Origin of the sequence: Nocardiopsis synnemataformans (assembly GCF_965343085.1) — a bacterium.
In the GTDB taxonomy this organism is placed as follows: domain Bacteria; phylum Actinomycetota; class Actinomycetes; order Streptosporangiales; family Streptosporangiaceae; genus Nocardiopsis; species Nocardiopsis alborubida.
Genome location: NZ_CBDRFA010000031.1, coordinates 1 through 56,841 on the forward strand (window position 1 = coordinate 1; position 56,841 = coordinate 56,841).

Annotated in this window: 54 protein-coding genes (1 of these 54 only partly in view); 27 read left to right on the plus strand and 27 right to left on the minus strand. The window is 72.2% G+C overall.

What is annotated here, in order from left to right:
- Positions 1-10: 10 nt before the first annotated feature.
- Positions 11-469 (plus strand): flavodoxin family protein, encoded by a 459-nt coding sequence (locus tag ACSIH6_RS18650; RefSeq protein ID WP_435109632.1) that lies wholly within the window; start codon positions 11-13, stop codon positions 467-469.
- A 60-nt stretch (positions 470-529) separates the two neighbouring features.
- On the opposite strand, the gene ACSIH6_RS18655 is transcribed toward ACSIH6_RS18650, so the two are convergent.
- Positions 530-1,345, minus strand: coding sequence for a GntR family transcriptional regulator (locus ACSIH6_RS18655; RefSeq protein WP_435109577.1), 816 nt, complete (start codon positions 1,343-1,345; stop codon positions 530-532).
- Between the two features lie 229 nt (positions 1,346-1,574).
- Between ACSIH6_RS18655 and ACSIH6_RS18660 the strand changes: the two genes are divergently transcribed.
- Entirely contained in the window at positions 1,575-1,811 is a 237-nt protein-coding gene (locus ACSIH6_RS18660; RefSeq protein WP_435109578.1) for a hypothetical protein, read from the plus strand.
- Positions 1,808-2,125, plus strand: coding sequence for a hypothetical protein (locus ACSIH6_RS18665; RefSeq protein WP_435109579.1), 318 nt, complete (start codon positions 1,808-1,810; stop codon positions 2,123-2,125). The genes ACSIH6_RS18660 and ACSIH6_RS18665 overlap by 4 nt, the downstream gene beginning before the upstream one ends.
- A gap of 414 nt (positions 2,126-2,539) precedes the next feature.
- On the opposite strand, the gene ACSIH6_RS18670 is transcribed toward ACSIH6_RS18665, so the two are convergent.
- The 8 genes from ACSIH6_RS18670 to ACSIH6_RS18705 all read right to left on the minus strand — a co-directional run bounded on the left by ACSIH6_RS18670 (position 2,540) and on the right by ACSIH6_RS18705 (position 8,260).
- Positions 2,540-4,105 (minus strand): polyamine aminopropyltransferase, encoded by a 1,566-nt coding sequence (locus ACSIH6_RS18670; protein WP_435109580.1) that lies wholly within the window; start codon positions 4,103-4,105, stop codon positions 2,540-2,542.
- A gap of 71 nt (positions 4,106-4,176) precedes the next feature.
- A complete protein-coding gene (locus ACSIH6_RS18675; RefSeq protein ID WP_435109581.1) occupies positions 4,177-4,605 on the minus strand; it encodes a DUF350 domain-containing protein in 429 nt (142 codons plus the stop codon).
- A gap of 57 nt (positions 4,606-4,662) precedes the next feature.
- Positions 4,663-4,983: a hypothetical protein gene (locus ACSIH6_RS18680; protein WP_435109582.1), complete on the minus strand. Its 321-nt coding sequence runs from the start codon at positions 4,981-4,983 to the stop codon at positions 4,663-4,665.
- Entirely contained in the window at positions 4,980-5,525 is a 546-nt protein-coding gene (locus ACSIH6_RS18685) for a DUF2617 family protein (RefSeq protein WP_435109583.1), read from the minus strand. The genes ACSIH6_RS18680 and ACSIH6_RS18685 overlap by 4 nt, the downstream gene beginning before the upstream one ends.
- Before the next feature lie 7 nt (positions 5,526-5,532).
- Positions 5,533-6,138, minus strand: coding sequence for a DUF4178 domain-containing protein (locus ACSIH6_RS18690; RefSeq protein WP_435109584.1), 606 nt, complete (start codon positions 6,136-6,138; stop codon positions 5,533-5,535).
- Positions 6,139-6,444: 306 nt separating this feature from the next.
- Entirely contained in the window at positions 6,445-7,296 is an 852-nt protein-coding gene (locus ACSIH6_RS18695; protein WP_435109585.1) for a sulfurtransferase, read from the minus strand.
- 153 nt (positions 7,297-7,449) lie between these two features.
- The gene (locus ACSIH6_RS18700) at positions 7,450-7,905 is read right to left on the minus strand and encodes a hypothetical protein (RefSeq protein ID WP_435109586.1); all 456 of its coding nucleotides are present in this window, start codon (positions 7,903-7,905) and stop codon (positions 7,450-7,452) included.
- Positions 7,898-8,260 carry a cyclin family protein gene (locus ACSIH6_RS18705; protein ID WP_150249893.1) on the minus strand — a complete coding sequence of 121 codons (363 nt, stop codon included), beginning with the start codon at positions 8,258-8,260 and terminating at the stop codon, positions 7,898-7,900. The genes ACSIH6_RS18700 and ACSIH6_RS18705 overlap by 8 nt, the downstream gene beginning before the upstream one ends.
- A 282-nt stretch (positions 8,261-8,542) precedes the next feature.
- Here ACSIH6_RS18705 and ACSIH6_RS18710 point away from each other — a divergent pair, with 282 nt between their 5' ends.
- Positions 8,543-9,343 (plus strand): DUF4352 domain-containing protein, encoded by an 801-nt coding sequence (locus ACSIH6_RS18710; protein WP_435109587.1) that lies wholly within the window; start codon positions 8,543-8,545, stop codon positions 9,341-9,343.
- Between the two features lie 299 nt (positions 9,344-9,642).
- Entirely contained in the window at positions 9,643-10,104 is a 462-nt protein-coding gene (locus tag ACSIH6_RS18715; protein ID WP_435109588.1) for an excalibur calcium-binding domain-containing protein, read from the plus strand.
- An 82-nt stretch (positions 10,105-10,186) separates the two neighbouring features.
- Here the strand turns inward: ACSIH6_RS18715 and ACSIH6_RS18720 are convergent, their stop codons facing one another.
- A complete protein-coding gene (locus ACSIH6_RS18720) occupies positions 10,187-11,017 on the minus strand; it encodes a peptidoglycan recognition protein family protein (protein ID WP_435109589.1) in 831 nt (276 codons plus the stop codon).
- Positions 11,001-11,327 (minus strand): HNH endonuclease, encoded by a 327-nt coding sequence (locus ACSIH6_RS18725; protein ID WP_435109590.1) that lies wholly within the window; start codon positions 11,325-11,327, stop codon positions 11,001-11,003. The genes ACSIH6_RS18720 and ACSIH6_RS18725 overlap by 17 nt, the downstream gene beginning before the upstream one ends.
- Before the next feature lie 791 nt (positions 11,328-12,118).
- Between ACSIH6_RS18725 and ACSIH6_RS18730 the strand changes: the two genes are divergently transcribed.
- Positions 12,119-13,612 (plus strand): NAD(P)H-hydrate dehydratase, encoded by a 1,494-nt coding sequence (locus ACSIH6_RS18730; protein ID WP_435109591.1) that lies wholly within the window; start codon positions 12,119-12,121, stop codon positions 13,610-13,612.
- A 257-nt stretch (positions 13,613-13,869) separates the two neighbouring features.
- Positions 13,870-14,733, plus strand: a complete 864-nt coding sequence (locus tag ACSIH6_RS18735) for a hypothetical protein (RefSeq protein ID WP_435109592.1) — start codon at positions 13,870-13,872, stop codon at positions 14,731-14,733.
- Between the two features lie 68 nt (positions 14,734-14,801).
- Here ACSIH6_RS18735 and ACSIH6_RS18740 read toward each other — a convergent pair whose 3' ends face one another.
- From ACSIH6_RS18740 to ACSIH6_RS18755, 4 genes are all read right to left on the minus strand, one after another.
- Positions 14,802-15,287: a hypothetical protein gene (locus ACSIH6_RS18740; protein ID WP_435109593.1), complete on the minus strand. Its 486-nt coding sequence runs from the start codon at positions 15,285-15,287 to the stop codon at positions 14,802-14,804.
- The gene (locus ACSIH6_RS18745; RefSeq protein WP_435109594.1) at positions 15,284-15,601 is read right to left on the minus strand and encodes a hypothetical protein; all 318 of its coding nucleotides are present in this window, start codon (positions 15,599-15,601) and stop codon (positions 15,284-15,286) included. Before ACSIH6_RS18745 ends, ACSIH6_RS18740 begins: the two co-directional genes overlap by 4 nt.
- A gap of 127 nt (positions 15,602-15,728) precedes the next feature.
- Positions 15,729-16,217, minus strand: coding sequence for an NUDIX hydrolase (locus ACSIH6_RS18750; RefSeq protein ID WP_061079636.1), 489 nt, complete (start codon positions 16,215-16,217; stop codon positions 15,729-15,731).
- The gene (locus tag ACSIH6_RS18755; protein ID WP_435109595.1) at positions 16,214-16,882 is read right to left on the minus strand and encodes a TetR/AcrR family transcriptional regulator; all 669 of its coding nucleotides are present in this window, start codon (positions 16,880-16,882) and stop codon (positions 16,214-16,216) included. The genes ACSIH6_RS18750 and ACSIH6_RS18755 overlap by 4 nt, the downstream gene beginning before the upstream one ends.
- A 91-nt stretch (positions 16,883-16,973) precedes the next feature.
- Here ACSIH6_RS18755 and ACSIH6_RS18760 point away from each other — a divergent pair, with 91 nt between their 5' ends.
- Entirely contained in the window at positions 16,974-17,921 is a 948-nt protein-coding gene (locus tag ACSIH6_RS18760; RefSeq protein ID WP_435109596.1) for a hypothetical protein, read from the plus strand.
- The gene (locus ACSIH6_RS18765; RefSeq protein ID WP_435109597.1) at positions 17,918-19,264 is read left to right on the plus strand and encodes a methyltransferase family protein; all 1,347 of its coding nucleotides are present in this window, start codon (positions 17,918-17,920) and stop codon (positions 19,262-19,264) included. Before ACSIH6_RS18760 ends, ACSIH6_RS18765 begins: the two co-directional genes overlap by 4 nt.
- 99 nt (positions 19,265-19,363) lie before the next feature.
- On the opposite strand, the gene ACSIH6_RS18770 is transcribed toward ACSIH6_RS18765, so the two are convergent.
- Together ACSIH6_RS18770 and ACSIH6_RS18775 are read right to left on the minus strand one after the other, a co-directional pair.
- Complete coding sequence (locus tag ACSIH6_RS18770) at positions 19,364-19,705, minus strand: transcriptional regulator (protein ID WP_435109598.1); 342 nt, start codon at positions 19,703-19,705, stop codon at positions 19,364-19,366.
- Positions 19,702-20,166: a hypothetical protein gene (locus ACSIH6_RS18775; RefSeq protein WP_435109599.1), complete on the minus strand. Its 465-nt coding sequence runs from the start codon at positions 20,164-20,166 to the stop codon at positions 19,702-19,704. The genes ACSIH6_RS18770 and ACSIH6_RS18775 overlap by 4 nt, the downstream gene beginning before the upstream one ends.
- Before the next feature lie 391 nt (positions 20,167-20,557).
- Here ACSIH6_RS18775 and ACSIH6_RS18780 point away from each other — a divergent pair, with 391 nt between their 5' ends.
- The gene (locus ACSIH6_RS18780) at positions 20,558-22,744 is read left to right on the plus strand and encodes a PrsW family intramembrane metalloprotease (protein ID WP_435109600.1); all 2,187 of its coding nucleotides are present in this window, start codon (positions 20,558-20,560) and stop codon (positions 22,742-22,744) included.
- Between the two features lie 160 nt (positions 22,745-22,904).
- On the opposite strand, the gene ACSIH6_RS18785 is transcribed toward ACSIH6_RS18780, so the two are convergent.
- Positions 22,905-25,328: a molybdopterin-dependent oxidoreductase gene (locus ACSIH6_RS18785; protein WP_435109601.1), complete on the minus strand. Its 2,424-nt coding sequence runs from the start codon at positions 25,326-25,328 to the stop codon at positions 22,905-22,907.
- A gap of 148 nt (positions 25,329-25,476) precedes the next feature.
- Between ACSIH6_RS18785 and ACSIH6_RS18790 the strand changes: the two genes are divergently transcribed.
- The 3 genes from ACSIH6_RS18790 (at position 25,477) to ACSIH6_RS18800 (ending at position 28,902) form a co-directional block, all read left to right on the plus strand.
- Positions 25,477-26,424 (plus strand): HpcH/HpaI aldolase/citrate lyase family protein, encoded by a 948-nt coding sequence (locus ACSIH6_RS18790; protein WP_150249687.1) that lies wholly within the window; start codon positions 25,477-25,479, stop codon positions 26,422-26,424.
- A gap of 214 nt (positions 26,425-26,638) precedes the next feature.
- Complete coding sequence (locus ACSIH6_RS18795) at positions 26,639-27,337, plus strand: response regulator transcription factor (protein WP_150249689.1); 699 nt, start codon at positions 26,639-26,641, stop codon at positions 27,335-27,337.
- Between the two features lie 89 nt (positions 27,338-27,426).
- Complete coding sequence (locus tag ACSIH6_RS18800; protein WP_435109602.1) at positions 27,427-28,902, plus strand: sensor histidine kinase; 1,476 nt, start codon at positions 27,427-27,429, stop codon at positions 28,900-28,902.
- Here ACSIH6_RS18800 and ACSIH6_RS18805 read toward each other — a convergent pair.
- Positions 28,862-30,175: a glycosyltransferase gene (locus tag ACSIH6_RS18805; RefSeq protein WP_435109603.1), complete on the minus strand. Its 1,314-nt coding sequence runs from the start codon at positions 30,173-30,175 to the stop codon at positions 28,862-28,864. The genes ACSIH6_RS18800 and ACSIH6_RS18805 overlap by 41 nt on opposite strands.
- Positions 30,176-30,493: 318 nt before the next feature.
- Positions 30,494-32,536 carry a S1C family serine protease gene (locus ACSIH6_RS18810; RefSeq protein ID WP_435109604.1) on the minus strand — a complete coding sequence of 681 codons (2,043 nt, stop codon included), beginning with the start codon at positions 32,534-32,536 and terminating at the stop codon, positions 30,494-30,496.
- Positions 32,537-32,874: 338 nt separating this feature from the next.
- Between ACSIH6_RS18810 and ACSIH6_RS18815 the strand changes: the two genes are divergently transcribed.
- Positions 32,875-33,480, plus strand: a complete 606-nt coding sequence (locus tag ACSIH6_RS18815) for a response regulator transcription factor (RefSeq protein WP_150249698.1) — start codon at positions 32,875-32,877, stop codon at positions 33,478-33,480.
- Positions 33,481-33,548: 68 nt separating this feature from the next.
- On the opposite strand, the gene ACSIH6_RS18820 is transcribed toward ACSIH6_RS18815, so the two are convergent.
- Positions 33,549-35,717: a SpoIIE family protein phosphatase gene (locus tag ACSIH6_RS18820; RefSeq protein ID WP_435109633.1), complete on the minus strand. Its 2,169-nt coding sequence runs from the start codon at positions 35,715-35,717 to the stop codon at positions 33,549-33,551.
- Between the two features lie 433 nt (positions 35,718-36,150).
- On the opposite strand from ACSIH6_RS18820, the gene ACSIH6_RS18825 reads away from it, so the two are divergent.
- Entirely contained in the window at positions 36,151-40,566 is a 4,416-nt protein-coding gene (locus tag ACSIH6_RS18825; RefSeq protein ID WP_435109605.1) for a HAMP domain-containing protein, read from the plus strand.
- A 6-nt stretch (positions 40,567-40,572) separates the two neighbouring features.
- The gene (locus tag ACSIH6_RS18830; protein WP_150249704.1) at positions 40,573-41,211 is read left to right on the plus strand and encodes a response regulator; all 639 of its coding nucleotides are present in this window, start codon (positions 40,573-40,575) and stop codon (positions 41,209-41,211) included.
- An 11-nt stretch (positions 41,212-41,222) separates the two neighbouring features.
- Here ACSIH6_RS18830 and ACSIH6_RS18835 read toward each other — a convergent pair whose 3' ends face one another.
- Positions 41,223-42,392, minus strand: coding sequence for a GAF domain-containing protein (locus tag ACSIH6_RS18835; RefSeq protein ID WP_435109606.1), 1,170 nt, complete (start codon positions 42,390-42,392; stop codon positions 41,223-41,225).
- 112 nt (positions 42,393-42,504) lie between these two features.
- On the opposite strand from ACSIH6_RS18835, the gene ACSIH6_RS18840 reads away from it, so the two are divergent.
- A complete protein-coding gene (locus ACSIH6_RS18840) occupies positions 42,505-43,266 on the plus strand; it encodes an ANTAR domain-containing response regulator (RefSeq protein ID WP_061081872.1) in 762 nt (253 codons plus the stop codon).
- A 96-nt stretch (positions 43,267-43,362) separates the two neighbouring features.
- Positions 43,363-43,710 carry an STAS domain-containing protein gene (locus ACSIH6_RS18845; RefSeq protein WP_026115296.1) on the plus strand — a complete coding sequence of 116 codons (348 nt, stop codon included), beginning with the start codon at positions 43,363-43,365 and terminating at the stop codon, positions 43,708-43,710.
- Here the strand turns inward: ACSIH6_RS18845 and ACSIH6_RS18850 are convergent.
- Together ACSIH6_RS18850 and ACSIH6_RS18855 are read right to left on the minus strand one after the other, a co-directional pair.
- Positions 43,700-44,671 carry an anti-sigma factor RsbA family regulatory protein gene (locus tag ACSIH6_RS18850; protein WP_435109607.1) on the minus strand — a complete coding sequence of 324 codons (972 nt, stop codon included), beginning with the start codon at positions 44,669-44,671 and terminating at the stop codon, positions 43,700-43,702. The genes ACSIH6_RS18845 and ACSIH6_RS18850 overlap by 11 nt on opposite strands.
- Before the next feature lie 131 nt (positions 44,672-44,802).
- Positions 44,803-46,080, minus strand: coding sequence for a glycosyltransferase (locus ACSIH6_RS18855; RefSeq protein WP_435109634.1), 1,278 nt, complete (start codon positions 46,078-46,080; stop codon positions 44,803-44,805).
- An 821-nt stretch (positions 46,081-46,901) separates the two neighbouring features.
- On the opposite strand from ACSIH6_RS18855, the gene ACSIH6_RS18860 reads away from it, so the two are divergent.
- Positions 46,902-47,663: a PP2C family protein-serine/threonine phosphatase gene (locus tag ACSIH6_RS18860; RefSeq protein ID WP_435109608.1), complete on the plus strand. Its 762-nt coding sequence runs from the start codon at positions 46,902-46,904 to the stop codon at positions 47,661-47,663.
- Between the two features lie 273 nt (positions 47,664-47,936).
- Here ACSIH6_RS18860 and ACSIH6_RS18865 read toward each other — a convergent pair whose 3' ends face one another.
- The 3 genes from ACSIH6_RS18865 to ACSIH6_RS18875 all read right to left on the minus strand — a co-directional run bounded on the left by ACSIH6_RS18865 (position 47,937) and on the right by ACSIH6_RS18875 (position 49,711).
- A complete protein-coding gene (locus ACSIH6_RS18865; RefSeq protein WP_435109609.1) occupies positions 47,937-48,623 on the minus strand; it encodes a copper resistance CopC family protein in 687 nt (228 codons plus the stop codon).
- Complete coding sequence (locus ACSIH6_RS18870) at positions 48,586-49,254, minus strand: copper resistance protein (RefSeq protein ID WP_435109610.1); 669 nt, start codon at positions 49,252-49,254, stop codon at positions 48,586-48,588. Before ACSIH6_RS18870 ends, ACSIH6_RS18865 begins: the two co-directional genes overlap by 38 nt.
- A 187-nt stretch (positions 49,255-49,441) precedes the next feature.
- Complete coding sequence (locus ACSIH6_RS18875) at positions 49,442-49,711, minus strand: WhiB family transcriptional regulator (protein ID WP_017567881.1); 270 nt, start codon at positions 49,709-49,711, stop codon at positions 49,442-49,444.
- 736 nt (positions 49,712-50,447) lie between these two features.
- Between ACSIH6_RS18875 and ectA the strand changes: the two genes are divergently transcribed.
- The 8 genes from ectA to ACSIH6_RS18915 all read left to right on the plus strand — a co-directional run.
- Positions 50,448-50,945 (plus strand): diaminobutyrate acetyltransferase, encoded by a 498-nt coding sequence (ectA, locus tag ACSIH6_RS18880; protein WP_435109611.1) that lies wholly within the window; start codon positions 50,448-50,450, stop codon positions 50,943-50,945.
- An 89-nt stretch (positions 50,946-51,034) separates the two neighbouring features.
- Positions 51,035-52,300: a diaminobutyrate--2-oxoglutarate transaminase gene (gene ectB, locus ACSIH6_RS18885; protein WP_435109612.1), complete on the plus strand. Its 1,266-nt coding sequence runs from the start codon at positions 51,035-51,037 to the stop codon at positions 52,298-52,300.
- 131 nt (positions 52,301-52,431) lie between these two features.
- Positions 52,432-52,827, plus strand: a complete 396-nt coding sequence (locus ACSIH6_RS18890) for an ectoine synthase (RefSeq protein WP_435109613.1) — start codon at positions 52,432-52,434, stop codon at positions 52,825-52,827.
- Between the two features lie 507 nt (positions 52,828-53,334).
- Positions 53,335-54,189, plus strand: a complete 855-nt coding sequence (gene ehuB / locus ACSIH6_RS18895) for an ectoine/hydroxyectoine ABC transporter substrate-binding protein EhuB (RefSeq protein WP_435109635.1) — start codon at positions 53,335-53,337, stop codon at positions 54,187-54,189.
- A gap of 7 nt (positions 54,190-54,196) precedes the next feature.
- On the plus strand, positions 54,197-54,925 hold the full coding sequence (gene ehuC, locus ACSIH6_RS18900; protein WP_435109614.1) for an ectoine/hydroxyectoine ABC transporter permease subunit EhuC: 729 nt from the start codon (positions 54,197-54,199) through the stop codon (positions 54,923-54,925).
- Positions 54,925-55,563: an ectoine/hydroxyectoine ABC transporter permease subunit EhuD gene (gene ehuD, locus ACSIH6_RS18905; RefSeq protein WP_435109615.1), complete on the plus strand. Its 639-nt coding sequence runs from the start codon at positions 54,925-54,927 to the stop codon at positions 55,561-55,563. Before ehuC ends, ehuD begins: the two co-directional genes overlap by 1 nt.
- Positions 55,550-56,386 (plus strand): ectoine/hydroxyectoine ABC transporter ATP-binding protein EhuA, encoded by an 837-nt coding sequence (ehuA, locus tag ACSIH6_RS18910; RefSeq protein WP_435109616.1) that lies wholly within the window; start codon positions 55,550-55,552, stop codon positions 56,384-56,386. Before ehuD ends, ehuA begins: the two co-directional genes overlap by 14 nt.
- Positions 56,387-56,551: 165 nt before the next feature.
- A protein-coding gene (locus ACSIH6_RS18915; protein WP_435109617.1) for a CPBP family intramembrane glutamic endopeptidase crosses the window boundary here: on the plus strand, positions 56,552-56,841 show its beginning. It continues 643 nt past the right edge of the window; the window shows 290 of its 933 coding nt (coding positions 1-290); its start codon is at positions 56,552-56,554; the stop codon falls past the right edge of the window.

The window sequence follows — 56,841 nt, forward strand, 5'->3', positions numbered from 1 at the left end:
TGTGGGGGACATGGCACGACTGCTCATCGTTCACCACACGGTCTCGCCCGCGACCCAGGAGCTGCTGGGCGCGGTCCTGGAGGGCGCCCGCGACGACGACGTCGAGGGGGTCGAGGTGCGGGCGGAGGCGGCGCTGTCGGCCACGGCCAGCGACCTGCTCGGCGCCGACGCCGTCGTCCTGGGGACCCCGGCCAACATCGGGTACATGTCGGGCGCCCTCAAAGTTTTTTTCGACACGGTCTTCTACCCCGCTCAGGGGGCGACCGAGGGGCTGCCCTACGCGCTGTACGTGCACGGGGACAGCGACACCTCCGGCGCGGTCCGGGCGGTCGAGTCGATCGCCAAGGGCATGGGGTGGCGGCGGCACCGCCCGCCGGTCACCGTGACGGGCCGACCGGGGGCACAGGACCGCGAGGCCTGTTGGGAGCTGGGCGCCGTCACCGCCCTCGCCGCCCTGGGCAAGGGGTGAGTCGTCCTCGGAACGTGGAACGGCCCCCGGTTCGGCCGGGGGCCATCTCGCGTAGGCCGGTCAGAACTGATCGCTGCCGACAGCCTGACCGATCGGGAACACATGCCGTGTCGCTGCGCAGATCGTCTCCAGCGCATGGATGGGCACGTCCTCGGTGGAGTGGCTGACACGAAGCACCCGCACCACCCATTCGCCGGGGATGTCGAGCAGGTCCGCCTCGTACGGTGTCGCCGGGCGCGCGGTCAGCGTCTCGGTGGCGTGTCCGAACCGGTGCCCGAGATCCTCGATGACGGCCTGGAGGGTCGGCAGAACGAACCCCTCACCGTCCAACCTGGTGTTCTCGCCGACGTCCACCCGGAAGTACGACGTACTGATGCGCACGGGCACCTCGTTGGCCCAGAACATCTTGCGTCGGGCGATGACCGGGTCCCCGGGTTCGAGGCGTAGTCCCAGGGCAACGTGTTCGTTCGCGGGTTCCTGTCCCACGAACAGCATCTTCCGCTCCGGAGTGAGCCCCTGCTGCTGTGCCTCGGTCAGGTAGAGCGACTTCGAACCGCGTGTGCTGGGAGGGGTCGGCAGCGCACGCTGGACGAGCACGCGCGGGCGTGGGTCGACGGGACCGGTGGGCGCCTTGTGCGCGGGTTCCTCCGCGCCCGCCTTCTTCATCTGGCTCACCCGGCCGGGCGACACTCCAAGGTGCCGGGCGATGTCCTCCTGGCGCATCCCGGACTGCTGGGCCTCGATGATGGCGCCGCGCCGAATCCGGGACAGCTCAACGCTCTGCCCCTGGAGACTCGTCATCGCGGCGGAGGCGGCGCGGGCTCTCTCCAGCGAGTCCGGCATGGCGGCGATGTCATGCAATGTCCGTGCGTCCAAGACGAATCCTCACTTCAGGTGCTCCATCACCGCAGACTTTAGCCCCCCTATTGCGTCGAGCGAAAGGTCGAGTTACTGTCATCACACGCGGAGGGTTTAGCCCCTATAAAGTCAGCGGTTCCGCGCTGACTCGTAGGTGGCGGAGCGTTTGGCGGTCACGGCTGCGCGGTGTCTCGTCCTGATGGCCCGCCGGGCTTCCCACCCGGTACCTTGCCCGAGGAGGCGCCCCGTGCGCTACCTGTGCGTCTGCGACATCTACGAGCTGCCGACCCTCCCGGACCTGCGCGCCTGGGCCGTCGCCCACCGGACCCGGGTGACCTACCTCGGCCCCACCCTGGAGGGGCACCCCCTGTACGGAGCCACCGAGGGACCGGTCACTCGTGTGGCTCGGGAACGCCGTCCGGATCCACACCCGCACCGACTCCTCTGGGTCTCCCCGCTGGAGCGTCCGGAGGTGGACCAGTGACCCCCGTGGGCCCCCTGCTCGACGACCTCATCCAGGGTCGGTGGGTGCTCACTCTGGAGGGCGACGAGGTCGTCGCGTACCGGCCGCCGGGCTGGACCGGGCCGGGCGACCCGCACGAGCGGATCGCCCGGCCCCTCACGCGAGGCCATGCGCGCCACGTTGACGCGTCGGCAGAAGGAGAAGGACTGATGGACGGCTACACGGCCTGGTCGTTGCCTTGGATCTGTTGGTGGGTCTGGTGCTGTCCGACCCACGGGTGGGTGGAGCGCCGCTCCCACGTCGACGTGCCGCCCCCGCGTCCGCCGCAGGACTGAGACCCCCGTGCGTCCGGCCCTTTCCTGCCGGGCGCACGGACGTCAACGCTCCCCGGTGCGGGATGGCGCGGGGCAGAGGAGGCGGGCGAACGGCCGAAGGGCCGGAAAAGGGCGGGAAAGTCTGGGTAAGGGGTTGGCTGGGACGGTGTCGGACGCGGCGTGGCGTTTTCGCCGACTTGGACCAGCAGGTCAGGATGGGCCCAGGTCGTCGGGAAACGCGGGGAAGCACAGGCCCCGCCCCGTCCGGCGCCGCAGATCTTCCGTCCGCACCTTCGCCCGCGACCGCCGTCCCCAGGACGGGAACGAACCCCCGACCAGCCCCTCCCCAGACACACCGCGTGGCCGCCCACTGGCCCAAGTCCTCAGGCCGCGCGGTGTTTCCTTGCCGAGGCGGCGCCGGTTCGCGGACCGGCGTCAGTAGCCCCGCCAGGCCCCCTGGTGGTAGCCGATGATCCTCGGGTGCATGAGGGTCGACTCCTCCACGTCGCCCTCGCGGCGGTCCTTGGGGAAGACCTGGGCGGCCTCCAGCAGAGCCGGGTCCAGGAAGTACAGCGGAGGCGCGTCCTCGGGGACGCGCAGCTCGGGCTCGGCTCCGGTGGTGGTGAGGTAGAAGCCCCAGTTGCCGAAGGAGGGCACGTCCACGTTGTAGGGGGTGGCGGCCAGGTCCGCCTCCTCCAGGGAGTCGCCCACGCTCCAGTAGGCCTCCGGGGCGAAGAAGGGCGAACCGGCCTGCACGACCATGCGGCCCTCCTCGGACAGGGCGTGGCGCAGGAGCGAGTAGAACTCGACCGAGTAGAGCTTGGCGGTGCCGACGTCGTCCCCGTCCGGCAGGTCGGCGATGATCACGTCGAACTCCTCGCGGTTCTCGCGCAGCCACTGGAAGGCGTCGGCGTTGACCACGTCCACGCGCGGGTCCTCGAAGGAGTGCCCGTTGAGGGTGCTGATCACCGGGTCGGTCGAGGCCAGTTCGACCACGGCCGGGTCCAGGTCCACGAGGGTGGCCGATGCCACGTCGTCGTAGGCGAGGATCTCGCGCAGGGCCAGGCCGTCGCCGCCGCCCAGGACCAGCACGTCCTCGTGGGGCCCCGCCATCGCGGGGTGCACCAGCGACTCGTGGTAGCGGTACTCGTCCAGGCTGGAGAACTGGAGGCTCCCGTTGAGGAACAGTCGCACGTCATCGCCGTCGAGGGACCTGGTGAGCACGATCTCCTGGTACTGGGAGCGCTCGGCGTGCACGATCGGGTCGCGGTACAGCGCCTGGCGCGCGTCCACCTCGAACTGGTCGGCGTAGACGTAGGCCAGGCCGAGCACCGAGATGATGAGCACCAGACCGAGGCTCAGACCCGCGTAGGCGCCCCGGGTCAACTCCGCGCGGAACAGCCACAGCACCACCGCCACGCCGACCACGGCGTTGAGCGCGCCCACCATCAGCGCGCCCTTGGGCAGGCCCAGCAGCGGCAGCAGCAGGAACGGGAAGGCCAGGCCGCCGATCAGGCCGCCCACGTAGTCGGCGGCGAACAGGTCGGCGACCGCGTCGGAGGCGTCCTGCCTGCGGATGCGCTGGATCAGCGTCATCAGCAGCGGGATCTCCATGCCGATGAGGGCGCCGATCACGAACGCCAGCACCACCAGGGCGGGCTGGTAGGCGGAGAACCAGGCGAAGGCCGCGTACAGCAGCAGCACCGACAGCCCGCCGACCAGCGAGAGCAGGCCCTCGATCACGGCGAAGGCCGCGGCGGGGTGCGCCTGGAAGCGCTTGGACAGCAGGGAGCCCACGCCCATCGCGAACACCATCACCGACAGCACCACCGACGCCTGGGTGATGCTGTTGCCCAGCAGGTAGCTGCCGATGGCGACCAACGCGAGCTCGTACACCAGACCGCAGGCGGCGCAGACGAACACCGCCAGCAACACGAGGAACCGGGCCGCCCTGGCGGATACCGGCAGTCGGAGCCGTGCGCGGACGGTGGTCTCAGTCAACGGAACTGCCTTCGTGTGGTGGTGCGGTGGTGCGGTTGCCCGGGGCAGGGGGCCGGTGGGGGGAAGGGGCGTCAGGTCAGGGCCGCGGCGATGACGACCGCGATCGCCACGTGCGCGGAGGCGCTCACCCAGGTGGCCGGGTGCGGCTCGTCGTTGCTGATCATCTGGGAGATCTTGGCGGGGACGAGGAGGTCGATCAGCACGAACGACAGCGCCATCACGCCCAGGCCGATCAGGCCGTAGACGGCGGTCGAGACCAGACCGGCGCCCAGGCCGATCTCGGACTCGCTGGAGAGGATCGCCGAGGTGACGACGATGGCCGACCCCAGCGTGTTCGCGGACACGAGCAGGACCGCGTTGCGGTTGCGGTTCTCCCAGATCAGCTCGTGCAGCTTGCCGGGGGTGAGGAGGTCGGTGAGCAGGTAGCCCAACACGAGGATGACGATGCCCACTCCGCCGTAGGCGAGGGCTCCGAGGGCGTTGAAGAGGATCTCGTTCATGGTCCTGTTCGCAGGTAGGGGATTTCGGTCGACGTGTTCGGAACGTGTGGGGGGAGACTACTTGCCGAAGCCGCCGCCTCCGCCGCGGTAGCTGCTGCCGCTACCGTCGCTGTAACTGTTGCTGCTGCCACTGCCGCCTCCGGTGCCCCCGCCGAAGAAGAAGAACCCTCCGCCGCCGGAGCTGCCGGAGGACCCGTCGCAGTCGTCGTCGTCATAGCCCTCGACCTGGACCACGTCGTCGTCGGGGCAGTAGTTGTTGCTGTTGTTGGAGCAGGCGCTGAGCAGGATCAGGACCAGCAGGATGACGCCGATGACGACGAACACCGTGATGATGACGTTCCTGTTGCCGTTGTTCGCGGGCTCCTCGTATGCCTTCATGGTGCGGTTCTCCCGGAAGTGGGGGGAAGGGTCACGGTCGAGGTGGTCGTCACCAGCTCGCCGCTCTGGGGGTAGGCGTGCCAGGTGCGCCAGTCGAGCGGTTCACCGGGGACCAGGTGCAGCGCGGTGACCGCCAGCGGATCGCCGGGGAAGGCGACGAGCAGGCCGCCGGGGGAGTCGGCCACCTCCCGGTGGATCCCCTCCACCCTGCGGGCCAGCTCGATGCGGGACAGGGATTCCACGCGCGAGCCGAAACGGTAGCCGCCCAGGTCGGGACGGTCGGCGCTGCCGGGCAGGCCGCCGGGGAGGCCGGGCAGGCAGGCCACCGTCTCCACCAGCGGTTCGTCGGCCACCAGCGCCTCGGGCGACGGCTCCGGCGTGACGACCACCTGGTGGGAGGCACCGAGCACCCGCAGCTCGACCCGGGCTCCCGGCACCCGGACGGTGCGGACGGCCAGGGGGTCGACCAGCGGGTGGTGCAGGGCCCAGACCAGGTCGTCGGCGCTGGTGTCGACGAAGGGGGCGCTGATGCTCGCGCGCACGTTCCGGTCAGCTCCCCGGGTAGATGGTGAAGGTGCCCGGGGCGACCTTGTCCCCCGTGCTGGCCTCCCAGCGCCCGTGGTCGAAGCGCTCGAAGGACAGCAGCCTGCCGTCGTCGGACTCGTAGTCGGCGTAGTCGAGGCCCCCGGAGGCCTTGAGCCCGGTGGTGCCCTCGGAGCGGTAGGAGCCGGTGCCCTTCTCCTGGAGCCGGTAGACGGTGCCCTCCAGCTCGATGCTCTTGCCCTGGGGGATGATGTCCAGGTCGGGACGGCCGGTCCACAGGGCCAGTTCCACGTCGGGGTCCTCCTCCACCGAGAGCCAGCGCTTGCCGCCCTCGACCTCCAGGAAGTGCTCCGACCAGGTGAAGCCGCCCTCGGACAGGCGCAGGGTGCCGCGGATCCAGGTCCGCTCGGTGCCCCAGTCGATCATGTCGCCCGCCTTGATGGCGCGCGGGTCGCCCGCGGTGCTGTTGTCCGTGTCGGCGAAGGGGTCCCGAGGCGGGGCGGGGGGCTCGGAGGCCGGTTTCGGTTTCTTGGCGCGCTGTGCGTAGACCAGGACGCCGATCACGACGGCGACGCCGACCAGGATGAGCAGCAGCAGGAGTTCGATGGCCAATGTTCCTCGTTTCGCGGTGGGGCATGGGGGAGCGAGGCCGTGTACGTCCCCTGCCTGCGTTCTTCCCCGGGGCCGGGCAATCCTACTGACGCTCTGACGCCGCGGGCGAGGGGTCGGTTCCACATGTGACCAGATCAGGACACGAAGGACAATCCGCCCGGGAACCTCTCACGGATGGTGATCGTTGACAACGGCCCCGTGTCCGGGAGCGCGCCGGGGACGCGCTCCCGGAACCGCTCCGGGGCGCCGGCGTCCCGCGTCCGGCGGCGCGGGCCGAAGCGTCCGGGCCCCGGAGGGTACGGGCTTTCAGGTCCGGGGGTCGCCTGTCTCCACAGGGAGGGCGTCGTCGCCTCCCCAGCGGCTCCACGAACCCGGGTACAGGCGGGCGCCGGAGTACCCGGCGTGCTCCAGGGCGAGCAGGTCGTGGCAGGCGGTGACCCCGGACCCGCAGTAGGCGGTGATGGTGTCGGCGGAGTCGGCGCCGAGGGCGGCGAAGCGTTCACGCAGGATTCCCGGGGCGGCCAGGAGTCCGTCATCGCCCAGGTTCCCCGTCCACTCGGCGCTGCGGGCGCCCGGCACGTGCCCCGGCCGGGCGTCGACGGGCGCGGGCCGCTCACCGGTGTAGCGGTCACGGGCGCGGGCGTCGACCAGCAGGTGCGCCGGATCACCCGTCTCGGCGCGGACGGTGTCGGTGTGCACGACGCGGTCGGCGGGCCAGGGCAGCGGGGTGCGGTGCGCCGGCCGGGGCACGACGTCGCCCTCCTCCAGCTCACCGGTCCACGCCTGGACGCCCCCGTCGAGGAAGGCCGCCGGGGTCCCCAGCACACGCAGCATCCACACCAGGCGGGCGGCCACGGAACCGCCGGCGTCGTCGTAGACCACCACGGAGGATTCGTCACCGATGCCGAGGCGGCCGAGCGCGTCGGCGAAGTCGGCCGCGGAGGGCAGCGGGTGGCGGCCGCCCTCGGGACCGGCCGGTGCGGCCAGGTCGGCGTCCAGGTCGGTGAAGACGGCGCCGGGCAGGTGTCCGGCGCGGTGGGCGTCGCGGCCGGAGCGCCCGTCGAGGTACCACCGGGAGTCGACGAGGACGATCTGGTCGCGGTGTTCGCGGAGCCAGTCGGCCGACACGGCCACCGGCAGGGTCAGGAGTTCGGACATGGGCACCACCCTAGGCGTTCCGTCCCGGCAGGTGGGAGGGCGTGTGCCCGGTGCCCGGTGCCCGGTGCCCGGTGCCCGGTGCCCGTTCCCGGACCGGGCCGGGGGAGGGCGGGCGTCGGGACGCGGACCGAGGAGGGGCCCGCAGGGCGCTGTTCAGGCGCCGGTGCCCTCGCGGTCCCGATCCATGCGGTGGACACGCAGGATCCACCACAGGCCCAGCACCGGCAGCACCAGCGGGATGAACAGGTACCCGGCGCCGAAGTTCGACCACACCGTGTCGTCGGGGAACACCCCCGGCAGGAGCAGGCTGACCGCGCCCACCGCCAGCACGCCGACCAGTTCGACGCTGCACGAGACCAGAGCGACCCTGCGCGAGGTCCGCCCGGCCCGGGCCAGGCCGACCGCCGCCACCAGGTAGACCACTCCGGCGAGCAGCGAGAGCCCGTAGGCCAGCGGCGCCTCGTCGAACCTCGTGGCCAGCTGGTAGCCCCCGCGCGCGGTCGCGGCGAGCGCGAACACCCCGTACACGGCGACGAGCAGCCGCCCGGGGCCGGTGCGCAGGGTTCTGTCGCGGGTCGCGGCGGACCCAGACGCGGCGGACTCAGACAACGGGGCTCCAGAGCTGTTCGAGGCGGACGAACAGGACGGGCAGGATCAGGCACGCGAAGGCGATCACCGCCGGGCCCCACCTGCTCCGCTCCATGAAGCCCCACACGGCGCACGCGGGCGGCAGCAGCGCGACCGTGGCCAGGTAGGACACGAACATGGCCATCTCCGCGGGCCGCTCGCCGCCGACCAGGGTGACGACGGTGGCGGCCACCTGTCCGAGCACGAGCAGCCACAGGACCGCCATGCCGACCAGGTGCGGGACCACCATGGGCTGGTCGCGGAAGGTCGAGACGAGGCACCACCCGGCCAACGCCAGTGACACCATCTGAATCGTCATGGTCAGCCAGTCGACCACGCCGCCTCCGCTCGTCGTCCCCATGCCATGTCAGCGGGCTTCTACGACACAGCGTAGTACGTCAGGGTCACCGCATGGCACCGTCCCCCCGTCGGCTGCCTCACCCGGGCCCCGCCCACCAGCGGGCACGTCCGGTTCCGGACAGCTCCGACATGGGGCTTACGAGACGGCGGCACACCCGCGTCGGATATGGTCCTCGAAGCCGCATGTGTTCCAGCCGGTACACGGCTCAGGCCCGCGGCACATTCCCTCAGGCATCGTGTACGAGACCGGAGCACCCCTTTGTCCTATCCCCAGTACCCTTCCGGCCCCCAGCAGCCGCCCCACGGTGACGGCACCGGCGGCTACCAGCCCTACGGCGGCCAGCCCGGCTACGGCGCTCCCGGCGGGGGCCAGCCCGGCTACGGTGACCCGTCCGGCGGTCAGCCGCCCTACGGAGGCCCGGGCGGACCGCCTCCCGGCCAGCCCCCCTACGGCGGCATGCCCCCCGGCCCTCCCGGGGACCCCTACGGCCCGCCGCCCGGCGCCCAGCCCCCGAAGAAGGGCATGTCCACCGGCGCCAAGGTCGGCCTCGGCATCGGCGGCGGCTGCCTCGGCCTGGTGGTCCTCGTGGTCGTCGTCATCGTGATCATCGCCGCGATGGCGGGCGGCGACGACAGCGCGTCGACCTCCACGTCCTCGGCACCCACCCAGCAGGAGAGCACACAGGAGCCGGAGAGCGGCGCGGCCGAGGAACCCGCCAACGAGCAGGGCGTCAGCCTGACGGCCACCGCCGCGGGCACCGCCGGCGACACCATCGACGACACCGTCTACACGGTGCTCGACGTCGAGCTCACCAACAACGGCGACGAACCGCTCGACATCAACCCGCTGTACTTCACGACGGTGCTCTCCGACGGAACCGAGCGCACCGACTGGGCCGACGCGATCTTCGCCGACATCCAGCACATCGAGGTCGGCACCCTCGCGCCCGGCTCCTCCGTCTCGGGGCAGATCGCCGTGGTCGGCGAGGTCGTGGTGACCGAGGTCCGCTACGACCCGAGTTTCGGTATGGAGGACCCGATCGTCACGACGGTCCAGTAGTCCACGCACGCACCACGAAGCCCCGGCCGCGCACCCCGCGGCCGGGGCTTCGCGCTGGGTTCCCGGCGTTCACAGGTGTTCGGTGGTCTCCGTCGGTGCCCGGTCGGGTCTCCCGCGGTGTCCGTCCAGGTGCGGCAACGGAGCGGCCGGATCCGGCGGAAACCGCTTTTTACCGCAAAAGGGATCCTTTTCGCGGCTGGCTCGGATATCGTCGGCGCACGCGCGCGTCCCCGCCCGCACGTACCCGTCCAGCGCGGTTCCCGCTCCGCCGCTCCCCGCGCATCCCCCGGAGCCTCGCCATGTCCCCGCCCCCGCGTCCCCCCGCCACCGTGTCCACCGGCGGCAAGATCGGCCTCGGATGCCTGGGGTGCTTCGGCGCCCTGGTCCTCACCGCGCTCATCGGCTCCTGCGCCAGCGCGCTGGCCGGAGGCGGCTCCGACCAGGCGGGGCCGCCGCCCCCGGCCGCCACGGTGACCGCGACCGTGTCCGAGACGGTGGAGCCGACCGCCACCGCGACCGAGGAGGTCGAGGTGGAGGTGACGGTCACCGCCACGGAGACCGTCACGGAGACGGTGACCGAACGCCCGGACAGCGGCGGCAGCGGCGGGGGAGGGGGCGGCGGCGACACCGGTGGCGGCGCCCCGGCCTACTACGAGAACTGCGACGCGGCGCGTGCCGCGGGTGCGGCGCCCGTACGCCGCGGCGACCCGGGCTACGGCTCCCACCTGGACCGCGACGGCGACGGCGTCGCCTGCGAATGACAGGAGTTCGGCCCGGGGCCGGTTCTGGGGGAGCGTCGGACCGGGTCGGAGCGCGGAGCGCTCCGACCCGTCGGTGCTCTCCCTACGCCGGGGACGCCTCCTCCGCGGGGGCCTCCGCCTTCGTGGCGCCCCCCGCCAGCGCGCGCTTGATGACGGCGGCCTCCACCTGGTCGACGGCGTGGGCGGTCATCTTGTCGCCGTACCCGGGCAGGGCGCGGCTGCCGACGTACTCGCGGGTCAGTCGCACGGCCTCGGCGGTGGCCTCCCCGTAGTCGCCGTCGACCCCGCCCGCGCCCAGGGCGTCGCCGAAGCCCGCCCGGGTGACCTTGAGTTGGAGGAGCTTGACCGCGTCCCCCGTACTGCCGACCGCGAGTCCGAGCATGTCGTGTACCTCCGTCATCTCCCCGGGGGGTTTTTCGAACGTGCCGTCGCGGACGAGGGCATAGGCCTTGTCGCCTGGGCACGAGGTGGAGACGAAGTCGCGGTGCCCGAGCACCGTTCCGGCGATCGACGTCTCCGGTTCCATCAGCCACTGGCGGAGCGCGCGCACCGCGTTGATCTGTTCCGGGGTGATGGTGTCGTCGGGTCCGGTGGCCAGGGTCACTGAGTAGTGGGAGGTGTTGCCGCCCGGCTGCGCGGCCTGGGTCTTGTACAGCCCCCGGCCCTCGATGACGTAGCCGTGCGCACAACACATAAAAGAATATCCGATACAAGTCCAGCCCCGGGAAGGCCCGGTGTGGAATGACCGGGTCCGCTTCCAGTAGGCGATGCATTCGCTGTGCGGCTTGCTGGCCAGGTTCTGGTTCGCGGAGTCGTAGTGGATGACGAGGCCGGACCTGGGATTCGCGCGTGTTGCCTGGCAGGCGGGCCATCCGAGGCCTGAGCGTGAGACGTACTTATCGGGCTTGGGCAATGTTATTCCCGTTTATCATGGTCGCTTCAGTTGTGGTGGTTTCGGTAGGCTCCGTTTTTAGGGGGGATTGGGGGGTTTTCTTTTTTCTGATCCGGTCGATGAATTCGAGTGGCATGGAATCGTACTTCGAGAGGTTGCAGTCTGCGTATGCCTGGACCAGGTTCCACCAGTGGTCCGTGCCTCCTAGGCTGACCGGTACGTAGTGATCGACGTGGAAGCGTTCGGCGCCCGCCGTTCCGCAGTGGAAGCAGGGGTCTTCCGATATGATCGCGCGGTAGAGTTGGGACAGGCGTACGTCCTCGGGAGTCATCTTCGCCCTGGAACGCTTCCGCCTCACCCGCTCGGCTTGTCTCGCGGCCTTATAGAGCGGGTCTGAGGCGTATCTCGCTCTTCTCCTCTCTCGTATGGACTCGGATCTCTCGTATGGACTCGGAGAGTTGCAGGCGCGAGTTCCGCTTGATCTCGGCTGACCTCTCCGGGTTCTTCAGGGCCCATGACCTTGCTGCTTCGTCCCTTTTTTTCTTGTGCTTCTGGTAGTCCGCAGCCTTGAGCTGAGCCACATGTTCAGATTTTTCTGATCTCCTCTTCTTGTGGTAGGCGCGAACGCATTCCTTGCATCGGGACACGTGTCCGTCGGAGTTTCTCTTGGACCGGTGGTACTGTCCGAGTTCCTTCGTCTGTCCGCAGTCCTCACACTCCTTGGACTTGCCGTCCAGCGAACGCCTGAGCTTGGTGCTCTTGCTTCGCAAGGTTGTCGGGGGACGTGAATGTTCAGCGGTGCACGACGTGCACTTGTCGCGGTGATCGTCTCCCGCCGGATGTCGGTGGAAGTCCTCGGGGGGATTCGCTGCTCCGCAGGCGCCACAGGTCCTGGGGTTCGGTAGCTCACGTTCCGGTATGTCGAAGGAGGGCTCGGACCGAGAGACGTATCTGCTCGGTCGAGGCATGACCCCATTGTGTCAAGCCGACACTCCGAAGGGTAGGGGGATGGTCACTTTGTGTAGAAAATTCCTTGTTGTCGGCCACCCGGTGTGGCGGAGTCCCCGTACCCGGAGCCCTCTGCGGCACGATGGTGGCCGACCCGAACCTGGGAGGTAACCCGTGCGTTCCGCACACACCGCCGACACCGTCCGCGAGGCCGAGCTCGCGCTCATGGCGCGACTTCCCGACGGGGCCCTGATGCGCAGGGCGGCGACCGGTCTCGCCGCCGAGTGCGCGCGGCTCCTGCCCCGCGTGTACGGGGCGCGGGTCGTCCTCATGGTCGGCGGTGGCGACAACGGCGGTGACGCGCTGTACGCGGGCGCCGCGCTGGCTGCCCGGGGCGCGGCCGTGCGCGCCCTGGTCGCCGGGCGGCGCGTCCACGAGGGCGGGATCGCCGCCCTGCGGTCGGCGGGCGGGCGGGTCCGCTGGTTCACCGACGCCCTGGCCGACGAGAGCGACCTGTTCGACGCCGACCTCGTCGTGGACGGGCTCGTGGGCATCGGCGGCAGCGGGGGCCTGCGCAGGCCGCACTCCACCCTGGCCCTGCTCGCCGCCAACGCGCCCGCCCCCGTGGTCGCCGTGGACCTGCCCAGCGGGGTGGACGCCGACACCGGCGAGGTGGCCGGGCACGCCGTCCGCGCCGACGTCACGGTCACCTTCGGTACCCACAAGCCGGGCCTGTTCGTCGATCCGGGCGCCGAACGCGCGGGCCGGGTCCACCTCGTGGACATCGGGCTGTCCCCCGAGCTGCCCGGCTCCGAGCTGATCTGTCCACAGGCTGTGGACATCGCCTCGCTCCTACCGGTCGCCGGAACGGAGTCGGACAAGTACCGGCGGGGCGTCCTCGCCGTTCGCGCGGGCTCCGACCGCTACCGGGGCGCCGCCGTCCTGTGCGTGGGCGGAGCGCTGCGCACCGGGGTCGGCATGGTGCGCTACGGGGGCGGCCCGGCCGTGGTCGACCAGGTGCTCGCCCGCTGGCCGGAGACCGTCGCCAGCCCCCTCGACCCGCAGAACAGCACCGACCTGTCGCCCGGACGGGTGTCCGCCCTCGTCGTCGGCTCCGGCAGGGGGACGCACCCGGCCAACGCCGACGAGCTCCGCGCGGTCCTGGACAGCGACGTCCCGGTGCTGGTGGACGCGGACGGGCTCACCCTGCTCACCGGGGACTGGGGCGAACCGCTGTGCGAGCTGCTCCGGGAGCGGGAGGCGCACACGCTGCTGACGCCGCACGCCGGGGAGCTGGCCCGGATGCTGGGCACCGAGCGGGAGGACGTCGAGGCGCGCCGTCTGGAGCACGCGGCCCGTGCCCGCGACCGCTTCGGGTGCACGGTCCTGCTCAAGGGGTCGACCACGGTGATCGCGCATCCGGGCGCTCCGGTGGTCGTCAACCCGACCGGAACGCCGCTGCTGGCCACGGCGGGGACAGGAGACGTGCTGTCGGGGGCGGTCGGCGCGCTCCTGGCCGCCGGACTGCCCGCCAGGGAGGCGGCGATGTGCGGTGCCTACCTGCACGGACGCGCCGCCTCGCTGGCCCGGGACGGCGCACCGATCAGCGCGTCCGACCTGCTGGAGGCGCTGCCGCTCGCGGTCGCGGAGGTCCGCCGGGCGGTCTGAGGCGGAGCCGGGGCCTGAGGCGTAGCCGGGGCGGGACCAGGGTGGGACCAGGGCGGGATCGGGTGGGCCGCCCGCCCCGCGGGGGCACCCTCCCCGGGGAGTGACGCGGTCGCTCCCTCACGGGTCCGCTCCGGCGCGGTTTCCGTGCGGGGCGGGGAGGAGGGGTGCCGGATCCCCGTGGGATGCTGGGGTCCCCTCCCCCCGGACAGACGGGCATCCCCCATGTTCCCCGCCTCCGCGCACCCGGCCGGTGCCGCGTGATCGCCGCAGCGGTCCTCCTCACGCTGTTCCTTGTCGGAACCCCGGTCGCGTTGTACGCGGAGACGCGCCGCATCGCCGCCCACCGCCGTGGCGGTTGGACGAGCGGGCGTGCGGGGCTGTGGCGCGCCGCCGTCTGGTTCGCCCGTTATCCCCGTTCGTACGCGCGGTTGTGGTGGGGACTCCTCGCCGGTGCGTGCGTCATCTTTTACGCGCCCGAGGGCTCTCCCGCTTCCGGGGCGGCGGGGCTCGTCTTCCTGGGCGTGTGGGGGACTCCCCCGGGCCCGTTCGACGGTTTGCTGCTCCGCTACTGGACCGGCCGGGAACCCCGTGCTCGGTCCGGCCCTGGGACCGTTGTCCCCGCCACCCTGTATCGCCGCCGGGTCCGGTTTTCGGGCGTCGCCGCGGTGCTGGTGATGGCGGTGCTGTCAGCGGTGCTCGTGCTCGGAGCGGGGGACGGGGACTGGTACGCGGTGGTGGCGGTCCTGCTCCTGCCGGTCCTCGGACTGGTGGTCTGGCAGCGGACCGTCTATCCGGAGGTCCGCCTGTCCGGGACGCGCCTGCTCCTGAAGCGGTACGCCGTCTGGGTCTCCATACCCGTGGAGTGGGTCGCGCGGGTCGACGCCGGGAACGGGGTCACCGTCCACTTCAACGACGGAAGGGCGTTCTGTTCGAGGGCCTGGGGGAGTACCCCGGCTCGGGACGAGGAGGCGGCCCAGCGGATCACCCGGTTCGTCCAGGAGGCGCGGGAGGGGATGCCTCCGTCCGCCGACCGACCCCTGGGGTGGGGCCGGGACCTGGTGGCGGGCCCGTTCTTGGTATGGCTCGGGCTCGTGATCGCCTGGCTTCCCAGTCCCATCTGACCCGTCCGCCGCTCAGCACGTGGACGGCGCCGATGCCGCGCCGCACGGCCCCAGTCCTCAGACAGGCCCTAGACGGGGACCACGTGGACACCCTCGGTGCCGATCGCCCGGAGGTAGGCGCCGATGTCGTCGGGGTCACTGCTGAACACCACGGCCTCGCCGTGCCGTGCCGCGGTCCACGCGACCATGGCGTCCACCGCATCCGGCCGTTTCTTCGGAGGCAGGTCCGCACTACCCAGGAGCACGCCGATACGCCGCCAGTCAGTGGTGTCGGGCGCCGTGGAACACATGATGCAGGTGACCTGGCCGACGCGGGTCGGGCGCAGTGCGGGGGCCGAGGACCTGGCCTGGGGAACGGTGCACTCCTTGAGCACGCGCCCCAGGGCGTGCACGGTGGCCGGGTCCGACCTCCAGGCCTGCGCCAGGACCGGGCCGGGGACGATGGGGCGGTGCGGAGTCCTCCCGAGCCCCCTGTGCAGCTGTGCCGCCTTGGCCTTGCCCGAGGCCAGGGCGATGAGCATGCCGGTGTCGTACACCGGCACCATGACGGTCACGCGACCTGCCCCCGGTTCGCGTCCGTCTCGTCCCCGTAGACCAGGCGCAGGGCGTCGGCGACCTCCTGGCTCTCTCCCTCGGAGAGTTCGGTGGCGTCGTCGACCGGGGTGTAGCCGGTGGCCCTGGCCTCCGCTTCGGCGATGACGGTGTCGATGCCGGAGAAAATCTCCTCGGCGGCTTCGAGTTCGGCCATCTGGCGGGTGGCGGCGTTCACCATGTACGAGGAGAGGTCCATCCCCGCCCGTTCCGCGTGGCTTCTGATGCGCTCCGCGTGTTCGGGGTCGAGGCTGATGCTGATGCGTACCTTGCCCATGCACCCAAGGGTAATACGCGTATTACGCGGCGTCCACCGTGATCGGCGTCAGCGCTGGGTCCGAGGAGCAGGGACGCGGCTTCCCGGTGCTGGGTGCGCGCCCGACGATCAACGTGCGCGCCCGCCCTCAGAGCGCGCGGGCGGCGTCGATGCCGAGCCGCACGATGTCGGTGATGAAGTAGTCGCCCGGGTCGCGGTCGTCGCGCAGCCGGTGCACCAGGGAGTCGTCCACCCACAGGAACTCGGTGTGCTTGCCCGGCTCCAGACGGGGCGCGTCCAGGTCGCCCTCCACCCGCACCAGGTAGTCCACCTCGTGCCGGGTCACGCCGTCCCCGGGGTCCCAGTCCAGCCGGAACAGCTCCGCCAGCACCCCGGTCAGCCGCCAGCCGGTCTCCTCCTCGACCTCGCGCGCCAGCCCCTCCAGCATGCTCTCGCCCTGCTCGACGTGCCCGCCCACGATGTCCCAGCAGTGCGGGAACACCTTGCGCGTGGGCGATCGGCGCTGCGCGAAGACCCTTCCCCGGTCGTCGGCGATCACCGCGGCCGCCACGTGGGTCCGGCCGTCGGCGGTGTCGGGGAACTCGATTCCCGGGGCCACCGTGATACCTGTGCTCATGCGTCCTCGTCCTCCTCGTCCGCGGGCAAGCCTACGTCCCGGCCCCGGCGGGGCAGGCGCAGCGTCAGGAGCCTGGCCCGGGGGGCCAGTCCCCGGGCCAGGTCGAACACCGCCTCGGTGCGCGAGTGGTCCTCGTCGAGCACCGAGAACAGGTTCACCCCCAGGTAGAACGTGATCGCCCCGTAGGCCACCTCCCGGGCGGGCAGCAGTTTCCCGAGGGCGGAGCCACCCAGGACCCGGTTCCACTCCTGCTCGATGAAGGCGATCCACGGCTCCGCGCGGTCCCGGATCTGCGTGCGCAGCTCCGGTTTGGTGACGGCGGCGGCCACCAGTTCGGAGAACTCGGTGATGTAGCCGCGCTCCAGGTCGGTCCGGTAGATGCGCATCGCCGCCTCCACCAGTTCCTCCAGGGTGTTCGCCCGCGCCGTGATCTCCCGGTACATCGCCATGCGCTCGGCGCTGGAGCGGTCCAGCGCCGCCAGCAGCAGCTGGTCGACCCCGCCGAAGTGGTAGAAGACCAGCGCCGAGTTGGCCTCCGCGCGCGCGGCGATGGCGCGCGCCGACGCCCCGGCGTAGCCCTCCTCGCGCACGGTCTCGCTGGCGGCTGCCAGGAGCCGTCCCCTGGTCTCCTCGCTCGTGCGCCGTCCTCCGCTGCCCTTGGCCATGGCCCTCCTTGCTCTCGGGGAGGTTTTCAGCATACGGTTTAATCAAGTGATTAAACCAAGCGATTTAATCGCATGCTGAAGGAGCTCCCCCGTGCCTCGAAGCGACTCCCCTCTGCCGTCCAGGGCGCGCCTGCTGCTCGCCGCCCTGGTCCTGGCCGCCTTCGCCGCCCTGCTGGCACTCCGGATCCACCACTGGGGCCGCCTGGACCAGACCGCCCTGTTCTACGTCGGCCTGCCCGCGACGATCGCCCTGCTCGTGGTGCTCACCGTGCGGGCCCGCAGCGCCATGGGCGTCACCATGGCCGCCACCACCCTCTGCCTGGCCCTGGCCGGTCCCCTGCTCGGTGAGGGCATGGTCTGCCTGCTCATCGCCGCGCCGCTGGTCTACGGGGTCGTCGCCGTGGTCACCTGGACGGCCGGGGCACTCGTCGCCTGGCGGGACCGCTCCCGGCACGCCCTGTTCGCGGTGCCGCTGCTGTTCGCGCTCGCGCTGGAGGGCGTCGCCGGAACCTCCCTGCTGCCGCGGGAGGACCGCGGCGAGGGCCACGCCCTGGTCCCCGCCACCGCGCACGACGTCGCCGCCGCCCTGGCCGCCCCGCCCTCCTACGCCGCCCCCGACGCGCTCTTCCTGCGGGCGGTGCCCTTCCCCGAACCCGTCTCGGCCTCCGGTGAGGGACTGGAGGTCGGTGACACCAGGCTCGTCCGCTTCACCCCGCGCCGCACCCTGGAGCTCGGCGCCGAGCCCACGCCGCGCCACATGGAGCTCCGGATCACCGAGAGCGAGGTCCGCGAGGACGGCGGGCGCGTGGTGTTCGAGGTGGTCGAGGACACCGCCTTCGCGAACTGGATGGACATGCGCGCTGCCGAGGCCGTGTGGCACGCCGAGGGGGACGGAACCCGCCTGGCCTGGTCCGTCGACTACGAGCGCACCTACGAGCCCTCCTGGTACTTCGGGCCGATCCAGTCCTACGCGACCGACCTGGCCGCCGAGTACCTCGCCGCCACCTTCGGCACCGCCGCCCTGGAGGGCTCCCGATGACCCCGGAACTGCCCGCGGTGCTGGTCCGCGGCGTCGGCCTGTTCGCCCCCCTGCTCCTGCTGGCCGGACTGTGCCTGTGGCGCGCGCCCCGTCCGCGCGAGGTCGCGGCGATGCTGGTGGCCGGGGCGTGGGCCCTGCTCACGCTCGTCCCGCTCAACCTGTACGCGCTGCACGCGGGCTGGTGGTCCTTCCACGCCGAGGGCGCGGTGTGGCTCGGCATGCCCGTGGACCTGCTGCTGGCCTGGGCGGTGCTGTGGGGTGCGCTGCCCGCGCTGCTGCTGCGCCTGCTGCCGGTCCCGCTGCTCAGCGGCCTGCTCGTGTGGGTGGACATCATCGTCATGCCGCTCGCCGAACCCGTCGTGGTGCTCGGCACCCTCTGGCTGCTCGGCGAGTTCGTCGGCTCGGCGCTGTGCCTGATCCCCGCGCTGATGCTGGCCTACTGGACGCGCACCGGCCAGCTGGTGCACGCCCGGATGTGGGCGCAGGCGCTCCTGGCGTTCGGGGCCATGGTGGTCCTGCCACTGGCCGCGCTGGACGCCCTGCCCGGGCCGGGAGCGGCCTTCACCGCCGCCCAGGTCCTGGCCCCGGTGTGCCTGCCGGGACTGGCGGCGGCCCGCGAGTTCGCGCGGGTGGGCGGCGGCACCCCGCTGCCCTTCGACCCGCCGTCGCGGCTGGTCACCAGCGGCCCCTACGCCTACCTGCGCAATCCGATGCAGACCACCGTCGCCGGGGTGTACCTGGTCCTGGCCCCGGTGACCGGCGACCCGTGGCTGCTGCTCGGCGCGCTCGCCGCCTTCGCCTACGGCGCGGGGTTCGCCGCCTGGCACGAGGGGGGCCAGCTGCGGGCGGCGTTCGGGAGGGACTGGGAGGCCTACCGGGCGGGCGTACGCGCCTGGTTGCCCCGGTGGCGCCCGTGGCCCGGCCGCGCGCCGGGCACGCTGTACGTGGCCGCGGACTGCGCCATGTGCCGGGGCCTGGGCGGTTGGCTGGCCGCCCGCGCGCCGGTGGCGCTGGAGCGGCGACCGGCGTCGGAGCATCCCGAGGTGCTGTACCGCCTCACCTACGAGAACCCCGAGGGCCTGCGCTGGAGCGGGGTGTCGGCGCTGGCCCGGGCGCTGGAGCACCTGCACCTGGGGTGGGCGCTCGGGGGCTGGGCGCTCGACCTGCCGGGGGTGCGGCACTTCGCGCAGCTGTGCGCGGACGCCTTCGGTGCCGGTCCGCGGCCCTCGCGCGAACCCCTCGGCGAGCGGGAGGGCGGGGAGGAGGCGAGCGCTCCCCGTGGCCGGAAGGAGGTGGACGCTCCCCGTGGTGGGGAGGCGCCCGGCCGCGGCACACGGGTGTGAGGTGCGCGCGGCCTCCGGGCGGTGGGGGAGACCTCGCGCGGAACGCGAGTGTGATGCGGTGCCCGGTGCCCGGAGGACATCGGGCACCGGGCACCGGCCTCAGGGTTCCTGGTCGATCGCCGAACCCAGATCGGTCAGCCAGGCCAGGTGTCCCTGGAGGGCCGCGCGTCCGACCGGGGTCAGACGGAACCAGGTCTTGGGTCGACGCCCGACCGCTCCCTTGCGGACTTCGAGCAGTCCCGCGTCCTCCAGGGTGCGGCTGTGCTTGGAGACCATCGGGTCGCTGACGTCGAGCAGGCTGCGCACGGTGGCGAAGTCGACCCAGTCGGCGCCCTGGAGGAGCGCGCACATCGCCAGTCGCGGGCCGGTCTCCAGGATCGGCTGGCGCCCGGCGGCGCCTTCCTGGGGGGCGTCGCCGCCGGGGCGGTGCAACGCGGTCACGGGGTGACCCTTCCGTCCTCGATGCTGCGGCGCATGGCCGAGCGGACCAGCATCTGCCCCACGAGCACGATGACGGCGACGGGCACCAGCGCGGCGAGCGCGAAGCCGGTGAGGCCGTTGTCGACCAGGGCCTGGATGCCCAGGAAGCCGACGCCCGTGACGGCCAGGGCGGCGATCCACGTCAGCCGGGCGCCGGGGTAGGAGGTGATGCGGCGCGGCAGGTACACCCCGCTGCGTCGGCGCTGGATGACCGCGTAGGCCGTGGCGGCCAGGACCACTCCGAAGATGGCCCACTGGAGGTAGGGGCCGCTGCCGGGCAGGAGCGAGGACCAGATCGGCAGACCGGCGATGAGCACGCTCGCGAGTGTGAAGAACACCCAGTAGGCGGCGGGCAGGTCGGCGTGGGCGGCGAGCTTGCGGCGGGCGTCGGCGACCTGGTCGAGCTCGGGATTGCTACTCATGTCGGTCTCCTCTTTGGTATCTACTTTCTATATGGAAAGTAGATACCAAGGATGGGGCACTGTCAAACATGAGCGAGCTCTCACGAGGGCCACCGACGCGCATCCGACGCGCTGAACAGAGGAAACGCGGCGACTACGGATGGCCAACACACGTCGCGGCGGAGCTTCTGGGTCGGTGACAGCCGCTCACCACCGGCCGCGGAACGCGGGTGTGGGGGCGGGGCGAGGGGCTCGGGCAGGGCGGTCCGGTCGCGGCCCGCGGGCCCCACCGCGCCCTCCCCGGGCGGACGGCCCACCGTTATGCTCGGTCGGGCCGATCCGTCCGGAAGAGGGCGGAAGCGGCCCCGTCGTCTCCGCCCCCCGAGTGAAGCCCCCAGGCACGAGGTGACCCATGGAAGAACAGGCCATGCTCGCGCGTGACCTCGTGCTGCGCGTCTGCGCCGGAGCGACGGAGTTCGACCCCCACTGGATCCGGGCCGACGGCAAGGTCACCACCCCCTTCCTGGTTCCCCGGGACCGCAACCTCATCCGCGCGGTCGTCGCCGCGGGCCGCGCCATGGGCGTGGACCGGCTCCTGGTGTGCCGGACCCGGCCCGAGTTCTCCTACGACCCCGTCACCGAGGTCCCCCTCGACACCGACACCCTCATCGACCTCATCCGCGGTTGGGGGCCCGCGCCCACCGACTTCCTGGTCTGCGTCGAGGACTTCTCCGCCGCCGTCCTGGTCACCGCGGACGAACTCACCGTCGCGGCCGGTCCCGCCGACTTCGTCCGCGAACTCGTCGGCGCCGACATCCCCCAGGCCCGCAGCCACTTCGCCTCGCGCGCCCGCCGGGAGGGCGGCCCGGTCCTCACCCGCGCCGCCCAGCTCTACCACTGCGCCGAGACCGGCGCGCGCCACGCCCGCGGCCCGCGCGGGCCCGGTCCGGACACGGCCGAACTCCTGGCCCGCAGCGCCGAGCGCGCGCGGCGGCGCTCACCGCGGGCGGTCCGCTCCCTGCGGGCCCTGCGCGGGGCCTGGGGGTGGCTCATGGTGGCGGCGCTGCTCGTGGCGCCCCTGGCCGTCCCCGGCCTGGGCGCAGCGTTCCCGGCGCTGGTCGCCGCCTTCGTCCTGCTGTTCCAGCTGGCCCTGCTGGCCCGCTCCCGCACGGTCTCCTTCGCCTCGCTGCTGCGGGTGGCCGCGTTCGGCGCGCTGCTGCTGTGGCCCCTGGCGCTGGCCGAGTCCGCCGTCGTCGGGCTGCTGGGCGGCGACCCCTACGGCGTCCTCGGCTACACCTACGTCGCCGTGACCGTGGAGGAGGTCGGCAAGCTCCTCCCGCTGCTGTTCCTGGCCCTGGCGGCCCGCCGACGGCTGCGCCGCCTGGCCGCCGTGGACTTCCTGCTGCTGGCCGCGGCCTCCGGGGCCGGGTTCCAGCTGGCCGAGCGCCTGCTCACGCAGGTGGCCCTCGGAGGGGCGGGCCTGCCCGCCGACACCGGGTTGTTCCTGCCCGGCGGCAGTACCGTCACCGATCCCGCGGGCACCGTGCTCGCGGTCTTCTCCGGACACGCCGTCACCACCGGCCTGGTCGGCGCCGCGCTCGGCCTGGCGGTCGTCGGCCGCCGCTACGGGGCCTGGCTGTGGCTGCTGCCGCCGGTCGCGCTGACCCTGGCGTTCCTGGAGCACCTGAACCTGAACGCGCGACTGGCCAACGCCCAGCTGCACCCCGCCTCCGACCTCGTGCACGGCCTCCTCGGCGGAGGGGTGCTCACTCCGTGGCTGCTGGTGCTGCTGTTGCTGTGCGCGGTGGCCATGGACTACCGGATGATCGCGACCGCGGCCGAATCCACGCCGCCGCTGCCCGGGCAGCCGCCGCTGGCCCGCCTGCGCCGCCGGGCGCGGGGGCGTTCGGTGGCCATGCGGGTCCGCGTGCCCGCCGACATCGCGCCGCTGTTCCGCCGGACGGCGCTGTCCTGGGTGGACCTGCCGATCACCCTGGCCACCACGGTGTCCACGATCGCCCACGAGTTGGCCGTCGCGGCCATCGCGGCGCGGCGCGGCCCCTCGGTGCTCTGCGACACCTGGCGGTTCCTGCGCTGGCGGCGGGCGAACGCCATGGGCGAGGCCCGGTCGGCGGGGCGGCCCTGGCGCCACTATCCCGCACAGGAGGAACTGACCCGGCAGGCGCGCGAACTGGCGATGCGGCTGGGTCTGGCGGCTACCGGAGGGGTCACCGGGGCGATGGCGGCGATGGGCGCGGCGGCGGCGGTGTTCGCCGCCGTCACCGCGCCTGACCCGGACACGACCGGTGCGCCCGCCTACGCGTTCGTGGCCCTCGACCGGATCCAGGGATGGCTGGGCGACCTGGCCGGTGCCGACGTATTCTGGGCGGCCGTGGTGCTGGTCGCGGTGTTCACGCTGCTGCTGTCCGGGAACGGGGTGCCGCACGCGCACCCGCGGATGCGCGAGTTCCTGCGCGCGCCGACCGCGAACACCGGGGCGATCCTCGGCATGCTCGCGCCCGGCCAGGTGGGGTACGCGCTTCTGGGCTGGGCGGGGCTGCTGCTGCCCAGACGCGTGAACCGGTTCCTCGTACGGTGAAGGAGCCTGATCCGGGATGCTGCGCTCACCCCGAGGCCGTTCTCCTGGCTGTGCCGGTCACGTGTGCCCGCCCCGCCGGGACCTCCGGAGCAGGAGGCTTCGGAGGGACAGGGCGCTGGAAGGCCGCGTCGGCATCGCTCGGGGGAGGGCCCCGCCGCGGTCAGGCCGTGGTGACGCCCTTCGGCGGCTCGAAGGCGCGCACGGGCGGTACCTGTCCGGTGAACGGTTCGACGCGCACGCGCACCAACTGACCCGTGCACCCCTGGCTCAACGAGGACGTCCCCACGTCCTCCGTCAGCGCGTTCGGGTTCCCGTGCGCGCACGTCACACCCTCCACGGAGGGGTCGTACCAGGCCCCCGTGGACAGCTGCACGACCCCCGGCCGCAGCGCGTCGCTCACCACCACGCCCGCCAGGCACGAGCCCGTGGCACTGGACACCCGCACCACGTCCCCGTCGGCCACACCGCACGCCCGCGCCTCCTCCGGACGCATCCGCAGCGGCGCCCTCCCGCGCACCTTCTGCGACATGCTGTGCGCGCCCATGTCCTGCTGGCTGTGCAGCCTGCCGCTCGGCTGGTTCGCGATCAGCACCAGGGGGAACCCCCCGGCCCCGGCCTGGGTACCGGAGCCCGCCACCACCGGCTCCCCGGTCCCGGCACGGGTACCGGAGCCGGTCACCGCCGGGTCGCCAGCTCCAGGATCGGAACCGGTCACCACCGGCCCCGCCAGCCACACCGGGTGCCCCGGGCAGTCCTCGTACCCGAACGACGCGATCGTCTCCGAGAACAGCTCGATCCGCCCGCTCGGCGTGCGCAGGGCCTGGCCCTCCGGATCCGCGCGGAACTCCCCCAGCAGCGCCTCGTCCTCCACCCGGCCGGGCATCTCCACCCGCCCGCGCCTCCAGAACTCCTCGAACTCCGGCACCTCCAGGCCCCGCCGCGCCACCAGCGACCGCCAGCGCCCGTACACCACCCGCATCCACTCGCCGCTGGTGCGCCCCTCGGTGAACTCCTCGCGCGCCCCCAGCCTCCCGGCCAGGTCGGCGTAGGTGTCGTACTCGTCCCGCGCCTGCCCGTGCGGCGCCACCGCGCGCGGCATCGCCCGCACGCTCAGGTCGCCCTGGCTGGCGGCCATGTCGTCGCGCTCCAGCACCGTCGTGGCCGGGAGCACGATGTCGGCGTGCCGCGCCGTCGCCGTCCAGTGCGTCTCGTTCACCACCACCGTCTCCGGCCGCCCGAACGCCTCGGTCAACCGCCTCAGGTTCTGGTGGTGGTGGAAGGGGTTGCCCCCGGCCCAGTACACCAGCCGGATGTCCGGGTAACGCCGCTCCTCGCCGTCGTGGTCGTAGCGCCCGCCCGGCTCCAGCAGCATGTCGGCCACCCGCGCCACCGGGATGAACGAGTCCACCGCGTTGTTTCCCTGCGGCATTCTCGGCAGCCCCAGCGGCGTCGAACCGCCACCGTAGTTGCCCATGGACCCGTATCCGGACGCGAAACCGCCACCCGGCAGCCCCACCTGACCCAGGCAGCACGCCAGCGCCAGCCCGGCCCACAACGGCTGCTCACCGTACCGCGCCCGCTGCACCGACCACCCCACGTTGACCAGCGTGCGCCGCGCCGCCATCCGCCGCGCCAGCGACCGCAGCTCGTCGGCCGTGACCCCGCTGATCCGTTCGGCCCACTCCGGCGTCCGCGCGGTCCCGTCCGGGCCGCCCCGTTCGTCGCGCTCGCCCAGCACGTACGCGCGCAGCACGTCCGCGCCCACGGTGTAGCGTTCCAGGAAGGCGGTGTCGGCCAGGCCCTCGGTGAACAGCACGTGCATCAGCGCCAGCATCACCGCCGTGTCGGTCCCCGGGTTGAGCGAGACCCACTCGGCCTTGACGTCCTCGGAGGTGTCGTCCAGCAGCGGCGACACCGACACGAACTCCACCCCGGCCCCGGACGCGTCGCGCATCGCCGGACCGGCGGTCTGGGCGGCGCGCCCGCCCGAGGAGGTCCACGTGTTGGACACCCTCAGCCCGCCGAAGCTCACCAGCAGTTCGGTGTGCTCGCGGATCCGCGTCCACGACGGGGCCCGGTGCAGCAGCCGGTTGGCCGCCGGGACGCCGATGATCCGCGGGAAGAGCACCTCCACCGCGCCGTGGCTGTAGGTGGTGCGCGAGCGCGTGTAGCCGCCGATCGTGTTGAGGAACCGGTGCAGCTGGCTCTGCGCGTGGTGGATCCGGCCCGCGCTGCCCCAGCCGTAGGAACCGCCGTAGATCGCCGCGTTCCCGTACGCGCCGCGCACCCGGTCCAGCTCACCGGCGAGCAGGTCCAGCGCGGTGGACCACTCCACCTCGACGTAGGCGTCGTCCGGGTCGCCCCGGAGCGGGTCCGGGCCGGGGCCGTTCTCCAGCCAGCGCCGCCGCACCGCCGGGCGCGCCACCCGTGAGGCGTGGTGCTGGGCTGCGGGGGTGTTGGCGATCACCGGGGACGGCGCCGGGTCGTCCGGGTCCGGGAGGGCCTCGACCACCCGGCCGTCCTCGACGACCACCCGGTAACTGCCCCAGTGGGCGCTGGTCGGATACGACGACGTGCCGGACATGCTCGTTTCCTCCCTGGAATCCCCCTGGGTCCCGCCGGGGACCCGGAACTCACTCTATGCACCTCACAGTGCGATGATGGGCGGCGCGGTCACGCCCGGAGGGGGCGGCTGACCCGGTCCGACGAGTGGAGCAGGGGGACGAACGGCGATGGGCGAACTCAGGTCGCGGCGGTCGGTACTCGCGGTTCCGGGGTCCAACCCCCGGTTCGTGGACAAGGCGCGGGGACTGGACGTGGACGCCTTCTTCCTCGACCTGGAGGACGCGGTCGCGCCCCTGGAGAAGGACTCCGCCCGCCACACCGTCGTCCGGGCGCTCAACGACGGCGGCTGGGACGGCAAGGTGCGTTCCGTCCGCGTGAACGACGTCACCACCGAGTGGGCCTACCGAGACGTCATCACCGTCGTCGAGGGGGCCGGGGCCGCGCTCGACGCCCTGGTCCTGCCCAAGGTCACCGCGGCCCGCGACGTCCAGTGGCTCGACACCCTCCTCACCCAGATCGAGCGCGCCGTCGGCCTGGAGGTCGGCCGGATCGGCATCGAAGCGCAGATCGAGGACGCCCGCGGCCTGGTCGCCGTGGACGAGATCGCCGCCGCCTCGCCCCGCCTGGAGAGCCTCGTCTACGGGCCCGCCGACTTCATGGCCTCCATCAACATGAGGAGCCTGGTCGTCGGCGAGCAGCCGCCCGGCTACGACACCGGAGACGCCTACCACTACGTGCTCATGCGCATCCTCATGGCCGCCCGCGCCCACGGGCTCCAGGCCGTCGACGGCCCCTACCTCCAGGTCCGGGACGTGGACGCGTTCCGCCGCTCCGCCGGGCGCACGGCCGCCCTCGGCTTCGACGGCAAGTGGGTCCTGCACCCGCTCCAGGTGGAGGCCGCCAACGAGGTGTTCGCGCCCTCCCAGGAGGACTACGACCACGCCGAGCTGATCCTGGACGCCTACGCCCACGCGACCACCGTGGACCGGCGCGGCGCCGTCATGCTCGGCGAGGAGATGCTCGACGAGGCCTCCCGCAAGATGGCGCTCGTGATCGCGGGCAAGGGGCGCGCGGCCGGGATGAGCCGGACCCGCGAGTTCGATCCCGGGGCCTGAACCCCGGGGCCCGAACCCTGGAGCCCGAAACCCGGGACCGGACTCCGGCGGGGGCCGAAGTGGGCCTGCGGGGCCCGGCGGGACCGCGTGCGGACCCGGCGGGAGCCGCCGCGGGCCAGGGCGGGTCCGCGCGGGCTCTGACCGGCGCGGGGTCTGACACGCGCCCCACCTTGCTCTTACCGCGCTCTCACCCTCGTGCGGAACCATGGACGCCATGGAAGCCACCGCCACGGTTCTGGTCGCCGACGACGACCGCGCGATCAGGGACTCACTGGAACGCGCGCTCCAACTGGAGGGCTACAGGGTCAGGACGGTACCGGACGGGGTCCAGGCCCTCGCCGCCGTGCACTCCGACCCGGTCGACCTGCTCGTCCTCGACGTGATGATGCCGGGGGTGGACGGGCTCGGGGTGGCCCGCGTGCTGCGCGCCGAGCGCGACCGCACGCCCATCCTCATGCTCACCGCGCGTGTGGAGACGCCGGACCGGGTGGCGGGGCTCGACGCGGGGGCCGACGACTACCTCGCCAAGCCCTTCGAGCTGGAGGAACTCCTCGCCCGGCTGCGCGCCCTGCTGCGCCGGGCCGCGCCCTTTCCCGAGGAGGCCGCGGAACAGGGCCCGCTGCGCGTCGGCGAGCTTTCCCTGGACCCGCCCTCACGCCGGGTCTGGCGCGGCGACCGCGAGGTCGAGCTGTCCAAGACCGAGTTCGACCTGCTCGAACTCCTGGTCCGCAACGCCGGGATCGTGCTGGACCACTCCACCATCTACGACCGCATCTGGGGCTACGACTTCGGTCCCGAGTCCAAGAACCTCGCCGTCTACATCAGCTACCTGCGCCGCAAGCTGGAGGACGGCGGGCCGCCGCTGATCCAGACCGTGCGCGGGGTCGGCTACACGCTCCGGCCGCAGGGTTGAGCTCCGTGCGACACGAAGACGGCACCCCGCAGGAGCCTGGAGACGGAACCCCGCACGGCCCCGGAGCCCCGTCCGGTCTCAGAGCTCTCATGCCCGCCGCACGCGCCGCCGCCCCGAAGTGGCGCCGGACGCTGCTCCAGCCGGGCGAGTGGCGGCTGGGCACCCGCTTCGCGGTGATCTTCGCGCTGGTCGCCACCGTCGTCATCGCCCTGGTCGGCACCCTCGCCTACACCACCGCCGCCACGCTCATCCGCGCCGACGCCCGCACCGAGTTCGAGAGCACCGTCACCGCCCTGTCCGAACAGCTCGTCGACTACCACCAGCAGGGGCAGGGCGGCTCCGCCGGACCCGGTCCGTTCCTGCCCAGCGACAAGTTCCAGCTCCAGCTCCTCGAACCCGACGGCAGCAGGACGGTCAACATCGCCGACCCGTCCGAGATCATCCTCTTCGCACCGTCGGAGAGGGACCTGGAGGTCGCCGGGGAGGACCGGCCCGGCATCGTCGACATGCGCGAGCAGGCCATCGGCGGCCAGGAGTTCCGGCTGGCCACGGTCTCCCTCGGTGACGGCGCCGGGGCCCTCCAGCTCCTCCAGCGCCTGTCCCCGACCGAGCTGATGATCGACCGGCTCGCCACCCAGATCCTGTGGGTGGGCCTGTTCGTCGCCCTGTGCGCGGCCGCCGTGGGCTGGCTGGTGGGCCACCGCACCACCGGCCGCCTGGTGCGCCTCACCGACGCGGCCGAGTACGTCAGCTCCACGGGGCGGCTCGACCCCGTGGACCCCGGACGGGGCGGCGAGAGCCGTGAGGAGGACGTTGGCCGTGACGAGGTCGGCCGCCTCACCAGCGCGTTCAACGCCATGCTCGCCCGTCTGGCCCGCTCCAAGGACGAGCAGCGCCGCCTCGTCCAGGACGCCGCACACGAACTCCGCACCCCGCTGACCAGCCTGTACACCAACGTGCAGGTGCTCGGCAGGGTGGACCGGCTCAGCCCGGAGGCGCGCGCCAGCCTCATCGAGGACCTGCGCGGTGAGACGCGCGAGCTCACCGCCCTGGTCAACGAGCTGGTCGGCCTGGCCACCGGCGACCACGAGGACGAGCAGATGAGCGCCGTCTCCCTCGCCGGGGTCGCCGAGAAGGTCGCCAAGCGCACCCGCCGCCGCACCGGCCGCGACATCCTCGTGGACGCCGACGACAGCGTCGTGTGGGGCCGTCCCGGTTCCCTGGAGCGCGCCGTCTCCAACCCGGTCGAGAACTCCGCCAAGTTCGACCCCGGGGGCACCGCTCCCATCGAGATCCGCGTGCGCGCGGGGGCGGTGGAGGTCCTGGACCGGGGGCCCGGCATCGACCCGGCCGAACTCGACCACGTCTTCGAGCGCTTCTACAGGGCCACCGTCGCCCGCGGCCTGCCCGGTTCGGGGCTCGGCCTGTCCATGGTCAGGGAGATCGCGCAGGCCCACGGGGGCAGCGTGTTCGCCCGCAACAGGGAGGGCGGCGGCGCCGCCATCGGCTTCCGCCTGCCGCTGTTCACGCCGCCGCGGGACGAGGAGCCGAAGGCGCAGGGGTGAGCGCCGCGCCCGAACCGGCTCCGGCGCCGACTCCCGCACCGGCGGACGCCTCGCGGTAGATCCGCTCGAACCGCTCCAGCGAGTCCTCCAGCCGGTGCCGCCCGGCCATACCGCGGCTGCACGCGCCCATCCTCAGCCGCCGGCCCTCGTCGGCGACCACCGACTCCACGCGCGCGGCCAGCGCCTCCGGGCTTCCCGGCGGGTACAGGTACCCGTTACCGCCCTCCTCCACCAGGTGCGGCAGCGCCATGGCGTCCGCCGCCACCACCGGCAGACCGCTCGCCATCGCCTCCAGGGTGGCGATGCTCTGGAGTTCGGCGGTCCCGGCGATGGCCCACACGTCCGCGCACCGGTACACGTCGGGCAGGTCGGCGTGCGGCACGAAGCCCAGGAACACCACCCGGTCGGCCGCGCCGACCTCCGCCGCCAGCTCCGCCAGCCGCGCCCGGTGCGCGCCGTGCCCGGCCAGCACGAGCTGGACCCCGTCGGCCAGGGCCACCGCGCGCACGAGTTCGTCCACGCGCTTCTCCTCGTCCAGCCGCCCCACGAACAGCACCGTCCTGCGGTCCGGCACGCCCAGCCGCTCGCGCAGCCGCCGCCGGGTGGCCGCGCCGCCGTCCAGGGGGCTGAACCGGTCCAGGTCGATCCCGCACGAGACCGGTTCGACCGGCCGGGTGAACCCCTGGTCGACCAGCAGCCGTGCGGCGGCCGGGGTGGGCGTGGTCACGTGTTCGGCCCTGGACAGCACCGCGCCCAGGTCCCACCAGGCCAGCCGGGCCGCGTGCGGGCGCAGCGGTCCGGGCACGTGCACGTAGTCGAAGAGGTTCTCCGGCATGAAGTGGTTGGTGGCGACCACGGGGACGCCGCGGGCGTGCGCGGCGGCGGCCAGCATCCGGCCGACGAGGAAGTGGTTCTGGATGTGGACGGCGTCCGGGCGCAGCCGGTCAAGGAGCCGGTCCAGGTGGCCGCGCACGCCCAGCGGGACCGCGAGCCGCACGCTGTCGTGGACCAGGGAGGACACCGAGCGCAGCCGGTGCTCGACCACACCACCGCGTTCCACCGTGTACGGGGCGCCCTCGGGGGAGGGGCACACCACGTGTACCCGCGCGCCGCGCGCGGCCAGGCCGCGGGCGAGGCGGGCGGTGAAGTACGCGGCGCCGTTCACGTCCGGGGGATAGGTGTCGGTGCCGATCAGGACCCGGGTGCGGCGCGTCGCGCCGACGGCGGGCCTGGGCGGTGCCGCCACCGTGGGGGAGGCGAAGGACGTGGACATGACCTGATCTCCTTTGTCGGGTCGCCGCGTACGCCCGAGTGTGGGTCACCCGCGTTGACCCCCGCCGACCTCTCGGTGACCGTGGGACGACCGCTCGGTGGCACGCGGCCCGGGAGAGGGAACTCTCCGTGCCCCTCCGTCTACCCACGAGCCCGGCGACGTCGACAGCCGATGTCCGCGGCCCTCGACGCCGCGCGCCCGCGGCCCCGCCAGCACGGCCCGCGCGCCCGCGGGCCTCCGCGGCCACGCACGCGACGGGCGGCCCCGGACCCGAGGGTCCGAGGCCGCCCGTGTGCGGGGTGTCCGGGGCCGTGCCCGTCAGTTCCCGCCCTCCTCGTTCTGGGCTGACTCCACGCTCTGCTCCCCGAGCGTCACCGTGAGCTCCTCCTCGGAACCGTTGCCGCCGTCGGGGACGACCCCCAGGGTCACCTCCTCGCCGGGCTGGCGGATCCGGATCTGCGCGATCAGCTCGTCCGGCGTGGACACCGGCTCGCCGTCCACGGACACCACCACGTCACCGGCCTGGAGCCCGGCCTCGGCGGCCGCGCCGCCCTCGGTGACCTCCACGATCTCCGCGCCGCCGACGCGGGAGTTGGTGATGGTCGCCTCGATCGCCGGGTAGCTCGCGCTGCCGTCCTCGACCAGCTGCTCCGCGATGGGGCGGACCTGGTTGATCGGGATGGCGAAGCCCAGTCCGACCGAGCCGCTGTCCTGCGAGATGCCCGCGATCGCGGTGTTGATCCCGATCACCTCGCCGTTCATGTTCACCAGCGGGCCGCCCGAGTTGCCGGGGTTGATCGCCGCGTCCGTCTGGATCGCGTTGATCACCGTGGAGGTCTGCCCGGACTGCCCGGTGTTCACCGGACGGTTCAGCGCGCTGACCACACCCGTGGTCACCGTGCCCGACAGCCCCAGCGGGGAACCGATCGCGACCACCTCGGCGCCCACGCCGACCTGCTCGGAGTCGCCGAGGGTGGCCGGGGTGAGGTCGTTGCGCCCCTCCGCCTGGATCACCGCGATGTCGGAGACCGGGTCCGCGCCCATGACCTCGGCGCGTGCGGAGCTGCCGTCGTTGAACAGCACCTCGATCGGACCTCCCTCCGCGGCGGCCACGACGTGCGCGTTGGTGAGGATCTGGCCGTCGGAGGAGATGACCACGCCGCTGCCGCCGCCGTTGGCGGTGCGGATGGACACCACGCTCGGCAGGACCGTGTCGGCGACCTCGCCGACCTCGCCCTCGGTCTGCGTGCTCTCCTGCTCCTGGTTGAGCGAGCTGATCGGACCGCTCAGGCCGTTGGGGAACAGGTAGGCGGTGCCCAGGGCCGTCATCGGGCCCACGATGAGGCTCGTGACCAGGGCGGTGATCGCGGCGACGGTCACGATCCTGCCGGAGCCGCGCTTCTTGCCGCCTCCCTGCGGGGGCACCGCCCCGGGGAACGGAGCGCCGAACGGGGGCTGCCCGCCGCCGTGGCCGCCGTGGTCCCCGGGACCACCGGGGCCGCCCGACCCGAACGGGCCGCCGTCACCGTACGGGGGCTGCCCGTGCCCGACCGGCCCGTGGGGGCCGCTCTGCCCGCCGTGCGGGGGGACGGGGCCGCCCTGGTGCGCGGAGAACTGCTCGTGCTGGCCGCCGGCGGCGCCGTAGCCGCCCCCGGGCGGAGGGAAGGTGTAGGAGGCGCGCTCCGGGTCGTTGGGCCCGGTGGCCCACCTCGGCGGCTGCCCGGGCGGGGAGAAGGTCGGCCCCGCCCCCGCGGGGCCGGTCTCCGGCCGCCCGTGCCGCTCGGGTCCGGGGTAGCCGCCGCTCTGCTCTGCCCCCGTGTACCCGCCCTGCTGGAACGACCCGCCCTGCTGGAACGAGAAGCCCTCACCGGTCTGCCCGGCCGCGGGGTACCCGCCGCTCTGCTCGGGGCCCGGGTGCCCGCCGCCCTGCTGCGCCGCGGGGTACCCGCCGGGCTGCCCCTGACCGGGGTACCCGTCGGCCCGCCGCGCTTCCGGGTTCTCGTCGCGCTGCCACACGCCGGTGTACCCGCCGGGCTCGTGCGGCGCGGGCCGCTCCACCCGCTCGCCTGTCTCCTCGGCCCCCGGCTCCTCACCGGCCCCCTGTGCCTCGGAGCGCCCGAAGGGCTGCTGGGGCCCGGCGTGCTCGGCTCCGGCGGTCCGCTCGCCCTGTCCGGCGGGGACACCCCCGTGCTCCCCGCCGGACGTGCCGCGGACGTCGGTCCCGTCGCCCGTGGAGGACCCCCCCTCGTGCGGGCCGGAGGGCCCAGCCTGGTCGGCGGGCTCGGTGGGACGGTGCTCGGGAAGCCCGTTCCCGGCCGCCGCACCGGGCTCGGTACCTGCACTCGGTTCGTTGGGGTTCAACTCATCCTCCGACTGGCGGGACGATGTTCAGTGACGTGTTCCATCATGCGACGCATGGGTTAGAACAGGGTGAGAACGCGATATGCCGGGGTTTCGAGTCCTTCCGCCCCTGCCGTGCCCTCGTCCGGTCCGCGTCGGCGGCCCCGTGGCTCAGCGCCGTCGGGCCAGGCCGTCCATGACTGGCCCCGACGTCCGTGGGAGCGTCCGGACTCCCGCACCGCCGCGACCCGACACGTCGCCCGTTACCCCGGCGCGCTTCCCGTAGGCGCCGTATGCACCAGAATGCCCGAAACGATATCGTGCCGAAGTCAAAGCGAGACACCGGAGAAGAGCCGACCTTGATCAAGATCGTGCTGGCCGATGACGAACACCTCGTGCGGGGGGCCATCGCCGCCCTCCTCGGCCTGGAGGACGACCTGGAGGTCGTCGCCGAGGTCGGCCGGGGCGACGAGGTGGTCGACGCCGTCCTCCGGCACGGTGCCGCGATCGCCGTCCTGGACATCGAGATGCCCGGCGCCACCGGACTGGAGGTGGCCGCGCGGCTCCGGGCGGACGCCCCCGACTGCGGCGTCGTCATCCTCACCAGCTTCGGCCGCCCCGGATACCTGCGCCGTGCCCTGTCCTCCGGCGCGCGCGGCTTCCTGGCCAAGGACGCCCCCGTCGACCAGCTCGCGGGCGCCATCCGCCGCGTCCACGGGGGCGGGCGCTACATCGACACCGACCTCGCCGCCGCCGCGATGGTCGGCGGCGAGAGCCCGCTCACCGACCGCGAGACCGAGGTGCTGCGCGCCGCCTCCGACGGGGCCACGGTCGCCAGGATCGCCGCCGCCCTCCACCTGACCGAGGGCACCGTGCGCAACTACCTCTCCAACGCCATCGGCAAGACCGGCGCCGACAACCGCATGTCCGCCATCCGCACCGCCCAGGACATGGGCTGGCTCTGACCGGTCCCGCCCCGTCCGCCGTCCAGGTCAGAATCCGTGCGTCGCAGCGGTGACGTTTCCGGCCCTTCCTAGAGGAAGCGCAGCACCAGCATCGCGGTGTCGTCGCTGCGCCCGCCCGGGGCGTACTCCTCCAGCTCCCGGTCGATGCGGCTGATCACCGCCTGGGCGGTCAGCCCGGCGCAGCCGGAGAAGATCTCCGTCAGCCCCTCGTCGCCGAGCATGTCCGTGTTGCTGCGCCGCTCGGTCACGCCGTCGGTCACCGCCAGCACCACCTCGCCGGGGCGGATGTCCACGTTCTCGGTCGTGAACCCCACGTCCTCGAACGCGCCCAGCAGCGGCTGCGAGGCCCCGAACGACTTCACCTCGCCCTTCTGGTTCAGCCGCATCGGCAGCGGGTGCCCGGCGGAGACCATCCGCACCCGCATCCCGCCCCCGCCGTCCGTGGCCGGGGTCATCTCCCCGTACAGCATCGTCAGGAACCGGGTCGAGGTGTTCTCGTCCAGGATCGCCATGTTCAGCCGCTGCATGATGTGCGAGGGCGTGAACCCCTCCTTGGCCAGCGCCCGAAGCGTGTGCCGTGCCAGGCCGGTCACGGCCGCCGCCTCAGGGCCCGTCCCGCACACGTCGCCGATCGCGAAGCACCACCGCCCGCTCGCCGCGAACACATCGTAGAAGTCCCCGCCCACCACGTTGCGCTCGTCGGCCGGACGGTAGAACACCGCGTGGTCCACGTTCGGGATCACCGGCTCCTTCTCCTTGGCCGGCAGGAGGCTGCGCTGGAGGGCGTCGCTCATCGCGGCCTGCTTCTCGTGCAGCCGCGCGTTCTCCATCGCCGACGCCACCCGGCTGCTCAGGTCGTCGGCCACGTCCACCTCCTCGCGGGTGAAGTCGTCCGACCCGCTCTTGCCGACCGTCATCCGCCCCAGTGCGCGCCCGTGCGCCACCAGCGGGATACAGATCGCCGGACCGCTCGCCAGTTCCCGGACGAGCTGCTCGTCCAGCCCCTCCTTGGCCAGCTCGGCCGGGGACCACAGCGGCTGCGGCTCCCTCTGCTCGTGCGGCGGCAGCCCGGTCAGCAGCGCGCGCAGGATGTCGTTGTAGTTCTCGTCGCTGTGCACCACGTGCGTCAGCTGCGAGACGCCCATCTCGTTGATCGTCTCGATGGCGCACCACCGGCCCAGCCGGGAGGTGATCAGCTGCGCCGCCAGCGCGCCCGTCATCCGCTCGTCCAGCGTGCCCGCGAGCAGGTCGCTGGCCTCGGCCAGGAAGCTCAGCGAGGCCCGCCTGCTCAGCTCCACCTCGGCCAGCCGGGCCCGCTCCACCGGCAGCGCGATCAGGTCCGCGCCCTCCTGGAGCCGCTTGGCCGCCGACGCCCCGAAGTGCCGGGCCCGCCGGGAGGCCACCCCCAGCAGGCCGACCACCCGCCCGTCCACGATGAGCGGCGCCGTCACCAGCGAGCGCATTCCCGCGCGCGACAGGCGCCCCCGGCTGGTGCGGGCGATCATCAGGTCGTCGTTGATCACCGCGCCCGGCTCCGGCGCCGAGGACGGGAAGATCTCCTCCGTGCGCACGCGCAGCGGCCGCCACGGGGCGCCGCCCGAGGTCAACCCGACCGCGGCGCGCACCTCCCACATGGTCTCGTCGGACGTGGCCAGCGTGATGTAGGCCGCGTCCGCGCCCAGCGCCGTGGTCGAGTACTCCACGGTGCGCTCCAGCAGCTGCGGCAGGGACAGCCGCGAGCCCAGGGCGGAGTCCAGCGCCGACCACGGGGCGGGACGCCCGGGACGGGAGGGGCTCCTGCGCACCGGCGGGGACTCCAGGGAGGCGCGCTCCCCCGAGCCGTCCTCGATCCGGAACCACACGGCCTTGTCGTTGCGCCCGTAGCTCACACCCCAGCTCGACGCGATCGCCGACGCCAGGGCCAGCCCCAGGCCGCCGGTGCGCCCGTTCTCCCGGGACGGGGAGGTGTCCACCGACAGGGGCCCGGCCTGCGGGACCGCGCGCTCGGGCACGGAGTCGGTGACCATCACCTCGGTCGCCCCCTCCGTCCGGCGCACGGTCACGTCCAGGGACGAGCGCGCGTGGATGACGGCGTTGGTGACCAGTTCGCTCACCAGCAGGATCACGTCGTCGGAGGGGTCGGTCATACCCCAGGACAGGAGGGTGTCGTGAACGAACTCGCGGGCCGCCGCCGCGGTCTCCGGGGCGGGAGGGAACTCTCGTCGAGCGACCTTCAACGCGTCGTGTGCTGGCAAGCCGTCGGTGTCCTTCGTCACTGGGTGCGTGCGCGGGGGGTGGTGGTCACTGCCACGATACGCGTGCCACGGTGGCCGGTGCCGCGCGAACCGTCATTCCCCCCGGCGCGGGCCGCCCGCGCGGGGCCGCGCCGGCCCTGCCCGTCCCGGACGCGGCGGCGGGGGGACAACATCGCCAAGCCTCCTGTGCGGGGCGGCCCGGCCGGTTAGTGTGAGTCGACACATGCGCTTCTTTCGGGTGGTACTCCTCGCCGGTAGCGTGACGGGGGTGTCACCAGGGGGTCGACGCGGCGGACACCGCGCGGACCCCCCTGTCCCGTGCGCGCTCCGCGGGCCGATCCGCCCGCGGGCGTGCCGGTCCACGGGGGCCGGGACGGGAAGCCGAGGTGGCGGAGCAGGCTGAGGAGGGGGTTCGATGCCCGAGGCGGTCAAGGAACTGGCGGCCGACGACCAGCTCGACGAGATTCTGCGTGCCCTGTACCGCATGCGCGACGGCGACTTCAGCGTCCGTCTGCGCAAGCGCGGCGGCGGCACCATGCGGGAGATCGCGTCCGTCTTCAACGAGGTGGTCGACCACAGCGAACAGCTCAGCGACGAGCTCCAGCGCGTCGGCGACGTCGTCCGCAACGAGGGCAGGCTCAACGAGCGCGTCAACGTCAACCCGGCCCGGGGCGCCTGGGGCGAGAGCGCCCAGGCGCTCAACGTCCTGCTCGACGAGGTCTCCGAACCCGTGACCGACGTCGCCGGGGTCCTGGACTCGGTCGCGGAGGGCCAGCTCAGCCGCCGCGCCTCCACCGAGGGCCGCCGCGGCGAGCTCAAGGGCGACCTGCTGCGCCTGGCCACCACGGTCAACCGCATGGCCGACCAGATGAGCGGCTTCGCCGGGGAGGTCACCCGGGTGGCCCGCGAGGTGGGCACCGAGGGCAAGCTCGGCGGCACCGCGCAGGTCGAGGGGGTCTCCGGAGCCTGGCGCGAGGTCACCGAGTCGGTCAACCAGATGTCCTCGCGCCTGACCGACCAGATGCGCGACATCTCCGAGGTGACCACCGCCGTCGCCCGCGGCGACCTCAGCCGCAAGATCACGGTGGACGTGCAGGGCGAGATGCTCGACCTCAAGGACACCGTCAACACGATGGTGGACCAGCTGTCCACCTTCGCCGACGAGGTCACCCGGGTGGCCCGCGAGGTGGGCACCGAGGGCAAGCTCGGCGGCCGCGCCAACGTGCGCGGCGTGCGGGGCATCTGGAAGGACCTCACCGAGAACGTCAACTCGATGGCGGACAACCTCACCAACCAGGTGCGCGACATCTCCCAGGTGACGACCTCCGTGGCCCGCGGCGACCTCACCCAGAAGGTCCAGGTCGACGTGCAGGGCGAGATGCTCGCCCTGAAGAACACCGTGAACACCATGGTCGACCAGCTCGACTCCTTCGCCGACGAGGTCACGCGCGTGGCCCGCGAGGTCGGCACGGAGGGCAAGCTGGGCGGCCGGGCCAACGTCAAGGGCGTGTCGGGCATCTGGAAGGACCTGACCGACAACGTCAACTCCATGGCCAACAGCCTCACCTACCAGGTCCGCAACATCTCCCAGGTGACGACGGCGGTCGCCACCGGTGACCTCACCAAGAAGATCACCGTGGACGCCCAGGGCGAGATGCTCGACCTCAAGGACACCATCAACAAGATGGTCGACCAGCTGGACTCCTTCGCCGGCGAGGTGACCAGGGTGGCCCGCGAGGTGGGCACCGAGGGCAAGCTGGCCGGACAGGCACACGTCCGCGACGTGTCCGGGGTCTGGAAGGACCTGACCGACAACGTCAACTCCATGGCCAACAACCTGACCTACCAGGTGCGGCAGATCTCCATGGTCACGCGCGCGGTGGCCGCGGGCGACCTGACCAAGAAGGTCACGGTCAACGCCAAGGGCGAGATCCTGGAGCTGAAGGACACCATCAACGTCATGGTGGACCAGCTCTCCGCGTTCGCCGACGAGGTCACGCGCGTGGCGCGCGAGGTGGGCACCGAGGGCAAGCTGGGCGGCCGCGCCGACGTCAAGGGCGTCTCCGGCATCTGGAACGACCTCACCGAGAACGTCAACTCGATGTCGCACAACCTCACCACGCAGGTGCGCAACATCTCCGAGGTGACCACGGCCGTCGCCGCGGGCGACCTCAACAAGAAGATCGACGTCAACGCCCAGGGGGAGATCCTGGAGCTCAAGACGACGGTCAACACCATGGTCGACCAGCTGTCGGCGTTCGCCACCGAGGTCACCCGCGTGGCCCATGAGGTGGGCAGCCAGGGACAGCTGGGCGGCCAGGCCAAGGTCGAGGGAGTGACCGGCACCTGGAAGCAGCTCACCGACAGCGTGAACGGCCTGGCGGGCAACCTGACCACGCAGGTGCGGGCGATCGCCGAGGTCGCCAACGCCGTCGCCAAGGGCGACCTGACCCGCAACATCCAGGTCGACGCCCGCGGTGAGATGGAGCAGCTCAAGCACAACATCAACCTGATGGTGTCCAACCTGCGCGAGACCACCGCCACCCAGCGCGACGCCGACTGGCTCAAGTCCAACGTGGCCCGCATCTCCGGCCACATCCAGGGCCACCGCGACCTCAAGGAGCTGGCCCGCCTCATCATGACCGAGGTGACGCCGCTCATCGGCGCCCAGCACGGCGCCTGCTACCTGCCCGAGGACCAGGACGACCAGGAGAACTTCCTGTTCTACGCGGGCTTCGGCTTCGATCCCGACGAGGACCGCCGCCGCGTCCGCACGGGTATCGGCCTGGTCGGCGAGGCCCTCGCCCAGCAGGTGGAACAGCAGGTCGGCAACATCCCGCCGGGCTACGTCAAGGTCCAGTCGGGCCTGGGCGAGGCCTCCCCGCGCAACCTGTACATCCTGCCGATCGTCTCCGAGGGGCGCTCGCTGGGCGCCATCGAGTTCGCCTCCTACGACGACTTCCGCGAGAGCCACAAGAACTTCCTGCGCCAGCTGGTGAGCCTGCTCGGCACCACCATCAACACCATCCTGGCCAACAACCGCACCGAGGACCTGCTCGAACAGTCCCAGCAGCTCACCAGCCAGCTCAGGGAACGCTCCAACGAGCTCCAGCGCCAGCAGGAGGAGCTGCGCGGCAAGAACGCCGAGCTCCGCCAGAAGGCCACCCAGCTCGCCAACCAGAACCGGGCGATCGAGCTCCAGAACCAGCAGATCCAGCGCTCCCGCAACGCCCTGGAGGAGCGCGCCCACCAGCTCCAGGTCTCCTCCAAGTACAAGTCCGAGTTCCTGGCGAACATGTCGCACGAGCTGCGCACGCCGCTCAACAGCCTGCTGATCCTGGCCCGCCTGCTCGCCGACAACGCCGAGCAGAACCTGTCCGCCAAGCAGGTCGAGTTCGCCCAGACCATCCACAAGGCGGGCAGCGACCTGCTGCTGCTCATCGACGAGATCCTCGACCTGTCCAAGGTGGAGGCCGGACGCGCCGAGGTGCAGCCCAGCGAGGTCTCCATCGCCCAGCTGGTCGACTACGTCGAGGCCACCTTCCGCCCGGTCACCGGGGACCAGGGGCTCGCCTTCGCGGTGGACGTGTCGCCGGACATCCCCGGCACGCTGTGGACCGACGAGCAGAGGCTCCAGCAGATACTGCGCAACCTGCTCTCCAACGCCGTGAAGTTCACCCCGCAGGGGGAGGTGCGGCTGCTCATCGAGCCCGCGTGGGCGTTGGATGACGCCGACCTGGAGATGTTCGTCCAGAACGAGGAGGTCATCGCGTTCACCGTCGCCGACACCGGCATCGGGATCGCCGAGGACAAGCTCCAGGTCATCTTCGAGGCCTTCCACCAGGGCGACGGCGGCACCTCGCGGCGCTTCGGCGGGACCGGCCTCGGCCTGTCCATCAGCCGCAACTTCGCCCGCCTGCTGGGCGGCGAGATCCGCGTGCAGAGCGTGCCCAACCAGGGTTCCACCTTCACGCTGCTGCTCCCGGTGCGCCTGCCCGACGACGCGGGGGAGCGGGCCGAGGAGTCCGGGTCCCCGACCCGCGCCCTGAGCGGTACGGACTCGGCGCCGATGCTCGACCCCGGCCGCGGCGCGGACACCGGCGGCCTGGACTCCTCCACGCTGGACGACGGCTTTTCCATGCCGGACGAGGACTTCGACGCGGCCCTGGCCGCCCTCACCGACATCACCGACGAGCCGCTGCCCACGGTCCCGGTGCTCAAGGCACCCGAGCCCCACGCGGCGGCGGCCGAGAGCGGTGAGGCGCCCGAGCAGGCGGCCGAGTCCGAGCCGCGCACCGACCCCGAGCGGCGGGCCGTCCTGAGCGGCCAGCGGGTGCTCATCGTCGACGACGACGTCCGCAACGTCTTCGCGCTCACCAGCGCTCTGGAGGCGCAGGGCCTGGAGGTCCTCTACGCTGACAACGGACACGCCGGAATCGCCAGGCTGGAGGCCAACGAGGACATCGCGCTCGTCCTGATGGACGTGATGATGCCCGAGCTGGACGGCAACCAGACCACCCAGCGGATCCGGGAGATGCCGCAGTTCGCCGGCCTGCCGATCATCTCGCTCACCGCCAAGGCGATGCAGGGGGACCGCGAGCGCAGCCTCGCGGCGGGCGCCACGGACTACGTGACCAAGCCGGTCGACCTGGACCATCTGCTGGACGTCATGCGGCGCTGGCTCACCGCGGGGCGCGAGGAGACCATCGCCGGCGCGGCGGCCGACGGCGGGGGCGGCGCGACGGCCGGGCCGGAGGAGGCCGGCACCGGGCATGACAACGATCCGAACGGGGAGACTGGCACCAGCACCCCGAGCGAAGACCTGGAGTAACCCGACGTGACCCAGAAGGCCAACATCCTTCTCGTCGACGACCGCGACGAGAACCTGATCGCGCTGGAGGCCGCACTCACCTCACTCGACCAGAACCTGGTCAGGGCCAACTCCGGTGAGGAGGCGCTCAAGCACCTTCTGGGCACCGACTTCGCGGTCATCCTGCTCGACGTGGTCATGCCGGGGATGGACGGCTTCGAGACCGCCGCGCACATCAAGCAGCGCGAGAAGACCAAGGACGTGCCGATCATCTTCCTGACCGCCCAGGAGGTCGACCGGCACCAGGTCTTCCGCGGCTACGCCTCGCGCGCGGTGGACTTCCTGCTCAAGCCGTTCGACCCCTGGGTGCTGCGCTCCAAGGTCGAGGTGTTCGTGGAGCTGCACCAGCTCAAGGCGCAGATGCGCGAGCAGGCCCGCGCCCTCCAGCGCGACCTGGGCCAGGAGACGGGCGAGCCCGGCAAGGTCCTGGCCGAACAGCTGGCGCAGCGCTCCCACCAGGTGCAGGCCGACCTCGCCCAGCTGCGCGAGCACATCGTGACCAACTACCAGGACGTGGACCAGAGCCTCGTGGACGGCGTGCGCCGGGTGGACAGCGCGGTCTCGCGCCTGTCCACCCTGGTGGACACCCTCCACGGCCCCGAGTAGCGGCGACCCCCTCAGACGGAGGGCCGGGGCGGCAGCGCCAGACCGATGTGCTCGCCGATCTCCTCGATCAGGCCCAGGTCGGCCAGGCGGAAGCTGCCCCGGTTGCTGCGGCGGATCAGGGTGAGCGCACCGCGCACGCCCCGGCTGCCGCGCAGGGGGACCGACAGCAGCGAGCCCGCGCCCAGCATCGACAGCAGCGGCGCCCCGGACGGGGCGTGGCCGAGCACGGCCTCGTTCTCGATCAGCGGGAACAGCAGGGACTGCCCCCGGTCCAGCACCTCGCCCGGAATGTCGGAGTCGCCGGGCGCGGCCGAGGCCACCGCCTCCCTCTGCGCCGGGAGCGCGTCGGCCGGACCCGCGACCACGGCGCGGCGGGGCGCGTCGGAGGAGATGGGCAGGTCGCACACGTCCACGACCACCCAGTCCGCGTAGGAGTCGGCCAGCAGGTCGGCGGCGTCGGCCAGCGCGAGGGGCTCCCCGGCCCCGCCGGGCCCGGCCGAGCGCAGCAGCAGCCGCGTCATCCGGGTCAGCACGTCCAGCCTGCGCGCGGCCAGCACCACCACCTGGTCCTCCACCTCCGTCTCCAGCGGGGCGGGGCCCTCCTCCTCGACGCCGTTCATCGGCGGCGACATCGCGACCAGCACCAGCGGGTTGGGCTCGCTGGGCAGCTCCAGGCGCGTCAGGGTCAGGTGCACGTCCTCGGCCCAGCCGCGTTGGGCCAGCCGGGACTCCAGCGCGGCGTCGCCGTCGCCGCGCAGCACCGCGGCCAGCCAGGACTGCATGGCCGCGCGCTTGCGCAGGTCGACGAAGTGGGCGAAGGGCTTGCCGGTGAGGTAGCCCGGAGCGCTGCCCAGCCGCGCGGCCCCGGAGTTGTTGATGCGCCGGATGTAGCCCTCGTGGTCCAGCAGCACGGCGGGGACGCTCAGCTCCTGGAACATCGCGCGCAGCAGGGCCCGGTCGCCGTCGTCGCCCTGGCGGCGAGGCTCGGGCTGGGCGTGGGCCCGGGCCAGCTCGGCCCCCGCGTCGCCCAGCAGGCGTTCGGCGTATTCCAGCTCGGCCAGGGCCGCCTCGGCGGTGCCCTGGGCGTCGTCGGGATACATGGTGTGCGTGTTGCGCAGGGCCGCGATGCGTTCACCCAGTGCGGTGATCTCACGCTGCAACCCGGCGAGGTTCTCCGACACGCTCAGGTCTCCCGTCGTGGATGGCGTCTTCCCGAAGCTAGCGGATGTCCGCTCCCGCGGTCTCCCAAGGTTACGGTTAGTCCGAGCCCGGAAACGGAAGGAGGCCCCGACTGTGTGGATCGAACGCCTGGCCCGGGACATCGGCGCGCTGGGACAGGCGGACAGCACCACCCTGGAACGGGCCCTGGACCAGATGAGCAGGGCCGCGGCCCTGGGCGTCCCCGGCTGCTCGGCCGCACTCGTCGTGGTCTGGCGCGAGGTCGAGGGGGCCGACGGCTCCGTGCGGCACGTCGTCACCGACTACGGCGCCTCCCACGCCGACCTGTCCGCGGCCTTCGAGCACCAGTACACCACCGACCAGGGGCCCACCGTCGAGGCCGTCCGCGAGATGGGCCAGGTGCGGGTGGGCGACATCCTGCGCGAACCCCACCGCTGGCCCCGCTACACCAGCATGGCGGTCCAGTGCGGGGACCGCTCCTCCATCACCCTGCCGAGCCTGCTGCCCGGCGAGGGCGACGACCGGGTGATCACCTTCGGAGTGCACTCCGGCCGCGCCGACGCCTTCGAGGAGGAGGTCGTCGCCCCGCTGACCGCCCTGCTCGCCGAGCACGCCGCGGTGTCGCTGTACAGTGCCGGACGCCAGGCCGACGTGGCCAGGGAGACCGCCCACATGCGCCGGGCCATGTCCGCGCGTACGGTGATCGACCAGGCCAAGGGCATCATCATGCACGCCCGCGGCTGCGACGCCGACACCGCCTTCACCGCGCTGCGCGAGGTCGCCCAGCGCAACCGCAAACGGGTGGTGGACGTGGCCCGCGACCTCGTGGCGGAGAACACCGGCCCCCAGCCCCGGATGCGCCCCGACCGAAGGTGAACGGGCGGGCAACACCGGGCGATGAGTCCCGAGCGTGATCGAAAAGCGCCATGATGAGGGCTCGGGGCCGTCCCGGAACAAGAAGGAGAAGTGACCGTGACGTCAGACATCTCGATCCGTCGCGAGGATGGCGTCGTCGTCGTCACCCCCGCGGGGGAGATGGACGCGGTGACCTCTCCCGCGCTGGCCGAGGTCCTCGACGGCCTCCTGGCCGCCGAGCCGCCCCGGGGGGTGGTGGTCGACCTCGCCAAGGTGTCCTTCTGCGACTCGCGCTGCATCGGCGTGCTCGTCTCCGCCTACCGGCAGGCCCGCGACCTGGGCGTGGGGCTGGTGGTCGCCGAGCCCCAGCCGCAGGTCAACCGCCTGTTCGTGATAGCCGGAATCGACCAGGTCATCCCGATCGTGGCCAGCACCGGCACCGCGGCGGACTCCCTCAGGGGCTGAGCGGGGCCCGTGTCCCGGCCTCCCGGACGGCCCCGGGCTCCCCGGCCCCGTCCACGAAGTGCAGCCGTACCAGGGACCCCCCACCGCTGCCGCTGATCTCCAGGAAGTCGCAGGTCTGCCGGGTGATCCACAGCCCGTACCCGCGCGGGCGCATGCTGTCGGCCGGACGGTAGCCGGTGAGCGGGTCGAAGAGCCCGCCGCGCTCGTCGAACACGTCGCACACCCACCGCCCCGGGGCGCGCCAGACCTGTACGGTGCCCTTGCCCGCGCCGTGCTCCAGCACGTTGGCGGCCAGCTCGTTCACCGCCACCACCAGGCTGTCGATCCGCTCGGGCGGGAACCCCACGGCCTCCCCGAGCGCCGTCAGGTCACCGCGCAGCCGCGGCAGGGACAGCCCGATCTCCAGCCGGTGCACGGGTCCGCTGACCGGCAGCGGCTCCGGGGCGACCGGCCGGGCGCCGAAGGCCGCCGTGCCCAGGTAGGCGGGGTTGGACCGGGGCCCGTCGGGCTCCACCAGCACCGGGTGGGTGGCCAGGACCGCGGACCGCGTCCGCGGGGTCAGGTCCCGGTCGTCGTGGACGCACAGCAGACTCAGCCGCTGCGGGGCCAGCGCCGTGGACAGCACCGACTCCAGCCGGTGCCACTCGCGCAGCTCCATCCCCGAGACCGGCAGCGGGGGCTCGGCCACCACGACCACCGGCACGGGGTCGTGGACGAGCGCCAGGCGGTGCAGGGCGGCCAGGGTGCGCCCCGGGGCGTCGTAGAACCGGTCCCGCTCCAGGACGTGCACGCGCTCGCGTTCGGAGGCCGACAGCGCCCGGGTGAGCGCGACGGCGCGGTCACCGGAGACGGCGAGCACCGCGTGGGCGTTTTCGCGTACGGCTGAGCGCAACCGCTGCCGGGCCACCTCGTGGAACCGCTGCCCGCGGCGGAAGAGCAGTCCCTGGTGTTCGAAGGTCATCGGTACGTGGCGTCCGCGCCCGGAGCCGGCCGTCCGGCCGCCGGGCGCCACTGTCTGTGTACCCGTTCCGACCCCTCCGAGGAAACCCCGGGGGACCGGTCGGACGGGCACGCTGTCGGGACGGGCACGGCTCAGTGTGCGGTCCCGGACAGTAGCAGACCGTCCGTCTCGTCCTCGTCGGCGCGGTCCTGTTCCGTCTGCTGCGGGCGGGAGCGCTCGTAGGCGAGCTCCGTCTCGACGGCGATCCGCTGCCATGTGAACCGGGAGCGGGCCCGGTCCACGGCGGCGATGCCGTACGCGGTGCTCATGGTCGGGGTGTTGAGGACGGAGCGCACGGAGCGCACGACCTCGTCGGGGCGGCCGAAGCGCATCAGCACGCCGCTGGTGCGGTGCAGGACGGCCCCCGGAGTGGCGCCGGTGGCGGTGGCCACCACGGGCAGGCCGCACGCCATGGCCTCCAGCACGGCCCCGCCGTAGGGTTCGTAGGAGGCGGCGGACACGTACACGTCCGCGGAGCGCAGCAGGCGGGGCAGCTCCTTGCGCTCCACGGGCCCGGCCAGGTGGACGCGGTCGTCCACCCCGGCCTCCTTGGCCAGGAGCTCGATCCGGCGGGCGTTCTCGTCGAGGGCCACGTCCAGGTCCTCGGCGGTGGAGACGAGCAGCAGCTCGGCCTCGGGGAGGCGGGTCATGGCCTCCACGAGCCGGTCGGCGCCGCCTGCCTCGGTCAGGGAGGTGACCGAGACCAGGCGGGCGCGCTCCTCGCGCCGGGAGTGCCAGTGCTCGGCGGAGGCGCTGCCCTCCACGCTGAAGTGGTCGGGGTCCACACCGAAGGGCACGACGTTGACGTGGTGGCGGGGGACGCCGAGGCGGGCCAGCTCGACCTGCTGGTCGGTGGAGTTGACCAGCACGCGGTCGGCGCGCGAGGCGAGGATGGTCTCCATGCGGGCGCGCTCGGGGTGGTGGCCGAGGCCGGAGCGCTGCTCGCTGGCGTTGAGGGAGTGGAAGGTCTGCACGATGGGCGTGCCGCTCTGGTCGCCCTCGCTGTGCGCCTGGGCGTGCAGGGCGGCCAGACCGCTGGTCCAGCCGATCGCGTGCAGGACGTCGGGGTGGTCCTCGTCCAGGACGGAGGCGAGGGCGCTGCCGAAGGCGCCGGTGTGCTCGGCGTGCTCCTCGGCGGGCAGCGGCCGGGCCGGACCGGCGTCCAGGTAGGCGACGGAGACGCCGCGCGCCATGCGGGTGCGGCCGTCGGGCTGGTCGGGGTCGCTGCGGCGGGCGTAGACCGTCACCCGGTGCCCCCGCTTGGCGAGCTGCCGGGACAGGGCGCACACGTGCAGGCTCGCGGGGCAGGCGGGTTCTCCCCTGTGTGCGGGGAGGGGATTGGCGTGTTCGGCGACCATGGCGATCTTCACTGGGCTGAACTCCTTGGACACGGTCTCGTCGGTGTCCGTCGTAGGTGCGCCCGAGGCGACTCCGGAGCGGGGATCGGAGTCCTCACGGGTGGGGCTGGGGCCGTCGTGCTGGTCCTCGGGCCGTGGGGCCGGGTCCGGCGGAAGGAGGCTGCGGGGAGGAGGCACGGTCAGGGGAGGGCGGCACACGGTGCCGGGCGCCGCGCCGGTGGAGGCCTCCCGACAGCACGAGGAGCCGTAGGCGCGTGGCGCTTACGGCTGCCGCTGAGCGGAGGAAGAAGAGGAAGAAAGAAGGGAAGACGCACGAAGATCACACCAAACGACCGGTCGGGGAAGACTGGGGCCACCGTGCGTGACAGGATGATGCCGCACGGGGCTGGTCGTGTGTGTCTGCGTCTTAGACACCCAACGGGGCCCATTCTGCCAGACGGTTCACGTCTCGACAACGTGACGTCGATCCGGCACCAAGAACTCCGGGGTTTCGGTGCCGTCCGTAACCTCGGAGTTCTCCCCGTTGGTCTGCGGTTTCGCGGTACCCGTGGGTGGCCCCTGTCGGGGCGGCGGTACCGCCGCTACTGTCAGACCGGAACACCGTGAGCGCGCGGCGCGGACCGCGGATCGCCCGGCACGACACTTCTGGCGGCGGGAACCGGGGCGGGAACTGCGTATCCGGGTGTTTTCCGCCATGATGTACGCGGATTTTGACCCACTCCGGCGGTGGCTCGGTACGGTGACAGAATCCAGACGTTGAACGGGACTCGACCAAGGCCCGGCGCGGGGCGCCGGGCAACCGGCCACGGCCGATGAAACGGGAGGAAGGGCGTATGGGTGTCGCTGGTGGGGAAGTCATTGTCACGGCCCTCACGCACCGGGGCGCTATCCGCCCCGCCAACGAGGACGCCGCCGTCATGGGTGCCCTGACCGTCGCCAGTGCGAACATGACCTCGCCGGTGCGCTGCGTCCTCCCGGTCGGGGAGCCCGTCATCCTGGCGGTCGCCGACGGGATCGGCGGTCAGGCCGCGGGGGAGATCGCCTCCGAGCACGCCGTGCACCGCATGGCCGAGATGGGGCCGCGTCTCAACGGCCCCGAGGAGATCGCCCAGCTGCTGAGCAACATCGACGAGGAGATCAAGGACCACGCCACCCAGCACACCGAGTTCTCCGGCATGGGGACCACGGTCGCGGGCGTCCTGCTCAACAACGACGGCAACTTCTGGTTCAACGTGGGCGACTCCCGCACCTACCGCCTGGAGGGGCGCCGCCTGCGCCAGCTCTCGGAGGACGACTCGCCCGCGCTGCCCCCGTCCGAGGACGGCCGCCCGGTCACCACGAACTTCATCACCCAGTCCCTGGGCGGCAGTTCGGGCGGCACGATGGTCCCGCACGTGGGCCGGGACGACGCGGCCGACCCCAGCGCCTGGCTCATGTGCAGCGACGGCCTGTCCGACCTGGTCCTGCCCGAGGAGATGGAGCGGATGATCGCCGAGGCGGGCAGCGACGAGGCCGCCGTGTACGCCCTGTGGCAGGCCGCCATGGAGGCGGGTGGCAAGGACAACATCAGCATCCTGCTGGCACGCCGCGTCTGACCCGTCCCGACCGAGTCGGCCCCGGCGGTCGGCTCCCGTCCCCCCCCGACCGAGTCGGCCCCGGGCCCGCCCACCGACCCCTGAACCCCCCATCCGCCAGCATCCCCCGACGCACGGCCCCGGCCCCCGCGCGAGCGGACGCCGTCGACGCCTCCCGTGTCCGCCCTCCCCGTCACCGGACGGGCGGACCGCACGCCGGACACGACGAGGGGCCCGTACGCCCTCCCCCCGCTGGGGAGGCGCGTACGGGCCCCTCGGCCGTCTCGCCGGTACCTACTTCCGCCCGGCGTCCCCACCCGGGCGCCTGCGCATGCGCACGGCCACGAGAACGACCGCGGCGATACCGGCGACCGCGACGACGGCCACGACCGCCAGCGCCACCGGCGACACGCCGCCCGACTCCTCCTCGCCCGCGGCCTCGTCCGCGTTCACCTCGTCGGAGGGCTCCTGCGCCTGCTCCTGCGCCGTCTCCCCGGCGGGCTCCTGCGCGGTCTCGCTCTCCTCGGGCTCCGGGGCCGCCGCGGCGACGGCCTCCTCGGTCACCGAGAACGTCAGGGTGTCCTGGATCGGGTGGCCGTCGGAGGAGACCACGCGGAACCCGATGGTGTACTCACCGGCCTGGTCCAGCGGGGCCAGGCCCACCGACACGTCCGTGCCGTCGAAGGCCAGGTCCCCCTCCTCGTAGGTGGTCTCCTCGTCCGGCCCCGTGACGACGACGGCGCTGCCGCTGCCGCCCTCCATCGGGGAGTTGTTGAAGCTCAGCACGACCTCCTCGGGCACGGTGTCCAGGGTGGCCCCGTCCTCGGGGTTGGACCCGGTCAGGACGTCGTGCGCCAGCGCGGGCGAGGGGGCCAGGGCCAGGGCGGCCGCGGCGAGGGGGGCCAGCACGGCGGCGGCCGCGCGCGGGAGCGCGCGGGAGGGTTCAGCGGCGGTGTCGGGGGTGCGGGTGCTGCGGGTCATGGTGGTCATCTTCTCTCAGCGTTCGGTACGTTCCGGCGTGCGCGCGGGGGCGTCGCGAGGGGACGCCCCGGGGAGGGGGAGGCCCGCGCGGGCCGTGCGCCGAGAGCGCGACGGGCGGGGGAGCGGCCCGGGAGGCGGAGCCCGTGAGCGGTACACGGGCGCCGAACGCGAGGCCGGGCACGCGCAGTGGCGGCAGCGCCCGGATGAGCAGGGCGGTCAGGAACCACAGGGCCGCCTCGCCGTGGGCGAGCAGCGCCGACGCCAGCAGGGCCGCCCACAGGTGCGCGAACAGCATGCCGGGCGCGAGGCCGAGGGCGTGGGTGAGCAGGCCGTGTCCGGCGTGGCCGGCGCCTGTGTCGAGGATGCCGGGGGCGGCTTCGCCCGAGCCCTGGAACACCAGGTGCAGGAGGATCTGCACGCAGGCCATGACGGCGAAGATGTCGCCGAACCCGCGCATCGTGCGGGTGAAGTACCACAGCAGGGGGAACAGGACCGCGGTCGCCGCGGCCAGTCCCCCGAGGGAGGCGGGCGCCGCGGCCCACAGGTTGTGCCCGCCCCAGGCAAGCCCCGTGCACGCAGCGGCGAGGAGTGCCGTGCGCAGGAGGCGGAGCGTGCCGTGAGCGGGTCGCACGAGAAAGAACCTAGGCCGTGCCCCGGAGGGTCGCAAGATCCCCGGGGTGCGGCGGTCGCGCGGCCCGGGCGGGCCGGCGCAGGGCGCGGCCGCTCGGGCGGCGGGTGGGGCGAAGGCGGGTCGGCGGGGACCGAGGGGCTGGGCCGCCGGGCGGACTGACGTCCTCCGGCGGCCCCCGTCGCCCTCGTCAGTGACGACCGGCCGGGACGAGTTCGCGACGCATGTAGCGGCGCTCCTCGGGGGTGGTCCCACCCCAGACTCCGTGAGCCTCTCCCGCCCGCAGGGCCCACCGCAGGCACTCCTGGCGAACAGTACAGCTGCGGCAGACGGCGATGGCCTGCTCGGTGTCGGCGCGCCCGATCCCGGTGCTGCTCACCGGAAAGAAGATCTCCGGGTCCTGCGAGCGGCAGTTGCCCTGCTGGACCCAGTCCTCGCTCTCGTGGTACAGGCGGTTCACGGGCGCCTCCGATCCGTGGCTGGTGGTCCCTGGCCCCGTGCCGTGCTTCCACGGCCGGGTCAGGGGGCTTCTCCGCCCCACCGCCCACGGGTGATCGACCCGGGAACCGCGGCGCGGCGATGCGACCAATTGTAGTACGACCCAGCGTAGTACTACACGGAGTCTGCGTGAAAAAACCGGAAATCTCAAGGACGTCCCCGGGCGTGGGCCCGCCGCGCCCTTCCGCGTGTCGGCGTTGCGCGTGTGCCCCGGGCCCCTTCCGGCGTACCGTGTGGCGCGAGCCGGGAGCCCAAAGTGGCGTTATGTCGCGAGCTTTCCACCGAATCGTTGTGACTTAACGCACGCTTAATATTGCTCTGCGAGGATCTATGTTTGACCCTGACGGCTGTCGGCCCCCCGGGCGCGAACGGCTGCCCTCCCCGGCGGCGCCCCGGATCCGGCCCGCACGGCCACGGCGTCGAACCCCCTGTTGGGCAGGGCGTGAGCGCGTGTCCCGTCCGCTCCCGGGCGACCCCCGAACGTCCTGGTCAGAGCTTTGGGGCACTACTAAATAAACAGGCCCTACCCGTGAGCGGTCTGCCCAAACATCCGCGGGCGGCCTCCGCGAAATGTCATTGACATTCGTTCGCTAAGTTCGATCGACGTGCCACATCTACGAACGAACCTCCAAGCACGCGACCGGACTGACACCGGGGCCACGGCCTCGGAAGACCCAGGCGCCGCGGGCCGTGGAGGCGTGCGCCTGTCGCACCCGTCCCCGGAGGACGGGCCGCACATGTGGCGGCTGGCGCGGGAGAACGGCATGGACGTCAACTCCCCGTACGCCTACGCGCTCTGGTGCCGGGACTTCGCCACGACCAGCGTCGTCGCCCGCGACGACGAGGGCCGTGTCGCGGCCTACGTCACCGGCTACGTGCGGCCCGACAGCTCCGATACGTACTTCCTCTGGCAGGTCGCCGTCGACTCCGCGTACCGCGGACAGGGGCTGGCCCGCCGGATGCTCGACTTCGTCGGCGACCGGATCGCCGACAGCGGCCTGCGCTACCTCGAAGCGACCGTCACCGCCGACAACACCGCCTCCCGCGCCCTGTTCGCCTCGTTCGCCCGAGACCGGGACGCCGAGGCCGTGTGGAGTCCGCTCTTCACCGGGGAGCACTTCCCGCAGGGGGACACCCCGCACGACCCCGAGGACCTCGTACGCATCGGACCCCTCGGAGCCGGGCCCGGAGCATGACCGATCGTCCGCGCCGGACCCGTCCGACCCACCCCGTCGCCCAAGCCATGAGCCCACGAACCTGGGATAAAGGAACCGAGGAACACACGATGGAGACCTTCCAGCGCCTGGAGTCCGAAGTCCGCGGATACTGCCGGAACTGGCCGGTCGTGTTCGACCGGGCCGTCGGTAGCCACGTCTACTCCGAGGACGGCAAGCCCTACCTCGACTTCTTCGCGGGAGCGGGGTCGCTCAACTACGGGCACAACAACCCCGAGCTGAAGACCTCGCTCATCGAGTACCTGACCGACGACAAGATCGTGCACAGCCTCGACGCCTACAGCGTGGCCAAACGCGAGTTCCTGAAAACCTTCGAGGAGATCATCCTCAAACCCCGGGGCCTGGACTACAAGATCCAGTTCCCCGGACCCGCGGGCAACAACGCGGTCGAGGCCGCGCTCAAGCTGGCCCGCAAGTACACCGGTCGCGAGACCATCGTCAACTTCACCAACGGCTTCCACGGCATGACCCTGGGCGCCCTGGCCGTCACCGGCAACTCGATGAAGCGCGGCGGCGCGGGCGTGCCGCTGGGCCACGTCGCCACGATGCCGTTCGACAACTACCTGGACGGCAAGACGCCGGACTTCCTGTGGCTGCGCAGCCTGCTGGACGACAGCGGCAGCGGCCTGGACAAGCCCGCCGCCGTCATCGTCGAGACGATCCAGGGCGAGGGCGGCATCAACGCCGCCAGCGCCCAGTGGCTGCGCGAGCTCTCGGAGCTGTGCCGCGAGTACGACATCCTCATGATCGTCGACGACATCCAGATGGGCTGCGGCCGCACCGGCGACTTCTTCAGCTTCGAGGAGGCCGGGATCACCCCGGACATCGTCACGCTGTCCAAGTCCATCAGCGGTTACGGCCTGCCCATGGCCCTCACCCTGTTCAAGCGCGAGCTGGACGTGTGGGAGCCGGGCGAGCACAACGGCACCTTCCGCGGGTTCAACCCGGCCATGGTGACCGCCAGCGAGGCCCTGCGCCGCTACTGGAGCGACTCGGCCTTCGCCGACTCCGTCAAGGCCAAGGGCGACATGGTCGCCGCCCGCCTGGCCGAGATGGCCGCCGAGCACGCCGAGTTCGGCGCGCACGTGCGCGGCCGCGGCATGGCCCGGGGCTTGGCCTTCGAGCGGACCGACATCGCCAAGAGGGTCGCCGCCGAGTCCTTCGACCGGGGCCTGCTCCTGGAGACCTCCGGCCCCGAGGACGAGGTGGCCAAGCTCCTGCCGCCGCTCACGGCGAGCGAGGAGGAGCTCACCGCCGGTCTTGACATCATGGCTGACGCGGCCCGTGCCGCGGTCAAGGCGGCTCAGCCCGCCTAGGAAGTCTCCAGCCAGGGGACTCCACACCCACGTGGGTACGGGGCCGGGCGGCGACCCTCGGGACGTCGCCCGGCCCCGTACCCGTGCCGCATCACCACAGGAAGCGCTCAGAGCGCGTAGAGGGGGACACAGTGATCGTTCGCAGCATGGACGAGGTCAACGACACCGACGCCGACATCAAGACGGAGAACTGGCGCAGCCGTCGGATCGTCCTGGCCAAGGACAAGGTCGGCTTCTCCTTCCACGAGACCGTCCTGTACGCGGGCACCGAGTCGACCTTCTGGTACGCCAACCACGTCGAGCTCGTGCACTGCATCGAGGGCGAGGCCGAGCTGACCAACGAGGAGACCGGGGAGAAGCACACCATCACCCCCGGCACCCTCTACCTGCTCAACGGCCACGAGAGGCACACCGTCCGCCCGAAGACGGACTTCCGCGTGCTGTGCGTGTTCAACCCGCCCGTCACCGGGCGTGAGGTGCACGACGAGAACGGCGTCTACCCCCTCGTCGTCGAGGAAGACGCCTAAGGGCCGTCCCAGGACTGTCAGACCACGCGGGCGGGGGCCGATCGGCCCCCGCCCGTTCGCGTCGGGAAACGGGGGCGCCGGGGCGACGCCGGGGCGTCCGCGCGGTGTCGCGCGGATGGCGCCCCAGGGTGACGGGGGTTCGGACTCAGGGTCACGAGCACCAGGTGACCCGCCCTGAGCAGGCCAAAGGCCGGGTAACTCCGAGACTGCACGTGCATAACCAGTGCATAACGGACTAAACGGGTCCTGTTACTGCCGGTTCTGTCCGGGGAGGGAGACCCCCGTACTTATGCCGCCGCGCCCTGTCCCCGGGCGGCGGCCGCAGCCGCGGCCCTGGCGCCGCGGACCGCCCACACCAGGCATCCCGATCCGAATGCGCGGCACTGTCGTCCAGCCAGGCGAGAGCGCCGCCCCCCGTGAGTCTTTCGAGGAGCAGTCGTGAAGAAGCAGGTACCCGCAGTACGCAGAGGAGCCTGGGGCCGCCGTGACGCACTCCGACTGGGAGGCGTGGGGCTGGCCACCCTCGGCCTGGCCGCGTGCAGCCGCGTCGACGGCGGTGGCGGCGGGGAGGGGGAGGAGGGCGCCTCGACCCTGGACCGGCTGCGCGAACAGGGCTTCGTGGCCGTCGGCCTCGCCAACGAGATCCCCTTCGGCTTCGTCGACGACTCCGGCAACCCGGCCGGACAGTCCCCCGCCGTGGCCAAGGCCGTCTTCGAGGAGCTGGGCGTCCCCGAGATCCAGGCCTCCTCCGTGAACTGGGACGGGCTGATCCCCGGCCTGAACGCGAACCGCTTCGACGTCATCGCCGCCGGTGTGTTCATCACCCCCGAGCGCTGCGGGCAGGTCGCCTTCAGCGAGCCCACCGCGACCTCACCCGAGGCCTTCATGGTCGCGGAGGGCAACCCGCACGGCATCCAGCACTTCACGGACTTCGTCGACAACCCCGACCTCATGCTCGCGGTCCTCAACGGCTCGGTCGAGCAGAGCTACGCCGAGTACTTCGAGGTGCCCGAGAACCAGATGGAGCTCATCCCCAACCAGACCGCCGGCTACGAGCTGCTGGAGGCGGGGCGCGTCGACGCGATGTCCATGCTGAGCGTGTCCCACACCTACCTGCTCCAGGACCGGGGCGGCCCCTTCGAGGTCACCGAGGCGTTCTTCCCCGAGATCGACGGCCAGGAGGAGAAGGGCTGGGGAGGGCTGTGCTTCCGCCAGCAGGACACCCAGCTCCTGGAGGAGGTCAACCGGGTGATCGCCGAGTTCAAGGAGAGCGGACGCCTCCTGGAGCTGGGCGAGGAGTGGGGCTTCACCGAGGCCGACCTGCCCGACGACACGACCACCGCCGAACTCTGCGAGGGATGAACCCGCAGTGGACTTCCTGATCCAGCGACTGCCGCTCTACGCCGAGGGCGCATGGGTCACCATCCAGCTCACCCTCGGGGGCATCGCACTGGCCTTCGTCCTCGCCATGGTCTTCGGGATCATGGGGACGATCCGGCACTGGCTCCCCCGGGTCGTCGCCACGGTCTACGTGGAGGTGTTCCGGGGGATCGCCGCCCTGGTGCTGATGTTCTGGATGGCGTTCGCCCTGCCCCAGCTGACCGGTTACCAGCTGGCCGACAACTTCGCCGCGATCCTCGCCGTGGGCCTCAACCTGGGGGCCTACGGGGCCGAGGTCGTGCGCTCGTCCATCAACGCCGTGCCCAAGCCGCAGGTCGAGGCCACCGTCGCGCTGAACCTCTCCTGGTTCCAGCGGACGCGCCTGGTCGTGCTGCCCCAGGCCTGGGCCCAGATGCTGCCCACGTTCGGCAACCTCAACATCGAGTTGATGAAGGCCACCGCGGTGTCCTACCTCATCGGTGTGGCCGACCTGACGGCCGTGGCGCAGAACATGCGCCAGGCCACGGGTGAGACGGTGGTCGCCTTCATCGGCGCATTCGTCCTCTACTACCTGATCGCGCAGGTGCTCATCCTCGGCATGCGACTGCTCGAACGCCGCGCCAACCGCAAGCTGGGCCGCGCCGCGCCGGGCGGCGGAGGCCTGGCGTCCCTCCTGCGGCCCCCGGCCGTCGACGCGAAGGCGGGGGTGGCCAAGTGATGTTCTGGGACTTCGAGTGGACCTTCGAGGTCATGCCCGACCTGCTGGGCGGCCTGTGGGTGACCGTCCAGATCACCGTCCTGGGCTACCTGATCGCGCTGGTCCTGGGCCTGGCGATCGCCATCGCCCGCCGGACGCCGATCTTCGGCTCCGTCCTGCACGCGGTCATGGAGTTCATCCGGACGACCCCGCTGATCATCCAGCTGGTGTTCGTCTTCCTCCTGACCCCGGCCGACATCTCCGCGATGACCGTGGGCGTCGTCGTGATCGGCGTGCACTACGCGGCCTACACCGCCGAGGTCTACCGCTCGGGCATCGAGGGCGTGGCCAAGGGACAGTGGGAGGCGGCCCGGGCGCTGAGCCTGCCCACCAGCCGCACCTGGGGCGCCATCGTGCTGCCGCAGGCGATCCGCAAGGTCATCCCGGCGCTGGGCAACTACCTCATCGCGATGTTCAAGGACACGCCGCTGCTGCTGGCGATCAGTGTGCCCGAGTTGCTGACCGAGGCCCAGCAGGTCGGCAGCGCGGACTTCCGCATCGTCGAGGCCTACACCCTGGTCGGGATCCTGTTCCTCCTCGTGAGCATCCCGTCCGCCATCCTCATCCGACGACTGGAGCGACGCTATGCCGCCGTCTGACACCACCGTGAACGAAGAACCCCAGGGTGTCGGGAGCGGCTCCCAGGACCAGTCCCTGATCGTCTTCGACGACGTGGTGAAGCGCTTCGGCGACCTCACGGTGCTCGACCACCTGAACTTCTCCGTCGCCCCCGGCGAGCGGGTCACCCTCATCGGTCCGAGCGGTTCGGGCAAGACCACCATCCTGCGCCTGCTGATGACCCTGGAGAAGGTCACCGAGGGCGTCATCTGGGTGGGCGGCGAGCCCTTCAGCCACATGCGCAAGGGCCAGGGGCTGACCCGGGCGAACGAGTCCTACCTGCGCGCGCGCCGCAAGCGCATCGGCATGGTGTTCCAGCAGTTCAACCTGTTCCCGAACATGACCGTCCGGCAGAACATCACCGAGGCGCCCGTGCACGTGCTGGGCACCCCCAAGGGCGAGGCCAACGCCAAGGCCGAGGAACTGCTGGAGCTGGTCGGGCTCGGCGACAAGATCGACGCCCACCCGACCCAGCTCTCCGGCGGCCAGCAGCAGCGCGTGGCGATCGCCCGCGCGCTGGCCATGCAGCCGGAGATCCTGCTCCTGGACGAGGTCACCTCGGCCCTGGACCCGGAGCTGGTGGCCGGGGTCCTGGACGTGCTGCGCGAGATCGCCGAGACCACGGACATCACGATGCTGTGCGTGACGCACGAGATGGGCTTCGCGCGCGACGTCTCGCACCGGGTGCTCATGTTCGACCAGGGACAGATCGCCGAGGAGGGCACGCCGGAGCAGATCTTCGGCGACCCGAAGGAGGAGCGGACCAGATCCTTCCTCCGCTCGGTCCTGGACAACGGTTTCTGAAGGGCCTCCCGCGCCCGCGTACCGCCGGGGCCGCTCCTTGGGGAGCGGCCCCTCGGTGTGACGGGACATGTCGAGGCGAGTGACGACATACCGTAGTCATTAAGTAGCTTTTAGTTTCCCCTTGGGCAGAATGAGAGTTCTGAGACAGGGGGGACTCTTGTGACCATGGTGCGAAGATGGGGGCTCGTCTGGGGGGTACTGGTCGCCCTGCTGCTCGTCGCGGTCCCGATGCTCTCCCACCCCGTGCTGCGTTCCGACGTCCTCGACGACTCCCTGGTCCTCTTCCTGATCTCCTGGTCCCCGATGCTGATCGGCGGGATCCTGGCCTGGGCCATGGTCAGGGGCTTCGGCGCCCGCGAACAGCTGGACCGCCGCGTCGTCCAGGCGATGGACGGTCATCCCATCGTCCGCGAGCTGGGCTGGCTGGGGCTGTTCCTCACCGGCTTCGTGGTGTC

Bases quoted from the DNA above. Each gene is read 5' to 3' on its own strand.
- ACSIH6_RS18650 (WP_435109632.1), top strand. From the start codon at position 11: ATGGCACGACTGCTCATCGTTCACCACACGGTCTCGCCCGCGACCCAG.
- ACSIH6_RS18775 (WP_435109599.1), bottom strand. From the start codon at position 20,166: ATGAGTAGCAATCCCGAGCTCGACCAGGTCGCCGACGCCCGCCGCAAG.
- ACSIH6_RS18785 (WP_435109601.1), bottom strand. From the start codon at position 25,328: ATGTCCGGCACGTCGTCGTATCCGACCAGCGCCCACTGGGGCAGTTAC.
- ACSIH6_RS18695 (WP_435109585.1), bottom strand. From the start codon at position 7,296: ATGTCCGAACTCCTGACCCTGCCGGTGGCCGTGTCGGCCGACTGGCTC.
- ACSIH6_RS18825 (WP_435109605.1), top strand. From the start codon at position 36,151: ATGCCCGAGGCGGTCAAGGAACTGGCGGCCGACGACCAGCTCGACGAG.
- ACSIH6_RS18745 (WP_435109594.1), bottom strand. From the start codon at position 15,601: ATGGGCAAGGTACGCATCAGCATCAGCCTCGACCCCGAACACGCGGAG.
- ACSIH6_RS18800 (WP_435109602.1), top strand. From the start codon at position 27,427: ATGCCCGCCGCACGCGCCGCCGCCCCGAAGTGGCGCCGGACGCTGCTC.
- ehuA (WP_435109616.1), top strand. From the start codon at position 55,550: ATGCCGCCGTCTGACACCACCGTGAACGAAGAACCCCAGGGTGTCGGG.
- ACSIH6_RS18850 (WP_435109607.1), bottom strand. From the start codon at position 44,671: ATGACCTTCGAACACCAGGGACTGCTCTTCCGCCGCGGGCAGCGGTTC.
- ACSIH6_RS18865 (WP_435109609.1), bottom strand. From the start codon at position 48,623: ATGACCCGCAGCACCCGCACCCCCGACACCGCCGCTGAACCCTCCCGC.
- ACSIH6_RS18755 (WP_435109595.1), bottom strand. From the start codon at position 16,882: ATGGCCAAGGGCAGCGGAGGACGGCGCACGAGCGAGGAGACCAGGGGA.
- ACSIH6_RS18680 (WP_435109582.1), bottom strand. From the start codon at position 4,983: ATGAAGGCATACGAGGAGCCCGCGAACAACGGCAACAGGAACGTCATC.
- ACSIH6_RS18765 (WP_435109597.1), top strand. From the start codon at position 17,918: ATGACCCCGGAACTGCCCGCGGTGCTGGTCCGCGGCGTCGGCCTGTTC.
- ehuD (WP_435109615.1), top strand. From the start codon at position 54,925: ATGTTCTGGGACTTCGAGTGGACCTTCGAGGTCATGCCCGACCTGCTG.
- ACSIH6_RS18675 (WP_435109581.1), bottom strand. From the start codon at position 4,605: ATGAACGAGATCCTCTTCAACGCCCTCGGAGCCCTCGCCTACGGCGGA.
- ACSIH6_RS18780 (WP_435109600.1), top strand. From the start codon at position 20,558: ATGGAAGAACAGGCCATGCTCGCGCGTGACCTCGTGCTGCGCGTCTGC.
- ACSIH6_RS18795 (WP_150249689.1), top strand. From the start codon at position 26,639: ATGGAAGCCACCGCCACGGTTCTGGTCGCCGACGACGACCGCGCGATC.
- ACSIH6_RS18790 (WP_150249687.1), top strand. From the start codon at position 25,477: ATGGGCGAACTCAGGTCGCGGCGGTCGGTACTCGCGGTTCCGGGGTCC.
- ectB (WP_435109612.1), top strand. From the start codon at position 51,035: ATGGAGACCTTCCAGCGCCTGGAGTCCGAAGTCCGCGGATACTGCCGG.
- ACSIH6_RS18750 (WP_061079636.1), bottom strand. From the start codon at position 16,217: ATGAGCACAGGTATCACGGTGGCCCCGGGAATCGAGTTCCCCGACACC.
- ACSIH6_RS18725 (WP_435109590.1), bottom strand. From the start codon at position 11,327: ATGACTCCCGAGGACGTACGCCTGTCCCAACTCTACCGCGCGATCATA.
- ACSIH6_RS18805 (WP_435109603.1), bottom strand. From the start codon at position 30,175: ATGTCCACGTCCTTCGCCTCCCCCACGGTGGCGGCACCGCCCAGGCCC.
- ACSIH6_RS18860 (WP_435109608.1), top strand. From the start codon at position 46,902: ATGGGTGTCGCTGGTGGGGAAGTCATTGTCACGGCCCTCACGCACCGG.
- ACSIH6_RS18715 (WP_435109588.1), top strand. From the start codon at position 9,643: ATGTCCCCGCCCCCGCGTCCCCCCGCCACCGTGTCCACCGGCGGCAAG.